Consider the following 47,177-nt stretch of genomic DNA (forward strand, 5'->3'; position numbering starts at 1 on the left):
CCGGCGGAGGCGGGCCGGATCTTCCAACTCTCGCGCGCCCTCTACGAGTCCAGGATGCGTGCGGTCATCTCGGACGTCGCCGATCTGATTGGCCGTCAACTTAACACCGCCAAGGCGAGGATCGCGCGCGGACGGGAGGCGACCGCCGGGATCGTCGCCCGGCAGCCGCGCGAACTCCAGCGCTTCGCCGCCGACGCGGCCCGGGAGTTCGGCGGGCGGTTCGCGGAGCTGGATTCGGCCGTCGACGACAAGTCCAAGGCCCTGGTGGACGACCTCGCCCAGCGCTACACCGCCGCGCGCAGCGCCGTCGACGACGAGATCAAGGCCCTCCAGGCCGAGGACAAGGGCTTGCTGGACGCCGCGATGGACGCCCTCGCCGAGACCGCCGCGACCGTCAAGCAGCTCGCCGACCTGCTCGCGGGCGTCGCCTCGCGAGCGGCCGGCGCGGTGCAGCGGATCATCGCGAAGCCGATCGAGTTCCTCGGCCACCTCGTCGACGCCGTCAAGTCCGGCGTCCTCGGCTTCGCCGCCCGGGCCGGCGAGCACCTGAAGCAGGGCCTGAAGGACTGGCTGCTGGGCCGGTTGGCGGCCGGTGGCATCGAACTCCCGGAGGCCCTGGACGCCAAGGGCATCCTCAAGCTCGTCCTGTCGGTCCTCGGCCTGACCTGGGCCAACATCCGGGCCCGCGTGGTGCGGCAGATCCCCGAACCGGCGATGCGGGCGCTGGAGGGCTCCTTCGAGATGGTCCGGGTCCTGATGGCGGAGGGCGTCGGCGGCCTCTGGCGCTGGATCCTCGGGAAGCTCGGCGACCTCAAGGACACGGTGATCGGCGCGATCAAGGACTTCGTCCTGGAGAAGATCGTCACCGCCGGCGTCACGTGGATCGTCTCCCTGCTCAACCCGGCCTCCGCCTTCGTCCGGGCGTGCAAGGCGATCTACGACGTCATCATGTTCTTCGTCCACCAGGCCGCCCGGCTCAAGGACTTCGTCGACACCGTCCTGGACTCGATCGAGGGCATCGCGGCGGGCGCCGGAGGCGGCATCCCCGCGAAGATCGAAGCGGCCCTGGCGAAGGCGCTGCCCCTGGTCCTGGACTTCCTCGCGAGCCTGCTGGGCCTCGGCGGCATCTCGGAGAAGATCCGGGGCATCCTGGAGAAGGTCCAGGCCCCGGTGACGAAGGCCGTCGACTGGGTGATCGGCAAGATCGTCGCGGCGGGGAAGAGCCTCCTGGGCAGGGCGAGGAGCAAGGCTCAGGGGGAGGACACCCCCGAGGGGAAGCAGCGTCGGCTGGATCGCGGGGTGGATGCGGCCGCGCGGCTGCTCGGACGGGTCTCCGGAAGTCCAGTAGGCATCAAGGCGATTCCGGTGCTGTTCGCCGGGATCAAGTCGAGATACGGGATGACCGAACTCGTTCCAGCGGTTCGGAACGGCGCGTGGTCGGTGCGCGGGGCGGTGAACCCGACCAAGTCGGTCGACACCTCGTCGGCCGCGCGGATGGCCCTCGACGTGAGTGACATCGAATTCGGCCAGAGCACGCCGACCGTGGCACAGGTGTGGATGTGCGGAGAGTTCGTCGGGACGTTCAGATCCGGTGGCGGCCTGCACGCCGAACAGCGCGCCATCGCGGCGATCCGTGCGAAGGGCTGGACGGGAATTCGCGAATGGCCCGTCGGCAGAGTGATCAGGATGGACATCAGCCGGTCCCCGTGCGGTCCTGGAGTGCCGGATCTCGCCGACAACCGGAATCACGACTGTGCACACGCCCTTCAGACGGCCGCCCGGGAGCAGAACGCCCGCCTGACGCTGCGGCTGGCGAGCCTCTACGAAGGGCGTGACCATCAGGCAGGGCAATCCGTGGCGAACATCCAGATGCTGCTCGAAGAAGGCCATCGGGTGGAGCCGTGGAACATCCTGGAAGAAATCAACAAGGGTAGGCACGGCAAGCTCACGATGGAATCCCTGACCCCCGAAGTCCGGGTCAGGTTGGCGCGGAAGGCCGAGATCGTCAACGAGGCGATCGATGCCGTCGGCGGAAGTGCGCGTGCTTGAAGACCGATCCATGTGCTGATTGCCCGATCGGGCACGGGGGGAGACCCGATAGGCCGTACCGGCGGTCATGACCTTGGTCGCCCCGGGATACCAGGCTGGGCGTGGCCGGTTGGGTCCGAAGGGGGCTGAGGGATGCCGTCGTATTTGTCGCCGGGCGTCTACGTCGAAGAGGTCGAGGCGGGTTCGCGTCCGATCGAGGGGGTCGGGACGGCGGTCGCGGCGTTCGTGGGCCTGGCGCCGTGCGGGCCGCCGAACACGCCCACGCTGGTGACCAACTGGAGCCAGTACACCCGGGAGTTCGGGGAGTTCGCCGACGGCTGCTACCTCGCGCACGCGGTCTACGCGTACTTCCTCAACGGCGGCGGCGTCTGCTACGTCGTCCGGGTCGGCGGCGGGAACGCGGCCGCGCCGCCGTCCCCGGGGCCGGCCAAGCGCCGGGGAGGCAAGGCCACGCTCGGCGGGTTCCAGGTCGCCGCGCTGCCGGGTGCGGGCGAGGGACTGTCGGTCGAGGTCGCGGACGCCGCCGGAGAGTCGCCGGGCGAGGACGCGTTCACGCTGCGGGTCAAGCGCGGCGAGCAGGTCGAGGAGAGCTTCGACGTGTCCGCGAAGCGGGGCCAGCGCACCTACGTGGTGGCGGTGGTCCGGGAGCGTTCGCGGCTGATCGCCGTGGAGGAGGCCGGCGCCCAGGCCGCGGCCCGTCCGGCGAACCAGGAAGTGGCCGTCCCGGCGCCCCCCGCGCAGCCGCAGCCCGTCGGGAGCGCCCCGACGCCCGCCGAGTACGTCGGCAGCGCCGACGACCGCACGGGCCTCGGCGGCCTGGAGGCGGTGGACGAGATCACGATGGTCGCCGTCCCCGACCTGATGAGCGCCTACGAGCAGGGCACGCTGGACGCCGACCAGGTCAAGGCGGTGCAGCACGCCCTGATCGCGCACTGCGAGCTGATGGGCAACCGCGTCGCGATCCTCGACCCCCTGCCAGACCTGACCCCGCAGCAGGTCAAGGAGTGGCGGACGGTCGGCGCCGGCTACGACTCCAAGCACGCTGCCCTGTACTACCCGTGGCTGAAGGTCGCGGACCCGTCCGACGGCCGGCTGCGGTTCGTGCCGCCGAGCGGCGCGATGGCGGGCGTGTGGGCGCGCAACGACGAGAGCCGGGGCGTGCACAAGGCACCCGCGAACGAGGTGGTGCGCGGCGCCGTCGACCTCGCCGTCAACCTGACCAAGGGCGAGCACGACCTGCTCAACCCGATCGGCGTCAACTGCATCCGGGCCTTCCCGGGCCGGGGCATCCGGGTCTGGGGTGCGCGCACCCTCTCCTCCGACCCGAGCTGGCGCTACCTGAACGTCCGCCGGCTCTTCAACTACCTGGAGGAGTCGATCCTGATCGGCACCCAGTGGGTGGTGTTCGAGCCGAACGACGACGCGCTGTGGGCGCGCATCCGGCGGACGATCTCCGCGTTCCTGGTGAACGAGTGGCGCAAGGGCGCGCTGTTCGGCCTCACGCCCGAGGAGGCGTTCTACGTGAAGTGCGACCGGGAGACCAACCCGGCCGAGGGCATCGACGCCGGGCAGGTGATCTGCGAGATCGGCGTCGCGCCGGTGAAGCCCGCCGAATTCGTGGTCTTCCGGCTCTCCCAGTTCTCCGGTGGGACGAGCCTCGTCAACGAGTGAGTACCCGTCGGCGGGTGAGTACTCGTCGACCAGTGAGCAGGGAAAGGCGGTTGGCGCGCGATGGCACTTCCCGACCAGGACAGTTCGGTCGGCCACTCCTTCGGCCTGGAGTTCGACGGTGTGGTGATCAAACAGATCAGCGAGGTGACGGGCCTGAAGATGGAACAGGACGTCATCGAGCTGAAGGCGAACACCGCGGACGGCAAGTACGTGGTCAAGAAGCTCCCCGGCCGCCCGAAGGCGGGCGAGGTCACGCTGACCCGTGGCCTGACCGGCGACAGCAGCTTCGAGAAGTGGATCAAGGACTCCCGCTTCGGCAAGATGGCGCAGGTCAGGAAGGGCGGCGCGATCATCGTCTTCGACTACGAGGGCAACGCGATCAAGCGCTACAACCTCGTCAACGCCTGGCCGAAGAGCCTGGAGATCGGCTCGCTCAAGGCCGGCGACACCAGCGTGCTCACGGAGAAGATCGTCATCACGTACGAATCCATGGACGTGGCTTGAGGCGGCCCTGATGCGACGACAGATGGCCGCCCCGCCCGGGGCGGAACGGGTGGCCGAGCCGGTCGCGTCCGCCGGCGGGCAGCGGGAGCCGATGCGGACCGAGTTCGCGTTCGAGCTGCCGCGCGGGTACCTGGACGACTCCGGACAGGTGCACCGCTCCGGCGTCATGCGGCTCGCGACGGCCCGGGACGAACTGGTGCCGCTGCGGGACGACCGGGTGCGGGAGAACCCCGCGTACCTCTCCGTGGTGCTCCTCGGGCGGGTGGTCACCCGGATCGGGGGCGTCACGGACGTGCACGCGGGCGTCATCGAGGACCTGTTCGCCTCCGACCTGGCGTTCCTCCAGGACTTCTACCGCCGGATCAACGCCGAGGGACACACCCGTGCGCAGGTCACCTGCCCGTCCTGCTCCTGCGACTTCGCGGTCGACCTCGCCGGCGGCCGCCTGGGGGAATCGTGACGTACGCGACCGAGCGGTTGTACGAGGAGGTCGCGTACGTCGCCTACCACTTCCACTGGCCGCTGGACTCGATCCTGGACCTGGAACACCCCGAACGGCTGCGCTTCGTCGCACAGATCGGCCGGCTCAACGCCCTGGCCGCGCAGGGACGGTGAGGCGGCGGTGTGGGGGTGGCTGAGGAGGGGGCGGTCCGTCGGCCCTGGGCCGGTATCGCAGTCGGTGCCGCAGTCGGCGGCGCAGGCGGCGGCACGGGGCCCGAGGGGCGGCTGGCGCGAGGTGCCGGTGCAGCGGCTCACCTTCGGCGCGCCGGAGCTCGTCACGGACCCGGCGGGCTTCCGGGACGGGCTGACGAGCCGGCAGGACCCTTCCTTCCTCGGGCCGCTCGGCCACCTCGTCCACCCGGCTGCGCCGGGCGGGACGGGGGACGGGCTGGTGCGGCCGGCGGGCGGTGCGGGCGGTGTGGCGCGGGAGGCGGGGGCGGAGGCGGCTGGGCCGGATCCGTCGTCGGTGTCGGCTGGGGTGGTCGTGGAGCCGTCGGTCGTGGAGCCGGTGGTTGCGGGGCCGTCGGGCCTGGAGTCGCCGCTCGTGGAGCCCGTGGTTGCGGGGCGGTCGGTCGTGCCGGCATCGGGCGTCGAGCCGTCGGGTGTGGAGCCGATGGTCGTGCCGTCGGCGCCGGGTGCGGCCATGACGGTGGTCGCGCGGTCGGTCGAGCAACTGCCGGTGCGGAAACTGGCGGCCGCCGCAGTGCCGGAGCGGCCCCTCGTCGGCGAATCGGCGCCTGAGACGGCAGCGACGGCAGCGACGGCAGCGACGGCAGAGATGGCCGCAACGGAGGCGTCGGCGGTTCCGGCGGTTCCGGTGCAGCGAGTCGAGGAACCGCAGCGGAGGGAGGGCGCACCGTCGACGATGCCGCCTCCCGCCGTGCAGCGGTCGGCGCAGGCGGGACAGCGGGCGGCGGATGCGGTACCCCCGCCGAGCCGCCGGTTGGGCCTCGGCGCACCGCTCGCGTCTCGTCCTGCCGTGCAGCGGGCGGCGGAGGCGGGCGGCTCCGGAACCCTTCCGCCGGTTCGGGCGATTCCGAGTGGCAATCCGGGCCTGCCGCACGTCTCACGGCGGTCGGGCGGGCTCGGTGCGCCGTTGCCGGGTCCGTCGCCGACCGTGCAGCGGGCGGCAGGAGAGGCGCAGCCGGTCGTGCCGCAACTGGAAGACGCCCCACCGCCGATGGTTGCGGCGGTCGGACCTCCCGGGACCACGGCGTCGGTACGGCCGGACGACGGGCCTGCGCCCGAGCCGGAGTCCCTGCCCGTGGCACCGTTGGTGGGCGAGGTGCCGGTCGTAGCGGCGAACCCGCCGGTGCAGCCGGAGCATTGGTCGGGCGACGTCGCCGTGCCGTCGGCGAGTGGAGCAACGCCGTCGGCGGCAGGGAGGCTTGGCGGTTCGGGGCTCCGGAAGGAGTCGGGTGCGCCGGTCCAGCGTTCGGTTGGACCGGAGGACGCGGGGTTCGTGGCGCCGCTGGTCGGTGGCTCAACGCCGGCGGTGGTTGGTGGAGTTGGTGGGCCGACGTCGGGTACGGCGGCCGGTCCGGAAGGTGCGGGGTCCGTCGCGCCGCTGGTCGGTGGCTCAACGCCGGCGGTGGTTGGTGGAGTTGGTGGGCCGACGTCGGGTACGCCGGTGCAGCGCTCGGCCGGGCCGGAGGGCGCGGGGCTCGTGGCGCCGACGGTCGGCGACGGGGTGCCGGCGAGTGGTGGGGGTGCGTCCGTGGCGCTCCCGAAGGCCGCCGATGTCGCCGCCGGCGGAGCGCACGGATCTCCGCAACTGCCCGTGAGGCCCGTGAGGTTGCAGCGGATGCAGCCCCCGGAGGGTGAGTCCGCCAGTGTCGCCGACCCGGCCGTGATCACCGCGAGCGCACCGAGCATCGGGCTCGTCGGTGAACGTGGGCTGCAGCTCCGTTCGGCTCCCGCGCCGCAGGCGGCTCCTCCCGGCGCTGTGACGGCCGAGCCGAGTGCCGTCCCGGTCGTCTGGGCACCGGCCGCCCGCGTCGAGCCGGCCGGCGCCGTTCGCCGAGCGGACCCGTCGACGCCCGTCCAGCGCCGTACCTCCCCACTGCTGCCGTTGCAGGGTCTCGGCGAGAACTACCAGGCCTCGCCGCCGGCCGTGCCGCCGCCACAGGTCAGGACTCCCGCCGACCCGGGAACGGTCGCCGTGGCCGCGGGCATCGCCCAGCGGATGCCCGACGGGTCCGTGGTCTTCGCGCCGCCGGCCTCCCAGCAGGCCGAGCCGCCGCCGCCCGAACCGCCGCCCCCGCCCGTCCAGCGCGCGGAAGCCCACACCACGGCCGCACCCACGGCCGCACCCACGGCCGCACCCACGGCCGCACCCACAGCTCCACCCGAAAGCACCGACGAGCTCGTCCGCCGCCTGATCGACCCCCTGGGCCGCCTGCTCCGGGCCGAGCTCCGGCAGGACCGCGAGCGCGCCGGCCTCCGCTTCGACACCCACCCCTACCACTGAGAGGAGCCCCGCGATGGCCGACGACGACCCGGCGGTGAGCGTGTGCTTCATCGTCGAGATCGACGACTTCAAGCTCGGGACGTTCAACTCCTGCGAGGGGCTGGGCTGCGAGGTGGTGATGGAGCAGCGCGAGGAGGGCGGCAACAACGGGTACGTGTGGCAACTCCCGTCCCGCATCAAGTACTCGACCATCAAGCTGACCCGTCCCGTCACCAAGGACACCGAGAAGGTGACCCGCTGGATCGCGGGCATGGTGTCCGGGGTGACGCGCAAGACCGGCCACATCAGTGCGATGACGGCGGACGGCCGGGTGGTCGCCCGGTGGAGCCTGCTGGACGTGGTGCCGGTGCGCTGGCAGGGGCCGTCGCTGAGCCCGGAGACGCCCAAGGTGGCGACCGAGACGCTGGAGATCGCGCACCACGGCTTCCTCGACCCGGACCGGGCCTGAGGCCACGTCCGACGGCCCGAACGTCCAACGGCCCGAACGTCCGACGGCCCGAGAGCCCGACGGCCCGAGAGCCCGACGGCCTGAAAGGAGAGCGGCATGCCGTCCTCACCCGTGGTCTTCTCCGCCGGCGCGACCGGCGGCGGTCCGGCCGGTGCCCGGCCGAAGCTGGAGCGGGCGTACCTGGAGCTGCGCCATCCGCCCGCCGACGGCGGCACGACGACGCCCGGACCCCGGATCGACAAGATCGACTTCCAGTTCAACCCCCGGGAGCTCGCTCTCGCCAAGTCCGCGAAGTGGGAGCGCAAGACGTCGAAGGGCGCCCGGAAGGCGGGGCCGGTCGAGTTCAAGGGGGCCGAGCCCAGCAAGCTGTCGCTGGAGATGTTCTTCGACACCACCGATCACCCCTCCGACCGGGTGGTCAAGGCGGTGGAGCAGCTGTTCGCGTGCTGCGTGCCGACGGCCCAGAGCCACGGCAAGCAGCAGGGCGTACCGCCGTGGGTGATCTTCCACTGGGGCGGGCTGACCGGCTTCCTCGCGTACGTGAGCCAGGTGCAGGCCAAGTACACACTGTTCACGGCCGGCGGTCTGCCGGTGCGCGCCGTGTGCCAGGTGACCCTGGAGGAGATCAGCGGCGAGCTCCCCGGCCAGAACCCGTCCTCGGGCGCACTCGCCGCCCGCCGTGTGCACCGCGTCGTGGCGGGGGACACCCTGGCCCTGCTGGCGTGGCGCGAGTACGGCGATCCGGCGGCCTGGCGGGCGATCGCCGAGGCGAACGGCATCGACGATCCGATGCGGCTGAACCCCGGCACCGAACTGCTGCTGCCCGGCGCGGAGGAGATCGCGCACGGGAACGGCCCGATGAACCGCGGGAGGCGCTGACCATGGCCGGTGAGGCCTTCGCGAACACGCTCGCCGTCGAGGTCGGCGGGCAGCCGCTCGCCGCTGCCGTCGCCGAGCTCCTCGTCTCCGCCCACGTGGACGGCAGCCGTCACCTGCCGGACCTCTTCGTGCTGCGCTTCCGCGACCCGCACCACCTGGTCCTGGCCAAGGCGGGCCTGACGATCGGCGTGCAGGTGAAGCTGTTCGCGCGGGTCGCCGACGACCCGCAGCGCGAGCTGCTGGTGTCCGGGGAGGTCACCGCGCTGGAGGTGGACGCGGACGCGACGGGCACGTTCACCGTCGTCCGCGGGCTGGACCACTCGCACCGGCTGCTGCGCGGGCGCCGGGTGGTCGGCTACCGGCAGATGACGGCCTCCGACGTCGCGACGGCCGTCGCGCGCCGGGCCGGGCTGCGACTCGGCACGGTCGACGCGACGACGACCGTCCACCCGCACCTGGCCCAGGCCGGGCTCACCGACTGGGAGTTCCTGGGCCGCCTGGCCGTCCGGTCGGGCCGGGAGGTGGCCGTGGTGGACGGCCGGTTCCACTTCCGCCGTCCGACCCCGGCCGCCGGTGCGCCGGGCACGTCGACGTCCGTCCGGGCCAGCCCGTTCGTCCTGGAACTGGGCCGCAACCTGCTGCGCTGCCACGCCGTCGTCACGTCCGCCGACCAGGTGCGGGAGGTGGAGGCGCGCGGCTGGGACGTGCAGGCCAAGCGCGCGGTGGTCGCGCACGCGCCGGCCGGCGCCAGTGACCTGCTCGCGCTCGGACTGACGCCGGCCCGGGTCGCCGAGCCCTTCGGGGACGCGGCGTTCCTGGCCGTCGACGTCCCGTTCGGGGCGCAGGCCGAGGCGGACCGGGCGGCGCGCTCGCTGGCCGCCGACCTGGCGGCGTCGTTCGCGGAGCTGTCGGCGGTGGCGATGGGCATCCCCCGGCTGCGGGCGGGCAGTGCGGTGACGCTGACGAACGTCGGGACGCCGTTCGAGGGCAAGTACACCGTCACCGCGGTCCGGCACGTGTTCGATCCGGGGGTCGGCTACCAGACGTGGATCACCGTGAGCGGCCGCACCGACCGCTCGCTCCTCGGCCTGACGGCGGGCGGGGGCCGGCCCCGGGACCGGGTGGCGGGGCTGGTCAACGCGACGGTGACGGACACCAGGGACCCGGAGCACCAGGGCCGGGTGCGGCTGGCGTTCCCGTGGCTCTCGGACGACTACGTCAGCGACTGGGCCCGGACGGCGCAGTCCGGCGGCAAGGGCGGGGGCGGGGTGTTCGGCCCGGAGGTGGGGGACGAGGTGCTGGTCGGCTTCGAGCAGGGCCTGGTGGACCGGCCGTACGTGATCGGCGGGCTGTACAACGGCGAGGACCGGCCGTCCCGGCACGACGTGGAGGCGGTGGACGGGACGAGCGGCGCCGTCAACCGTCGCTCGCTGGTGTCGCGCAGCGGCAACCGGCTGGAGCTCCTGGACGCCGCCGCCGGTCCGAAGGGCGTCCGGCTGTCCACCGGGGACGGCAAGGTGACGCTGCACCTGGACGGGAAGGCGACGTCCGTGGTCGTGCACAGCGACGGCACGGTGGAGATCGAGGCCAAGGAGAAGGTGACCGTCAAGGCCGCGCAGGGCGTCAGCGTCGACGCCGGGCAGGGGAAGCTCGAACTCGCCGGGGACTCCGTACGGGTGACGGCCCGCTCGGGGGTCCAACTGGACGGCGGCGCGGGCGCGGTGAAGCTGCAGACGCAGGGGCAGGTCGACGTCAGGGGCGCGACCGTCGGCGTGTCCGGGACGGCGAGCACCGAGATCAAGGGCGGCGCGACCTGCTCGATCAGTGCCGCCCTCATCAAGATCAACTGACCTCCGATGACCGACCTCCGATGAACGAGGACGAGCGAAGGAGCACCACCGATGCCACCTGCCGCCAGGGTCGGGGACCCGACCGGGCACCCCGGCGTGCTCGCCCCGCCCGGGATCCCCACCGTTCTCATCGGCGGGCAGCCCGCGGCCGTCGTCGGCACGCCGCACGTGTGCTCCTTCCCGCCGCCCGCCGTCCACCCGCCGAGCGCCGTCGCCCCGCCGTGCTGCCCGACCGTCCTGATCGGCGGCCTGCCCGCGGCCCGCGCGGGCGACCTCGCGGCCTGCGGCGCGCCGATCGTCGGTGGCTGCCCGACCGTGCTGATCGGCGGGTGAGGGTGATGGGACGTCGGTTCATCGGTGCGGGTTGGGCCTTCCCGGTCCGCACCGACCCGACCGGGTCGATCGCGCTGGTCGCCCAGGAGCGCGAGGTCGAGGAGAGCATCCGGCTGATCCTCTCCACCGCGCCGGGCGAGCGGCCGATGCGCCCGCTGTTCGGCTGCGCCATCCACGACCACGTCTTCGCGCCCGCCGACAGCGCCACCGCTGGTCTGATCGCCTACGAGGTGCGGCTGTCGCTGGAGCGGTGGGAGCCGCGGATCGACCTCGTGGACGTGGTCGTCGGCTTCGACGCGGTCGACTCCGGCACGCTCTGGATCGACGTCCGCTACGCGCTGCGCGGCACCAACGACCCGCGCAACCTCGTCTTCCCGTTCTACGTCATCCCCGCGCACGGCCCTGACGGCCCCGACGGCCCCGACGGCGCCGACGCTCCCGACCGCCCCGACCACCCGGGGAGCCCCTGATGCCCCTGCCGCAGCCCAACCTGGACGACCGCCGCTTCCAGGACCTCGTCGACGAGGCCAAGCGGCTCGTCCAGCAGCGCTGCCCGGAGTGGAGCGACCACAACGTCTCCGACCCGGGCGTGACGCTGATCGAGACCTTCGCCCACATGGTCGACCAGCTGATCTACCGGCTCAACCGGGTGCCCGACAAGAACCACCTGGCCTTCCTCGACCTGATCGGGGTCCGCCTGCTGCCGCCGGCCGCCGCCCGGACGGAGGTCACCTTCTGGCTCTCCGCGCCGCAGGAGCGGACCGTCCCGGTGCGGGCCGGAGCGGAGGTGGCCACCGTGCGGACCGCGACCGAGGAGGCCGTGGTCTTCTCCACCGTCCGCGAACTCGCCATCCTCCCCTGCGCGTTGACACACCTCGCGACCGCCTCCCAGGGCGCCCCGGTGGACCGCGACGCCGACCTCGCCGACGGCCGCGGCGTCGCGTGCTTCGCCGCCGTCCCGGTGCCCGGCGACGTCCTGCTCTTCGGCCTCTCGCAGGCCGTGCCGCACTGCCTCGTGGCGCTGCGCCTGGAGTTCCCGGTCAGCGGGCACGGCATCAACCCCGACCACCCGCCGCTCGCCTGGGAGGCCTGGACCGGCGACGGCTGGGCGGGCTGCGCCGTCCAGCGGGACACCACCGGCGGCTTCAACCGGCCCGGCGACGTCATCCTCCGGCTGCCGCCCGACCACGCCGCCTCGGTGGAGGCCCGTCACCGGGCCGGCTGGCTGCGCTGCCGGATCACCGCGCCGGTCCCCGGCCGCCCGTCCTACTCCGCGACGCCGGTGCTGATCTCCGCCGAGGCGTTCACGGTCGGCGGCACCACGACCGCCGTCCACGCGGAGCGCGTCGAGGGCGAGGCCCTCGGCCGCTCCGACGGGCTGCCGGGCCAGACCTTCACCCTCGCCCGCCCGCCCGTGGTCGCCGGCGGCGAGCCGGTCACCGTCGAGACCACCGGCACCGACGGGACGCAGGAGTGGCAGGAGGTGGAGGACTTCGCCCGCTCGGCCTCCGAGGACCGCCACTTCCGGCTCGACCGCAGCACCGGCGAGATCGCCTTCGGCCCGGCCGTGCGCGAACCCGACGGCACGCTCCGCCGGTACGGCGCGGTGCCGCCCGAGGGCACGGCGGTCCGGGTCCGCGCGTACGCCACCGGCGGCGGGCGCCGCGGCAACGTCGCCCGCGGCGCGCTGGCCGTGCTGCGCACCTCCGTCCCGTACGTGGCCCGGGTGGAGAACGCGCGGGCGGCGGAGGGCGGCGTCGACGGCGAGGACGTCGCGGGTGCCCGGCTGCGCGGCCCGATCGTGCTGCGCACGCGCCGCCGGGCCGTCACCGCCGAGGACTACGAGGAGCTGGCGCGCGAGGCCGCGCCCGCCGTCGGCCGGGTGCGCTGCGTCGCCACCGAGACCGGGCCGGACGCCGGCGGGGTGCGGGTGCTGCTCGTGCCGAACGCCGAGGACGACGGCGAGGGCCGTCTGGCCTTCGCCCAACTAGCCTGCTCGCAGGAGTTGTTGGAGCAGGTCACCGGCTACCTGGACGAACGCAGGCTGCTCGGCGCGAGGCTGCTGGTGGAGCCGCCGCACTACCAGGGCGTCACGGTCGTCGCCGCGCTGAGGGCCAGGCCGCGGAGCACGCCGGGCGCCGTGCAGCGGGCCGCGCTGGCCGCGCTCCACCGCCACCTCCACCCGCTCACCGGCGGGCCGGACGGCACCGGCTGGCCGTTCGGCCGCCCGCTGCACGCCGGCGAGGTCTTCGCCGTGCTGCAGCGGGTGCCAGGCGTCGAACTGGTCGAGAGCGTCCGGTTGTTCCCGGCCGACCCGGAACACGGCCACCGCGGCGAGGCCACCGACCGGATCCACCTCGCCCCGCACGCCCTGGTGTTCTCGTACGAGCACCAGGTCCGCGTCGCGGCGGAATGAGGACGGATGCCGACCCGGTCGCACGGACGCGGTCCCGTCCCGGACCTGCCCAGCCGCCACCCGCTCGGGGCGCAGCTTCCCGGCGTCTACGCCGACGACGGGGACGGCGCGGGGGAGAACCTGTTCCTCCAGCGCTTCACGGGCGCGCTGGACGAGGTCCTCGCGCCGGTGCTGTGCACGCTGGACAACCTGGCCGCGTACTTCGATCCCCGGCTCGCGCCGCCGGACTTCCTCGCCTACCTGGCGCAGTGGGTCGGCGCGCCGTCCGGGCCGGACCTCCCGCCGGAGCGGCGGCGCGCCGCCGTCGTCCACGCGGCGGCGCTGCACGCGGTGCGCGGGACGCGGGCGGGGCTGGCCGCACAGCTGCGGCTGGTGTTCGGGGTGGAGCCGGAGATCGACGAGAGCGGTGGGGCCCGGTGGTCGGCCCGGCCGGACGCGGCGCTGCCGGGGGAGGCCGCGCCCCGGCTGGTGGTGCGGCTGCGGGTGCCGGACCCGGCGGTCGTGGACCTGCGGGCGGTGCGGGAGCTGGTGGCCGCCAACCGGCCGGCGCACGTGCCGTTCACGGTCGAGGTGGTGGCGGCGCGGCCCGGGAGGGCCGGGGAGGAGGACGGGCACCATGACGACGTGTGAGCACTGCGGGCAGCCCTGCGCGCGGGGCGAGGACTTCTGCGGCGCGTGCGGGGCGTACCTGTCGTGGGAGGAGGAGCCACGGGAGACGGCCTCTGCGCCTGCTCCTTCGCCTCCCGTGTCCGGGCCTGCCCCTGCCGTCCCGCCCCGCCCGTCCGGGCCTCCGTCCGCACCGCCGGGGGGTCCGTCCGCACCGCCTGGGGTTCCGGCCGCTCGACCGGAACCCGCCGCCGGGGCCGAGGCGCCGGTACCGGCATCGGCACCGGCGAAACCTCGCCCGAAGCCCCGCCCGAAAGCCCACCCGAGACCCGAACCGAGACTCAACCCGAGACCCGAGCCGAAAGCCCGGCCGCACGCCGTTCAGCCGAAGGCCGTCCAGCCGGGCGAGGAGTCCGCGCCCCCGCCGCCGCGCCCGCCCCGGCCGGCGGACGACCGGGAGCCGATCGCCCCCGGCGACCTGATCTGCGGCCAGTGCGGCACCGGCAACGTGCCCACCCGGCGCTACTGCCGCCGCTGCGGCGACCCGCTCGAAGACGCGCGGGTCGCGCCGAAGCCGCCGTGGTGGCGGCGGCCGTTCGTCCGCCGGCCGAGGCCGGGCCCGGTCGCGGGGGACCGTCCGCGCGTGCGCCGGCTGCGCCGCCCGCGGTTCGTCGTGCCGCTGGTGCTGGTGGCGCTGCTCGCCGCCGGGGGCTACGCGTACCGGGGCGAGCTGGCCGCCGGCGTCGAGGTGGTCCGCGACCGGCTCGCCACGCCGCAGCAGGTCCACCCCACCGCGGTCCGGGCCTCCAGCGAGGACCCGGCCCACCCGGCGGCGCTCGCCGTCGACGGGACCACCGACCGCTACTGGGCGCCCGCCCGCCCCGGGGACGGCCGCGGCGAGTACCTGGAGATGGACTTCGCGTCGCCGTTCCGGCTGCTCGACCTCGTGGTCTACCCCGGCACCTCGACCACCGCCGAGCAGTTCCTCACCCAGGCCCGCCCGCGCGAACTCACCGTCACCCTGACCGGCCCGGACGGCAGGGCGACGACCCGGACGGTCCGCCCGGCCGACGCGCCGGGCGAGCAGCGCTTCCACCTCGCCGTCGGCGACGTGGTGCGGATCCGCCTGACGGTCGACGCCGCCTACGGCACGGGACCGGACCGCAGGGTGGCCGTCGCCGAGGTGGAGTTCTTCGAACGTCCGTGAGGATTACGGAAATTGACTGTGCATCAGATCACTTCTGCCGGGGCGGCCGGGAGCCCGAGCGAGAGCAGCATCCGTGCGTGCCCCTTCCGGCTGCGCTCGGCCGCCGCCGTCTCCCCGCTCCGCTCGTGGGCGACGATCAGCGTCTGCCAGGCGTCGTCCCGGAACGGGTCGATCTGCACGCTGCGCGCCGCCGCCCGGGCGCCCGCGACCGGCCGCCCGCGGGCGAGTTCGAGCTTGGCGAGGACCAGCGCGGCCTCGGCGGCGGCGTGCCGGTAGTGCTCCCTGCGCTCCACGACCCACTCCGCCGGACCATCCTCGGGCAGCAAGTCCCCGGCGTACGCGTCCAGCGCGGCACGGAGGGCCCGGGCCGCCGCCTCCGGCCGGGCGGCCGCCTCGGCGTCCCGGCCCTCCGCGAGCGAGGTCTCGAACCGCCGCAGGTCGTAGCTGCCCTCCGGGGGGATGCGCAGCAGGTAGGCCTCGCCGGAGCGGACCAGCAGCCGCGATCCGCCGCGGGTGACGCCGGGCTCCAGGAAGGTCCGCAGCGCGGAGACGGCGACGTGCAGGCAGCGCGCGGCGGTGGCGGGCGGGCGCTCGGGCCACAGTGCCTCGACCAGCAGCTCCCGGTGGACGGGCTGGCCGGCGTGGATCGCCAGCAGTCGCAGCAGCGCCCGGGCCCGGGGGCGGATCGCCGTCCAGGTCAAGTCCCTTTCCCCCAGTGTGAGTTCGAAACCGCCGAAGCAGCGCAGCGACAGCGTGGCCGATTCGGCGGCGGGCGCGGGCGCGGGTGCGGCTGTCGACGCGACGCCGCGGGACGGCGGGCGCTCCCGCCCGCCGCCGGTGGTCCCGGTCGGCCGGCGACGCAGCAGGTGGCCGCGGAGCAGCGGGCCCCAGTGGAAGGTGCCGTCGGCCGGGTCGCGCCTGAGCAGGCCGCGCTCGTCGGCCAGGACGCCCAGCAGCCAGGCGCTCTCCGTGCCGCCGACGAGCGCGTCGCAGCGCGCCGCGTCGAGCCGCGACAGCGGGCTGACCTGCTCCAGGAAGCGCACGAGCCGCTCCGGGAGCGGCCGGATCACCTCGCGCTCCAGGTAGGCGTGGGTGAGGGAGCCGACGACGGCCGCGACGGCCTCCGGCGGGTGCAGGAGCGCGGGGCCGGCCAGCCGCAGCGCGGCGGGCCAGCCCTGGGTGAGCCCGTCCACCTGCGCCGTCTGCCGGGCGGAGGGCCGGCCGCCGTGCGCGTCGTGCAGCAGCCGGCGGACCTCGTCGGAGCGCAGCCGCAGGTCGGCGGGGCCGAGGACGGTGCTCGTGGCGAGCTCCCAGCGGGTCAGGTTGAACTGGGGCAGCCGCTGGCCGGCCAGCAGGAGACGGAGGTTGGGCGGGGCGAGCAGCGCGATCTCCTCCAGCGCGGCCTCGGCCTCGGTCCCGTGGATCAGGTGCAGGTCGTCGACGGCGAGCAGCACCGGGCCCGGCCGCCGCTCCACGCGGCGCAGCACGCTCTCGACGGTGAGCGGTCCGGCGCCGCCGCCGAGCGCGTGGCGGACGGCGGAGAGCAGGGCCCCGGCCTCGCTCGTGCCGCGCCAGGGGCGCCAGCGCACGATCGTGCCCGCGAACCGTTCGAGGTGCTGCGCGAGCAGCGTCGTCTTTCCGTAGCCGGCGGGTGCGACCAGGAGCGTCAGGGCACCGGGCGAGGCGCGGGCCAGCCGGTCGAGGAGGTGGTCGCGGATCACCCAGGAGGTCCGTGCCGGATCACCTGGGGCGGAGTGGATGTGGTGGGCGCGATCGTGCATCGAGGGTCAGCTCCCCCCGCACTGGTAGAGCTCCATGATGATCACTCAGTGTGATCGTTGGTAGACTACTGGAACGGGGCCGCCCTGTCGCCGGATATGCCGGGCCGCGAATATGCCGATCGCGGGCCGGGGCCGGGGCCGGTGGCGGTGGCGGTGCGGCGCGCTACGGGTGCGCGCCGGCCGGGGGCTGGGCCGCCGGGCGGTCGACGACCAGTTCCATGTGCATGGAGTCGGTGGACTCCCCGCCCCAGGCCAGGCCGCCGTCGAAGCCGTGCCGCGCCAGCTGCACCAGGAACTCGGCGTCGAAGTGCTCCGAACCGGCCGTCCGCTCCCGGGGGTTGTAGAAACCGCGTTCGACCAGCTGCGCCATCGAGGGGGAGGCGACGGCGGCGGCCGTGGTCGGCCGGGTGCCCTTCTTGCCCGCCTTCTTCTGCCCGAACAGGTAGGCGGGAGTCGCGAGTTTGGCGCGCAGGGAGGTGAGCGTCGCGGCCTGCTCGCGGGCGCCGAGCAGCGGGGCGAGCGCGGTGCGGCGGTCCTCGGCCGCGTTGACGACGGCGGTCAGCCGGTCCGCGTAGCCGCCGGAGGCCGTCAGGTCGAGCTTCTGCTCCCACTGCGCGAGCCGGCGGCCGGCCGGGCTCGTCTCGGCCGGCTCGGCGGCGTGCCGGACCGCCCGCTGGTCGCGGACGGCGGCGGCCTTCACCGCGTCGAGGTTGGCGAGTTGGGTGGTGAGCCGCTGGCGGCTCGGCAGGTCGGCCGCGTCGAGACCGGCCGCGGCGGCGGCCCGGGCGATCCGTTGCTCCTCGGCGGTGATCGCCGCCGTCCAGGGTGCGATGAGGGCGGGCACCTGGGCGAGGAGGGCGGCGCGGTCGGCGTCGGTGGTGGCCTCGAAGTAGCGGGTGCGCAGGTCGAGGAAGGCGTCGCGGTTGTCGCCGAGGGAGGCCTGGAAGGCCGCCGAGGTCTGCGCGAGGCGCCCGGACTCGGCGCGCAGCCGGTCGAAGTGCGCCTGGGCGGCGGGGGAGGGCGCGACGTCGGGATCCCCGGCGGTCGCGTCGCCGGTCGCGCGGATCAACGCCCTGCGCTGCCCGTACTCGCCCAGGTCGGCGTGGCTCTCCGCGCCGGTGACGGACCGGACCAGCTCCGCGGTCTCGGCCTTGCCGATCTGCGGCATGTTCGTGGCGTCGTAGTCGATGGCGTACCCGAGGGTGTGCATGGACGCCGGGGTGAACTTGGTGTTCGCGTCGAAGGACTTGCGGAAGGCGAAGGCGGTGCTGGACGACGGCATCGGGCCCTCCAGCGCCGTCGCCACCCCCTCCAGCCGGGCCTTGGCGTCGCGGTGCAGCCAGGGCCGGCCGGGCACCGCGGACTGCTCGATCGCGGAGTAGTGGGCGACGAGCGCGGCCACCGTGCCGAACCAGCCGAGGCCGGCCCGCAGGAAGTGCCCCTTCTGCGTGTCGGTGGTGAGCGGGACCCCGCCGCCCCCGCTCAGGACGTGCGCGGGGAGCGCGTTGACGGCCGCGAGCGCCTCCGGATCGCTCACAGGAGCCGTGTCCGCGCCGTCGACGCGCTGGACGACGCCGTCGACGCGCTGGACGACGGCCGCGGGCGCGGATCGCACCGACCGGACGAGCGCGGTGGTGGCCGCGTTCCCCGCCGCCCGTTGCAGGGACAGCAGAGCGGCGGCGGGAGTGTGCGCCACCGGGCTCGTGCCGGGCGCCATCCCCGGGCCTGCCCCCGACGCTCCGCCCCGCCGTGCCCCCGCCCGTACGCTCACCCGTCCACGGTAAGCGCCGCCCCCACCCGGGACCGCTGCCCGAACGGGCAGACCTTCGTGCCTGGTCGGCGGCTTCCCCGGTCCGCGCCGGGATTTCTTGACGCGTTCCCTACGTCGAATTCGGCAAAGTGAAGGCAAATTCGACGTATGGTCGCGGCCAAGGAATGGGGAGGGCCGGCATGGAGACGACACTGGAACCGGACCGGCGGGCGCTGGACGTCCTGGACACCGCGCGACAGGTCAGCGGCGGGCGGCTGGGCACCGAACACCTGCTCGCCGCCGCGGCCGCCGCCGGCGGCGGCGGCGCCGCCCGCGCCCTCACCGCCGCCGGAGCGCCCGCGCCCGCCCTGCACGCCGCCCTGCGCGACCGCCGCGTGGAGTGGACGGCCGACGACGGCGGGCTCGCGGACGCCGAGCGCCGGATCTCCGCGGCCGCCGCCCACGCCCTCGGCACGGCGATGGACCACGCCCGCGACGAACACGCCCCGAGGTTCACCGCCGAACACGTCCTGCGCGCCGTCCTCGCGGACCCCGGCAACCGCGCCGCCGAACTGCTCGCCCGCTGCGGCGTCGCCCCCGCCACTGTCCTCGCGCACCTCGACGCCCCGGCGGCCCGCGGCGGCCTCCACCCCCTGCTGCGCCCCACCCGGGACGCCGTCCTCGCCCACCGCGCCGGTCGGCAGCCGCGCTGGAAACGGATGCTGACGCGCCCGGCCGCCGCCGGAGCCGCCCTCGCCGCCGTCCGGCGGGAGACCGACGCCCAGGCCGAACGCCTCGGCCGGCGCTCGCCCGGCACCGAACACGTCCTGCTCGCCGTCCTCGCCCTGCACGAGGTCGCCCGCCACCAGCGGCAGCCCCCGGGCGGCGACCCGGACAGCGGCCCGGAGGGCGGCCCCGCGGACGGCTCGGCGGACGGTGAGGACTCCGCACTCGCCGCCCGGCTCGGCCTCGACCACGCCCGCGCGCACGCCGCCCTCGCCGACGGCGGGCTGCCGCTGCCCGCCGACCCGCGCTCCGTCGAGGCCTACCTGGCCGGCGCCCGCGACACCGACGCCCTGCTCCGGACGCTGCTGCGCGAGGACACCCGGGCCCGCCGCCTCGCCGAGACCCTGGGGGCCGACCTCACGGGCCCCGAGGGCCTCCTGGAACAATGATCACGAACCACGGAAGGGGCCTGGACATGCAGGTGACCATCGGCGAAGAACTGATGCTGCTCTCGCTGGACGACGAGTCCGGCGTCGCGAAGGAGGCGGCGAGCGCGGGCTGGGCCGTCGCGGGCGGCATCCTCGCGGACCTCGTGCTGGCCGGGCGCGTCACCGTCGACGACGGCCGGCTCGCCGTCGCCGACCGCACCCCCACCGGCGACCCGCTCCTGGACGGCCGCCTCGACCGGCTCGCCGAGTGGGCCGAGCGCAAGGGCGCGGGTCGGGGGGCGGGGAAGGCGTCCGGCTGGCTCACCACGGACCGCCCCACCGCCGTCCGCGACGCCGTCCAGCGCCTGTGCGAGCGCGGCCTGATCACCGAGGAGCGCCACCGCGCCCTTGGCATCTTCCCGGTCCGCCGCTACCCCGAGGCCGACCCGACGGTCGAGCGCGCACTGCGCGAGCGCCTCGCCGCCGCCGTCCTGCGCGGCGAGGACCCGGACGCCCGCACCGCCACGCTGATCGCCCTGATCCACGCGACCCGCCTGCACCGCCTGGCCTTCCCCGACCTGCCCCGCAAGGAGGTCGAGCCGCGGTTCGCGGCCATCGCGGCCGGCGAGTGGGCGAGCGGACCGGTCGGCGAGGCGATCCGGAACATGCAGGCCGCGATCGCGGCGATCACCGTCGTCACCGCCGCCACGGCCGCGACGACGGCGGTCATCACGTGACGGCGCGCTGCCCCGGACCCGACGGGCCCGGGGCAGCGCCGGGGCGCGTCCTTCGGATCAGCGGGTGGTGTAGCCGCCGTTGGCGAAGAGGGTCTGGCCGGTGATCCACCAGCCGTCGGTGGCGAGGAACGTGACGATCGGGACGATGTCCTCGATCTTCGTCAGGTCGTTGCCCATCGCCTGCGACTTGTGGAACGCCACGCGCTCCGGGGTCTCCTGGCCGTAGAAGAACGGGGTGTCCATCGGGCCCGGGGCGACGTTGTTCACCGAGATCCCGCGCGCGGCGAACTCCTTGGCCGCGGCCCGCGTGTAGTGCTCGACCGGGGCCTTGGCGCCCGCGTAGGTGGAGTAGCCGTCCGTGAACGCTGCGAGCAGCGAGGTCAGGATCGTGACGACCTTGCCGCCGTCGTTCAGCTGCCTGCCCGCCTCGCGGATGAAGAAGTACGCGGCCTTGGCGTTCACGGCGTGCATCACGTCGTACTCGGCCTCGGTGGTCTCCACGATCGGCTTGCGCAGCACCATGCCGGCCGTGTTGACGGCGACGTCGACGCCGCCGAACGTCTCCTTCGCGACGGCGAAGACGCGCTCCACCTCGGCGGGCTTCGTCAGGTCGCCCTGCACGGCCACCGCCTCGCCGCCGGCGGCCTTGACCGCGGCGACCGTCGCCTCGGCGTCCGCCGCGGTCCCGTCCGAGTGGTAGTGCACGACGACCTTCGCGCCGTCGGCGCCCGCGGTGCGGCTGATCAGTCCGCCGAGGTTCTTCGCACCGGCGCCGACCAGGACGACCTTGCCGGCCAGGGAGTGGTTGCTGCTCATGATCTACGGCTCCTCGCCAGATGGGGGATGTGTTCGCCGCGCCACTGTCCGCCGCGAGGCCCCTCCGGGGCTTGAACGATCCGGCGCCCCCTGGAACGAACCGCTCACGATCTCGCGCGGCACCCGGATCCGCCGCCGCCCGCGGTCGTCATCCGTCCCCCGGACGGACCAGAATCGACGGTATGACCACCCACGCGACGTCCCTGTCCGCCATCAAGCCGCACCTGCTCCGGCTCTCCGGCAGTGGCCAGGACCTCGACGAGGCCGTGGTCGAGCGCGGCCTCGAACGGGCCGCCACCGGGGACTCCCCGATGGAGGACGGGCCCACCCGGCACGTCCTCGCCGTGCACGCGGGCACCTCGGCCGACCTCGCCTGGTCCGCCGACGGCCGGCCCCGGCGCGAGCGCTTCCACCGCGGCCAGGCGCTGATCAACCCGGCCGGCTGGGCCTCCCGCCCGCGCTGGGGGCAGGACGCCGAACTCATGATCGTCGCCCTCGAACCGGCCTGGCTGGAGAAGCTCGCCACCGAGAGCGACCTGCCGGGGCCGCTGGAACTCGCCCCGCGCTTCCACCTGACCGACCCGTTCCTCGCCATGCTCGTCGAGCGCCTGGTCGCCGAGTACGAGGGCCCCCGCCCCGCCGACCCGCTCTACGCGCAGTCCCTGCTCCAGGCCCTCGCCGCCCACCTCATCCGCACGGCCGCCACCCGCGGCCCCGGCCTGCCCGAACGGGACGGCGGCCTCACCCCGAAGCGGCTCGACCGGGTCGTCGACCACATGAACGGCTACCTCGACGGCCGGCTCTCCCTCACCGACCTCGCCGCCGTGGCCGGCGTCAGCCCGTCCCACTTCACCCGGGCGTTCCGCGCCTCCACCGGCCAGTCGCCGCACCAGTACCTCGTCCGCCTGCGCCTCGAACACGCCCGCCGGGCCCTGCTCACCACCGACACCCCCATCGCCGCGATCGCCCAGCTCTGCGGCTTCGCCGACCAGAGCCACCTCACCCGCACGATGCGCCTCCACACGGGCACCACCCCGTCGGCGCTGCGGGCGAGCCGGGACTAGGGCGGCTGAACTCGGCCTCCCCCCACCGCCGTTCGCCCGTGTCATAGTGGCTTCCGTACGCTCCCCGGCGCGCACAGGGTTCGATGAGCACCTCTCATGTGACGGAGGGTCAACAGTGTCGCAAGAAGCTCTGAGCTCGGGGTTGAGCCGGAGGCGTCTGCTCCGCCTGGGGGCAACGGCCGTGGCCGTGGCCGGAGTCGGCGGATCGGTGGTGCCGGTCGCGGTCGGTGCCGAGCGGCTGCCGAATCTCGCGGGCGTCGCCGACGGGAGCACGTTCATGGCGTGGAAGGGCGTCGACGGGGACCAGCGGATCTGGTGGAACCAGCTTGTGAACGGCACCGGTTGGACCGGGCCGCAGCCGGTCGACGGCGCCGCCACCAGCGCCGGGGTCGCCCTGGCCGGGCCGTGGGGCGGGCCGTTGTGCATGGCCTGGAAGGGTGTCCTCGGCGACGAGCGGATCTGGTGGAACTCGTTCGACGGGGGTGCCTGGTCCGCGCCCCAGCAGGTGCCGGGCGCCGCGAGCAGCGTCGGCCCGGCGCTGACCGACTACGCCGGGGTCTTCATGGCGTGGAAGGGCGTCACGGGGGACCAGCAGATCTGGTGGAACAGCTACTACGGCGGGTGGACGGCACCGCAGGCGGTCCCCGGGGCGTCCAGTGGCTTCGGGCCCGCTCTGGCGGTCGACCGCAGCGGTGGGCCGTACGGCGTGCCGTGCATGGCGTGGAAGGGTGTCGACGGCGACCAGCGCATCTGGTGGAACAGCTACCAGGGCGGTTCGACGGGCAGCAACTCCTGGACCGGGCCGCAGCCGGTCGACGGCGCCGCCACCAGCGCCGGGGTCGCCCTGGCCGGGCAGCCGGGCGGCGGACTGCTCATGGCGTGGAAGGGGGTGGACGGCGACCAGCGCATCTGGTGGAGCCGGCTCTACCCGTCCTCGACGGTGTGGACCCCGCCCCAGGCGGTGCCCGGGGCGCGCAGTGGCGTCGGGCCCGCCCTCGCCGTCTACGGCGGGTCCACCGTCATGACGTGGAAGGGGGCGGACGGCGACCAGCGCATCTGGTGGAACCGGTTCGACCCCGGCGGGAGCGTCTGGTCCGATCCCCAGCCGATCCTCGGGGCGAGCACGGGTTTCCGTCCGGCCCTCGCCACCGTCGGGGCCTGAGGCGGTCCGGTCCGCCTAGAGTGCCACGACCGCCAGGACGAGCGCGATCAGCACCATCGACAGCCCCAGCGCGATGAACCCGTACTCCAGCGGCCGCCGTTCGCGCCCCTCGACGAGCACCTGGCGCGGGTCGGCCGGGTCGTAGCGCAGCGGTACGTGGCCACCGTCCGGCAGGGGGTGACGCCGGGTGGACGGGACGGGGGAGAAGACCTCGACCACCCGGCCGTCCTCGGTCTCGAACTGCAGCAGCGGACGCGGCGGCGAGACCCGGTCGTCGGGCGTCGGCACGCGCTCGCGCACCAGCGCCCGCACCGGCACCCCGACCCGCCGCAGCCGCCGCACCTCCCGCAACCCGACCACCCCGGCCAGGTACGCGACCACGCCCCCCAGCCCGCCGAACACCACCACGGCGAACCCGGCCGTCCCACCCACCACGCCTCCCTGCCCGCGCCGCCGTCCCAGGACCTCCAGTATCACGGACGGGCAGTTCGTCAGCCGTCGGCCGAGCGGTGGTCACGTCCTGAAATGGACACGTGACCCGTCCCCCGGGACTACCCTGGCGTGGTGGAATCCGACCGCAGCAACGGCGAGTTCGACTGGCGTCCGCGTCCTGATCGGGTCCGGGCCGTCGCGGCGCGTCCGCGCTGGTTCGTCCGCCGGATGCGCGTGGCGGCGGGCCTCGGCGTGCTGGCCTTCCTGCTCGTGGCCGGCGGTGTCCTGGCCTTCTTCCAGGCCATCCACTTCCCGTGCCTGTGCGGCGAGGGCCAACCCGTCGACCGCACCGCGGAGATCACGGCACTCGTCAGCGCGCTGGCGGGACTGCTGTCGGCCATCGCCGCCGTGCTCACCGCGGTCGTGTCCCTGGTCGCACTGCGGCGGGACCGGACCGAACCGGCCCCGCCACCGACGACGCCCGACCCCACCGGTCCGGCAGGCGATCCGCCCGCCCCCGCAGGCCCCCCTGCGAGCACCCCGAACGAGTCCGGCACCCACCCGTGGGTCCCGCCCTCGTCGCCGCACTGACACCGGTTCGGGCCCCGGCGATCGTGTCGGTTCGAGCTCTCCGAGCTCGGGCGGCCCCATGTGCCCGCCCAGAAGCGGTCGCGCCCCTCCCGGGCCCCTACACTTCGCCGAGGGGGACCGCCGGGTCGGCGAGGCGGGCCGGGTCCACCACCCGCCGGGAGCGGACGAGTTCGCGGATCGGGTCGGTGACGTCCCAGACGTTGACGTTCATGCCGGCGAGGACCCGGCCGTCGGCGAGCCAGAAGGCGATGAACTCGCGGGTGGCCGGGTCGCCGCGGAAGAACACGCGGTCGTAGCCGCCCGGGTCGACGTAGCCGACGTACTCCATGCCGAGGTCGTACTGGTCGGTGAAGAAGTACGGGACGCGGTCGTACCCGGCGTCGTCCCCGCCGAGCATCGCGCGGGCGGCGGTCTGGGGCTGGTTGACGGCGTTGGCCCAGTGCTCGACGCGGATGTGGCGGGCGAACAGCGGATGGTAGGCGTTGGCGACGTCGCCGGCCGCGTAGACGTCGGGGGCGGAGGTGCGCAGGTGCTCGTCGGTCTTGATGCCGTTGTCGGTCTCCAGGCCGGCGGCCTCGGCGAGGGCCGTGGCGGGCGCGATGCCGATGCCCACGATGACGACGTCGGCCGGGACGGTGCCGCCGTCGCCGAGCCGGACGCCCGTCACCGTGCCGTCGGCGCCGGTGAGTTCCTCGACGCGGACCTCGAAGCGCAGGTCGACGCCGTGCGAGCGGTGCAGGTCGGCGAAGACCTGGGCGACCTCGCGGCCGAGCACGCGCAGCAGCGGGAGCTCGGCGGCCTCCAGCACGGTGACCTCGGCGCCCGCCTCCCGGGCCGCGGCGGCGGTCTCCAGGCCGATCCAGCCGGCGCCGATCACCACGACCCGGGCGCCCGGGCGCAGCGCCGCCCTGATCCGGTCGCTGTCCTCGACCCGGCGCAGGTAGAGCACACCGTCCTGGTCGGCGCCGGGCACCGGCAGGCGGCGCGGCACCGAGCCGGTGGTGAGCAGGAGTTTGGCGTATTCGATCCGCCCGTCGTCGGCGAGGGTGACGGTGTGCGCGGCGGGGTCGATCGCGGAGACGGCCGTGCCGAGGCGCAGCGTGATGTCGTTCTCGGCGTACCACTGCGGCGGGTGGACGTAGATCTTCTCGCGGGGCGTCTTGCCGAGCAGGTAGCCCTTGGACAGCGGCGGCCGCTCGTACGGGCGCTCGTGCTCCTCGCCGATCAGGACGATGCCGCCCCGGTGCCCGGCCTCGCGCAGCGCCTGCGCGGCCTTGGCCCCGCCGAGCGACGCGCCGACGATGACGATCGGCCGCTCACGTCCGCTGTCGTCCGCGGTTCCCATGCTGAACTCCTCGCTCTCCGGCCCGGATCGACGGCCAGCCTGCCGCCTCGCCGGTGGCCTGTCGAGACCGCGCCGGGCGCGCCGCCACCGGCTCCCCCGTTCGGGTGAAGTCAGGTGGGGGGCGTGGCCTACGGCTGTGTCGCGTCGCGGACCAGGGCGGTGTCGGTGAATTGCTCGAAGCGCACGATGCGGCCGCCGCGCACCACGAAGTGGTGGGCGACGCGCACCGCGAGGGGTTTGCCGGTGGTCTTGTGGACGGCCGTGTAGCGGGCCAGGACGACGACGTTCTCGCCGTCCACGACGTAGGTGTCGTCGTGGGCCGTCCAGTCGTGCCACTCGGCGGCGAGGCGTTCCATCACGTTGCCGGTGACGCCCTTGGGGGTGCGGTAGGTGCCGGCGAGGGGGAAGCCGGCCATCTCCGTCCACTCGATGTCGTCGGCGAGGGTGGCGCGCAGGGCGGCGAGGTCGCCGCGGGCGGAGGCGAGGTACTGGCGGCGGACGACGTCGGCGGGGGCGGCGGACTCGTTGAACGCGGCGGTCCCGCGCGGGATCTCGATCATCGTGGCTCAGCCCCAGGTCGTCTCGCCCATGGCGACCTTCGTGCCGAGGTCGACGGCGATCGCCAGGCCGAGGTCCGGGAAGCGCTTCTCCAGGGCCTGTCTGGCCGCGGCGGCGTCCGGGGAACGGCCGATCTCGGTCTCGAAGGCGCGCAGGTAGTCGCGGGTGTGGAAGACGGAGGTGAGGTTGGTGGGCGCGCCGGCGGTGCGGTGGCCGGCCGCGACGAACTGCGGTTCCAGCGCCTCGATGCCGTCCAACAGGTCGATCCAGGCGGCCCGTTGCTCGGGGGCGGGGGTGTCGGCGGTCCACACGTGCAGGCCCTCGAACAGCAGTACGCCGCCGAGGACGGCGTGGTGGTGGTGTTGCCACAGGTAGTGCCGGTCGGGCAGGTGGAAGTCGGCGCCGCGCAGTTCGAACCGGTGGCCCTCGAAGACGAGTTCGTCGCCGTGCAGGGGCTCGGGCCGCACGAGCCGGGTGGGCAGCTCGGGGCCGAGGTGCGTCCAGGCCCCGAGCTTGGCCTCGTAGGTGTCCTGGATGTGCTGGACGGTGGACGGGGTGGCGAGGAAGCGGGCCTCGGGGAAGGCGTCCTGGACCTCCTGCGCACCGAAGTAGAAGTCCGGGTCGCCGTGGCTGACGAACACCGTGGTGAGCCGCTTGCCGGTGGCCCGGATCCGTTCGGCGAGGCGACGGCCGTCGGAGCGGGTGAAGCCGGCGTCCACCAGCAGGGCGTCGTTCGGGCCGGTGACGAGGACGGAGGTCTTGTTGAGGGAGCTGTCCGGGCTGTCGATGACCTCGAAGTCGAGCGCGCTCATGCGCCCGCCTCCCTTCGGTCGGCAGGCGCTTCGCGCAACACGCACCTCTCGATGATTTGCTCGCTTCGCTCGCTCATGCATCTTCCTTCCGGGGACAGGCGTCGCGCCCAGGATCGGTGCTCGGCGGCCCGCCCGCATCCCGGGAAGGGCCGCCGCGGCCGGCGTCACTCCGCGGGTCCCAGCCGCAGCACCGCCACCGCGCCCGCGAGCGTGGCGACCGCCAGCGTGGACCACAGCACCCCGGGCCCGGCCGCCAGCAGGGCCGTCAGCACCGCGGGTGCCGCCGCCCTGCCCACGCCCATCGACAGCTCCCAGCGGGCCAGCGCCCGCCCGAGCAGGTGCGGCGGCGCCACGGCCGCCACCAGGGCCGTGCCGGAGCCGGTGTAGAGGATCTCGCCCAGCGTGAACAGCACCGCGACCATCGCGATGCCCGCCGCGCCCGGCGTGCCGCCCAGCGAACCGGCCGCCCAGAAGCCCAGGAACGACAGCGACAGCGCGAACCCGGCGGCCGCCATGACCACGCGCCGCGGCCGGTGCGCGAGGCGCAGCACCAGGGCCAGCTGGAGCGCGAGCACCAGCACCGTGTTGCCCACGAAGACGCCGGACGACCACGCGGGCGAGGCCTGGAGGTGCAGCACGAGCAGCGCGGGCAGGGCCACCTCCAGCACGTCGAAGCAGAAGGCGTACGGCACGTTGGCGAGGCTGAGCAGGGTGATCCGCCGCATCGGCGTGCGGGGGCCGGTCTGCGGAGCGCCGACGGGAGCGGAGGGAGCGGGCGGAGCCGTCACCCGCAGCGAGCGGACGAGGGCGGCGGCGCCGAGGCACGCCACGCCCGTCACGCCCGCGAGCAGCCGGATCGCGCCCTCGCCGCCGGTCACCGCGACGGTGGCCAGCAGCGCGCCCGCGCCCATCCCGGCGTTGCGCAGCGAGCGCCCGGCGGCCAGCGCCGCGTCCCGCAGCCGGCCCTCGGTCAGGGTGCTGACCACGGCGGCGTGGGTGGCCGGCCAGGACTGGCTGCCCACGCCGATCAGCACGGCCGCCGCCGTGAAGCCGGGCAGGCCGCCGGCCGCGAGCAGCGCGAGCGCGCCCAGCGACCGCACCGCGAGCGTCGCCGCGGCCGGCAGGGTGCGGGCGCCCCGGTCGATCCACCGGCCGGTCAGCGGCACCACCATGAGGCCCACGACCATGCCGAGGGTCATCGCGAGGCCGGCCCCGCCGGCGGTCAGGTGCAGCACCTCGATGCCGTAGAGCAACAGGAACGGGCGCAGCAGGCCGGTGCCCACCGCGTCCACGAGCAGGGCGGCGGCGTAGCGGGGCCCGCCGGCGGCGGTGAGCAGGGTGAGGAGGGCGGACGGGCCGCGGCGGCTCGTGCCGACCGGCGGCGCGGGCGGCTCACCGGCCCGGGCGGCGGCGTGGTCGTGGACGGACTTCTCCTGGATCAGGCTCATGGCCGACACCGTGCGCCCCGGCCGGCCGCCGGGGCACGTCGATTGACGGTTCGCGTCAATCGGCGGCGGGGTGCATCGGGCCTGGTGGGAGGATTCCTTCCGTGAGTTTGACCATCGACATCACCGGACTGCCCGACGAGCGCCTCGTCTTCACGCCGTCCCCGCTCGCCGAGCTGAACGCGATGCTGCACGTCCTCGCCGAGCCCGGGCACCACCCCGCGCTGCACGGCTGGGCCTCCTCCACGGCCGCGACGATCCCGCCCGAGCTGTCGGAGCGGCTGCTGGAGGCGGACTTCCTCTGGCGCTCCTCCCGCGCGGACTTCCTCGTGCCCGGCCTGCCCGGCGCCACCCTCGCGGAGGAGCTCGACGCCGTCGACCGGGTCGACGACGAGCTGTACGTCACCGCCGCGCTCATCACCACGTGCGGCTCCTCCAGGCTCACCCGGCGGATGGCCTCCCCGCTGAGCGATCCCGTCGCGAACGAGCGGGCCCGCGAGCTCGCCCTCGCCCGCGGCCCCCGTCAGGCCGCCTTCGCGGACCGGCTGCTGGCCGACCCGCCCGCCGTACGCGCCCTGGTGCGGCGGATGCTGGAGGACTGCGGGTCGGCGTTCTTCGCCGACGCCTGGCAGCGCGTCCTGCCCGACCTCGCCGCCGACGCCCGGCGCAAGGCCGACCTGGTGCGCCTGCGCGGCGCCGGCGAGGCGCTCGCGGCGGTCTCGCCGTCCGTCGCGCTGGAGCAGGGCGCGGACGGCCGGCGCCGGATCGTCGTCGACAAGCTCCAGGACAACGCCACCAGTGGGGTGGCGAGCGGGGGAGTGACGTTCATCCCGACCGCGTTCGGCCGTCCGCACCTGCTCGTCGTGCACGCCCCGGGCTGGCGGCCGGTCGTCCAGTACCCCGTGGCCGAGGCCGGGCTGCCGGAGCCGGTCTCGCTGGCGCTCGTCCAGCAGCGGCTGGAGGCGCTCGCCCACCCGATCCGGCTGCGCCTGGCCCGGACGATCGCCCGCGGCCCGCACACCACCGGCGAACTCGCGGCCGCCTGGCAGCTCTCGGCCCCCGAGGTCTCCCGCCACCTCGCCGTGCTGCGCAAGGCCGGACTGCTGGTCACCCGGCGGCGCGGGCGGTACATGCTGTACGAGCTCGACCTGGCCGGCAGCGCCCGGCTGGGCTCCGACCTGCTGGAGGCCGTCCTGCGGTGACCGGGGGAAGGGTGACCGGGGGGAACACGGTCGTGGCGGCCCGCGTTCGTCGGGCATGACCCGTGACACGTCCTCGACCACTCCCGAGATCCTCCGTTACACCGCCTTCGCGACCCGCCCCGAGGGCGGCAACCCGGCCGGCGTCGTCCCGGACGCCACCGGGCTGTCCGACGGGCGGATGCTCGCCATCGCCGCCGAGCTCGGCTACTCGGAGACCGCCTTCCTCACCCCCGGCACCGGCCGCGGCGCCTACGCCGTCCGGTACTTCAGCCCGCTCGCCGAGGTGCCGTTCTGCGGGCACGCGACCGTGGCCTCGGCCGTCGCCCTCGCCGCGCGCACCGGCCCAGGGCGGTTCGTCTTCAGCACCGCGGCCGGGGAGGTCCCGGTCGAGGTGGCGGCGGACGCGGACGGCGTGCTGCGCGCCACCCTCACCAGCGTCGAGCCGAAGGTCGAGGACGTGAGCGAGGGCGACGTCGCCGGGGCGCTCGCCCTCCTCGGCTGGGCCGCCGCCGATCTGGACCCGGACCTGCCGCCCCGCGTCGCCTACGCCGGCGCCCGTCACCTCGTGCTCGCCGCCGCCACCCGCGACCGCCTGGCCCGCCTCGCGTACGACTTCGACGGCCTCGCCGCCTACATGACGGCCCGGGGCCTGCTGACCCTCCAGCTGGTGTGGCGGGAGAGCACGCACGTCTTCCACGTCCGCGACCCGTTCCCCGTCGGCGGCGTGGTGGAGGACCCGGCCACCGGCACGGCCGCCGCCGCGTTCGGCGCCTACCTGCGCGAGCTGGGCGCCGTCGGCGCGTCGGCCGTCCTGACGCTCCACCAGGGCGAGGACCTCGGCCGCCCGGGTCTGCTGCACGTCGAGCTGCGCGAGGGCGACGCCCGCGTCCGCGTCTCGGGCGCCGCCGTCCCGATCCGGTAATCCCGGGTTTCCCGCCCGACCGGTCGGTCGGCACAATGCGCCCCGGTTTTTATCCAATGGCCCGAGGGGTGTCAATGGCGGCCGACCGGCAAATATTTTCCGGTGCACCCGGCGCATACCGGTCTGTCCGTTTTGCGAGGCGGCAAATAGTTTCCGGTTGACAGTCGTTCCGGGGTATTGAATTCTTTGGATCAATGCTTCCGTTCGCTGAGCGGCGTTGCCCTTTCCCCCAATGACCCCGATGGTCCCGAATGACGTCGTCATTCCGGGTGGCTTCGCCTTGCATTTTTGTACCGCAATCCGACAAGGAAACCGGCGTGCACACTTACCTGAACCTCAAGAAGTCCGCGCGGATCAGCCACGACTTCTGGGAGGTCACCTCCGAGGCCGGGATGTTCGACATCGTGGTGTCCGGCCTCGGTGACGGGCGGCACCGGGCGCTGGCCGACGGCCACGAGTTCGTGAACATGTCCTCCTACTCCTACCTCGGCCTCGACACCCACCCCCGGATCGTGCGGGCCGCCGCCGACGCGGTGCTCGCCGAGGGCGCGCTCAACAGCTCGACCTCCCGCATGCGCATCCGCTTCGGTTCGCTGCGCGACGCCGAGACCGCGCTGTCCGAGCTGTTCGACGTCGAGGCCGTCACCGTCGCCTCGTGCGCCGCCGCGGCCTGGGCGAGCCTGCCGCTGCTCGCCTCCGGGCTGCTCACCGACGACGTGCCGCCGCTGATGGTCTTCGACAAGAACGCGCACTTCTGCCTCAACGCGCTCAAGCCCGCCGTCGCCGACGAGGCCGAGATCGTCACCATCGCGCACAACGACATGGCGGCCCTGGAAGACCTCTGCCGCAAGCACCCGCAGGTCGCCTTCGTCGCCGACGGCGTCTACAGCACCGGCGGCGCCGCCCCGATCGCCGAACTGCTGCGCCTCCAGGAGAAGTACGGGCTGTTCCTGTTCTTCGACGAGGCGCACGGCGTCTCCACCGTCGGCGAGCGCGGGCGCGGCGCCGTCCTGGAGGAGATGGCCGCGCGCGGCGGCATGAACGACCGCACGCTGATCATCACTTCGCTCAACAAGGGCTTCGGCGCGTCCGGCGGGGCGATCTTCCTCGGCCGTAACGGCGATCGGAAGCGCCGCGACACCGCGCTGCGCAACGGCGGCCCGCTGATGTGGTCACAGCGCATCAACACCGCCGGCCTGGGCGCCGTCATGGCCTCCGTCGAACTGCACCGCTCCCCGGAGCTGAAGGAGCTCCAGCTGCGGCTGCAGGACAACATCTCCCTCTTCGACTCGCTCGTGGACACCTCGTTCAGCGGCGACGGCCTGCCGATCCGCTTCGTGGACATCGGCTCCGAGGAGGCCACCATCCGCCTCGCCGGGGAGCTCCTGAAGCGCGGCTACTACACCTCGCCGATCTTCTTCCCGGTCATCGGCCGCGGCAAGGCCGGCCTGCGCCTGATGCTGCGCGCCAACATGGCCGAGGCGGAGATCCGGGACTTCTGCACCGCCCTCAACGACGGCCTGCGTGCCGAGGGCCTGGCCGCCAAGGCCGCAGGCGCCCAGGAGCAGCGCCGATGACCGTCCTGCAGTCCCACGTCGACACCTCCTCCGAGGCGTTCCGCCGCAACTCGGCGGCGTTCGACGAGAAGCGGCAGGTCATCGCGCGGGCCAGGGCCACCGCCGTGGCCGGCGGCGACGAGCGCTCGCGGCGGCGCCACACCGAGCGCGGCAAGATGACCGCCCGTCAGCGCGTGCACCGGCTCCTGGACCCGGGCACGCCGTTCATGGAGCTGGGCCAGCTGGCCGGGCACGAGGTCTACGACGAGCACGTGCCCTCGGCCGCCCTGGTCACCGGCATCGGCGTGGTGAGCGGCCGGCCGGCCGTGATCTTCGCCAACGACGCGACCGTCAAGGGCGGCAGCTACTTCCCGCTGACCGTCGAGAAGCAGCTGCGCGCCCAGAACGTGGCCCGCGAGAACGGCCTGCCCTGCATCTACCTGGTCGACTCCGGAGGCGTCTACCTCCCGCTGCAGGAGCACCTGTTCCCGGGCGAGCACCACCTGGGCCGGATGTTCCGCAACATCGCCGAGCTGTCCGCCCTCGGCCTGCCGCAGATCGCCGCGGTCATGGGCAGCTGCACCGCCGGCGGCGCGTACATCCCGTCGATGTGCGACGAGACGGTGATCGTGCGCGGCACCGGCACGGTGTTCCTCGGCGGCCCGCAGCTCGTGCGCGCCGCCACCGGCGAGATGGTGGACGCCGAGACCCTCGGCGGCGCCGACCTGCACACCCGGGTCAGCGGCGTGGCCGACCACCTGGCCGAGGACGACGAGCACGCGCTCGCGATCGTCCGGGAGATCATGGCCCGCGACAGCCGCCCGGCACTCGCCCCGCCGCCGCGGACCCCGCGCCCGCCGCTGTACGACCCGGCGGAACTGCCCGGCATCGTCAGCGCGACCCTGCGCGAGCACATCCCGGCCAGGGACGTCCTCGCCCGCCTGCTGGACGGCAGCGAGCTCGTCGAGTACCGCGCCCGCTACGGCCCGACGATCGTCTGCGGCACCGGCCACATCGGCGGCTACCCGGTGGGCGTCCTGATCAACGACGGCGTCCTCTTCCCGGAGAGCGCCCAGAAGGCCGCCAACTTCATCGAGCTGTGCACCCAGCGGGACATCCCGCTGCTGTTCCTGCACAACATCAACGGCTTCATGGTCGGTGCCGAGTACGAGGCCGACGGCATCGCCAAGCACGGTGCCAAGCTCGTCAACGCCGTCTCCACCGCCAAGGTGCCCAAGTTCAGCCTGGTCGTCGGCGGCAGCTACGGCGCCGGCAACCTCGCCATGTGCGGGCGCTCGATGGGCCCGCGGCTGATGGCGATGTGGCCGAGCGCCAAGTCCACGGTGGTCGGCGCCGAGCAGACCGCGACGGTGATGGCGCTCCTGCGCAGCGACCAGCTGGCGAAGGAGGGCAAGGTCCTCTCCCCCGAGGAGGAGGAGTCGATCAAGCGCCCCATCATCGAGACCTACGAGCGGCAGTCCCACCCGCTCTACTACGCCGCCCGGATGTGGGTGGACGCCGTGGTGGACCCGACCGAGACCCGCGAATGGCTGGCGCTGTGCCTGGCCATGTCCGTCGACGCTCCCAAGCAGGAGACGCGCTTCGGCGTGTTCCGGATGTGATGACGAAATGATCAAACGAGTCCTGATCGCCAACCGCGGCGAGATCGCCCGGCGGATCGCCCGCACCTGCCGCCGCCTCGGCGTCGAGTACGTCGCCGTGCACTCCGACGCGGACCACCGCTCCGCCCACCTCGAAGGCGCCGTCGAACGCGTCCGGATCGGGCCGGCCGCGGCCGCCGAGAGCTACCTCGACGTCACCGCGCTCGTGGACGCGGCCTTACGCACCGGCTGCGACGCCGTCCACCCCGGCTACGGCTTCCTCTCCGAGCACCCCGGCTTCGCCGCGGCCGTCGCCGCCGCCGGGCTGGTCTGGGTCGGACCCGACGCCGAGATGATCACGGCCATGGGCGACAAGTCGACCGCCCGCGCCCTGATGGCCGCCGCCGGCGTGCCCGTCCTGCCCGGCTCCGAGACCGCCACCGAATCGGCGGAGGCGATCCTCGCCGACGCCGAGCGGATCGGCTACCCCGTGATGCTCAAGCCCGTGGCGGGCGGCGGCGGCAAGGGCATGCGCGTCGTGCGCGCCGCCGCCGAACTGCCCGACGCCGTCGCCGAGGCCGTCCGGCTCGGCCGCGGCAGCTTCGGCGACGGCCGGCTGCTCGTCGAGCGCTACGTCGAGCGGCCCCGCCACCTGGAGGTCCAGGTCTTCGGCGACCGCCACGGCAACGTCGTCCACCTCTTCGAGCGCGAGTGCTCGCTGCAGCGCCGCCACCAGAAGGTCGTCGAGGAGGCCCCGGCCGCCAACCTGCCCGACGCCGTCCGCGCCGAGCTCCTGGAAGCGGCCGTCCGCGGCGCCCGTTCGCTCGGCTACGTCAACGCCGGCACCTTCGAGTTCATCGTCGACCCGGCCGACCGCTGCTACTTCCTGGAGGTCAACACCCGCCTCCAGGTGGAGCACCCGGTCACCGAGGAGATCACCGGCGTCGACCTGGTCGAGTGGCAGCTGCGCGTCGCCGACGGGCAGCCGCTCCCGCTCGCCCAGGACGAGATCACCGCCACCGGCCACGCCGTCGAGGTCCGCGTCTACGCCGAGGACCCGGCCGAGGGCTTCCGCCCCGCGCCCGGCCGCGCCGCCGCGGTGCGCTGGCCGGCCGGCGTCCGGGTCGAGGCCGCCTTCGACGACACCACGACCGGCCACGGCACCGGCGCGGCCGGATTCGACGCGGGATTCGACGCCGGACTCGACGCCTTCGAGCCGGAGTTCGGCGGATCCGCCTTCACCGGCGGCGCCGAGGTGCCCGCCTTCTACGACCCCATGGTCGCCAAGCTGATCGCCCACGCGCCCGACCGCCCGGCCGCGCTGCGCCGCCTGGCCGACGCCGTCCGCGGGACCGCCCTGCTCGGCCTGACCACCAACCTGGGCTTCCTCGCGGAGCTCCTGCGGGCGCCCGCCGTCGTCGCCGGCCGGATGGACACCCACCTGGTGGACGCCCTGGTCGCCACCCCGGCGGAGGGCAGCACCACCCCGGCCGAGCGCGCCGAGGCCGCCGCCGCGTGCGCGGCCGCGATGCAGCTCCCGCCGCTCGACGGCGCCCCCGCCTCCCCCTGGCAGGGCACCGTCGGCCCGTCCGACCGCCGCCGGCTCGACCCGGTCGCGCCGTTCGGGCGGGTCGAACTGCGCCACGGCAGACGAACCCTGGGCGTCGGCCTCACCGCCCGCCGCGGCGCGAGCGCCGAGGTGCAGGTCGAGGGCCGGCCGTTCACCGTCGCCGCCACCGCCGTGCCCGGCAGCCCGGGCCTGTTCCGCGGGACCGTCGACGGCCTCGCCTGGACGGGCCTGCGCACCGCAGCCGGCTGGGAGCTCGGCATCGACGGGCACCGGGTGGCCCTGGCCGACCGGAGCGTCGCCGGCGCGGGCGCCGCGGCCGCCGACAACGCCGTCAAGACGCCGATGCCGGGCACCGTGGTCGGCCTCCTCTGCGAGGTCGGCGACCGGGTCGAGGAGGGGGCCGCCCTCGTCGTCGTCGAGGCGATGAAGATGGAGAACCGCATCCTCGCGCCCTTCACCGGCGTCGTCACCGCGATCACGTGCGCCGTGCGCGACCTGGTCGCCACCGAGCAGGTCCTGGTCGAACTCGCGCCCGCCGACGACGACGCCTGACCCACGCACCACCCACCCCTGGAGCAAGGAGCCCTCGCATGTCCGCAGGAACCGACCCCGCCACGCTGTTGCTGGTCGGCGGGGTACGGGCGGTGTCGCTCGGCCTCGACATGGCGGAACTCGCCCTCGACCAAGCCCACGAGCGGGGGCTGCGCACCCACCTCACCAACCAGGAGGCGGTGCTCGCCGCCACGGAGGCGGTGACCGGCCGGGCCGGCGCCGTCTCGGCGGTGGACTTCACCGTCCCCGGCGAGACGGCCGCCTGGGCGCGCCGCCAGGTCGCGGACGGCACCCGGTTCGACGCCGTCCTCGCCCTCCAGGAGATGGCCCAGGTCGCCGCCGCCGACACCGCCGAGGCCCTCGCGCTGCCGGGCAACCCGCCGGAGGCCGTCCGCCGCGTGCGCACCAAGGACGCCTGCCGGGAGGCGCTCGCCGCGGCCGGCTTCCGCCAGCCCGCCGTCCGCCTCTGCGCCGGCACCGACGAGGCCGCGGCCTTCCTCGCCGCGTCCACCGGGCCCTGGATCGTCAAGCCCCGGGACGCGATGGGCAGCACGGGCGTGAGCCGGATCACCGGCCCGGACGGGCTGGCGGACGCCGTCGCCCTGCTGCCCGGCACCGGCCCGTTCCTGGTCGAGGAGTTCGTCGACGGCGCCGAGTACAGCGTCGAGGGGCTCTTCCTCGACGGCGCGCCGGTCGTCCTCGCCGTCACCGAGAAGGAGAAGGTCGAGCCGCCGTTCTTCGTCGAGGTCGGCCACATCCTCCCGGCCGAACTCCCGGACGCGCGGCGGACGGAGATCGAGCGGACGGTCGCGGCGGCGCTCGACGTCCTCGGCCTGCGCCGCGGCGCCTTCCACGTCGAGCTCTGGCTCGGCCCCGACGGCATCGTGCTCGGCGAGGTCCACAACCGCTACGGCGGCGACTGGATCCACCGCATGCTCGGCCACGTGATCCCCGGGTTCCAGGTCTACGGCCTCATCTACGACGACCTGCTCGGCCTCCCGCGCGAAGCGGCCGACCTGACGCCGGTCCGGGCCGCCGCCGCCCGCTACCTCACCCCGCCGCCGGGGAAGGTCGTCGCCGTCGACGGCTGGGAGGAGGCCGCGGCCCACCCCGACGTGCTCCGCGCCGAACTCGCCGTCGCGCCCGGCGGCACCGTCCGCCCGCTGCGCACCTCCGGGGACCGGGCCGGCGTCATCGTCGTCGGCGCCGACACCCCCGCCCAGGCCCGCAAGCTCGCCCGCGAACTCGCCGACTCGGTCCGCTTCACCGTGGAGTCCGAGTGACGACGACTGCCACCGCCCCGCCGGCGGCGAGTCTGCTGCGCCGGCTCACTGCGTCGTTGCTGCCAGGCTCCCGGCAGGGCCGGATCATGGCCGCCGGCACCACCGTGGACGCCGTGGCCAACGGCCTCTACCTGGCCACCGCCACGCTGTACTTCGTCCACTACCTGAACATCAGCGCCGTCGCCGTCGGCACCGCGATCGCCTCCGCCAACGTCGTGGGCCTGATCAGCCCGCTGGTCTTCGGGCCGGTCGCCGACCGGTTCGGCGCCCGCCCGGTCTACGTCGCGCTCACGCTCGCGCGCGGCGCCGGGTTCATCGGGTACGCCCTGGTCGGCAGCTACGCCGGGTACCTCGTCGTCACGTGCTTCACCATCGCGGCGGCGCGGGCCTGTTCACCGTTGCTGCAGGTGATCGTCGGCGAGTTCGAGGGGGCCGCCGAGCGCACGAAGACCATGGCCTCGCTGCGGGCCATCACCAACATCGGCCTCACCGTGGGCTTCCTGCTGGCCGCGCTGGTGCAGGCCGCCCACTCCCGGGCCGCGTTCGTCGCCCTGTTCCTGTTCAACGCGGCGGCCTTCGCGGCGGTGGCCCTCGCCGTGGTGCGGGCCGGCCGGGTCGCGGGCGGTGCCGAAGCGCCGGCGCCCGCCGCCGGGGCCGCACCGGCCGAGGCCGCCGCGACGGGCGGATCGCCCTACCGGGACCGGCGGTTCCTGCTGGTCACCGCCGCCAACGCGATCCTGATGCTGCACGACTGCGTGCTGTTCATCCTGCTCCCGCTCTGGGTGGTGGAGCGGGCCGGGCTGCCGGCCAGCGCCAGCTCCGGCCTGCTGGCGATCAACACCGTCCTCACCGTGGTGCTCCAACTCTCCGTGGGCCGCCTCGCGCAGGGGCTCGCCAGGGCGCTGAAGATGCTCCGCGTCGCGTGCCTGTTCCTGGTGCTGGCCTGCGCGTTCTTCGCCTTCGCCGACGGACGGGGCGAGTACCTGGCGCTGGGGGCCGCGGTGGTCGCCGTCGCGATGCTGACCGTCGGGGAGAACCTCCACGCCGTCTCGCGCTGGGAGATCTCCTACGAACTCGCGCCGCCGGCGGGCCGGTCCAGCTACCTGTCGCTGTTCAGCACCGGCATGAGCGCGCAGCTGATCATCGGTCCGTTCCTGGCAACCGGCCTGCTGCTGCCGGCCGGCGCGGCGGGCTGGGTGCTGCTCGCCGCGCTGTTCGCCGGGGCCACCGCCGTCACCGTCCTCGCCTCGCGCGGCGCCGTCGCGGCCGAGCGGGCCACCTCCACGGCCGAACCGGAGGCTCTGACCAGCTGATGTCACTCTGTGTTGCTTGAGTAGGTATATAGTTGCTTGATTGAATACACGCCAGGAGTTAGGCTCCCCTGAACGTGCCGAGGACACCCCTCCGGCACGGAACCATGGGGGTGGGGACTCTTGTCGGCGGAGAGACTCACGGTGCCGTGCGAGGCACTGGACATTCCCGCGCCCCTCGACCACGACGAGTCGGCCGTCGCCGAACTCCCGGGGCTCGCCAGCCTGTTACGCGACTGGCGGGCCCGGGCCGGGCAGCGGCTCGGCCTCGGCAAGCCGCTGCCGCAGATGACCGTCGCCACCACGCTCGGCATGAGCGAGCGCTGGTACCGCGACCTGGAGCGCGGTGGCAGCGCCCGCTTCGACCCCAGGCTGCTGGGCAGGCTCGCCGACGTCCTGCTGCTCGACGCCGACGAGCGGGCCTCGCTGTACCTGTACGCGATGGGCGGCACCCCGGCCGTCGGACCGCACGCGCCCGGTGACCTGAGCAACCTCCAGGAACTGGTCGACCGTCAGATGCCGGAGCCCGCCTACCTCGCAGACCACGCCTGGAACGTCGTCGGCCACAACCGGGCCGCCGCCGAGTGGTTCCCGTGGGTCGCCCGCCCCGGCGCCAACTTCGTCCGCTGGCTGCTGACCGACCCCGAGGCCCGCGCGCAGATGGCCGACTGGACCTGGCAGGCCCGGATGACCCTCGCCATGATCCGCTTCGCCATGGCCGGCTACCCCGGCGACGAACAGCTCGTCGCGCTGCTCACCGAGGTCCTGCGCGACCCGGTCTGCCGCCGGCTGTGGGCCGGCCGGGCCTGCGTGGTCGCCAACCGCGACGGCGACCGGTTCAGCCTGCACCTGCCGCACGTCCGCCCCGAGCCCGTCGAGGTCGTCGCCCAGGTGCTCAGCCCCGGCGGCCGGCCGGACCTGCGCTTCGTCGTGCTGGCCCGGCCCTGACCTGACCCCGTCTCACTCGTAGCGCAGGCCGCTCGGCCGCATCAGGCGCAGGAGTTGCGGCAGTCCGAGGGCGGTCGTGAGGAGGACGGCACCGGCGGCGATCGCGGCCGTCCACAGCATCGCGCCCCAGTCGACGGCGAAGTCGAGCCCGGCCGTGTACTGCAGCACCGCGCCCATCCCCAGGCCGCCCGCCGTCGCCAGCAGCACGCCGAGCGCCATCGGGACGAGCGTCTGCCAGAGCACCGAGAGGCCGAGGACCCTGCGCCGGGTGCCGACGGCGTTCAGCACGCCGAGGACGCGGCGCTGCTCGCGGAAGCGCTCCAGCTGGCCGACCAGCAGGCCGAGCGCGACGAGCAGGACGGTGACCGCGGAGCCCGCGGTGAGCAGGCGCTTGACGGCGAGGTAGGTCGGGTCGAGCGTGCGGTCGAGCGGGAACTCGGTGCGCGCCTGCGGGTCGATCGCCATGACGTTGCTGGTCAACTGCTCCTTGGCGTCCGGCAGTCCGGGCTCCATCGACACCAGGACGGTCGCCGGCTGGCCGCGCAGCGCGGCGGCGGGCACGGAGCCGGGGGTGAGCAGGAGCATGCCGCTGCCCATCCGCCCGTCGGGGTCGCCGCCCACGATGCCCGGGACGGGCGTGGCGGCGGGCAGCTGCCAGGCCGCCGGTTCGCCCTGGCCGCGGAAGAAGGCGGCGTGGACGGTCGTTCCGGGCTCCGCCCCGCTGGTGGGCCTCGACTCCGGTCCCTTGAGGACGAACGCGTCGCCGTCCTTGCAGTCGGGCAGTGTCACGAAGCCGCGCAGCACGGCGCAGCCGGCGATCCGCACCGAGGGCATCTCCCACGGCTTCCCGGTGGGGCTCTCCAGGGAGAACTCGGTGTAGGCGGCGGTCGCGGCGACCCCGGTCGTGCCGGCCAGTCGCTGGGCGAGTCCGTCGGCCCGGGGCGCGCCGCCGGGGAAGGTGACCGACTGCTGGTACGGGCCGGTCTCGGGGCGGTGGCGGGGCAGTCGCTCGTAGCCCGCGCTGACGCCGAGGAAGAGCGTCTGCAGGGCGATCGCGCCGGCGATGGCCACGACGACGCCGCTGACGGCGGCCGACGCGGGCCCGGAGCCCAGCTGGAGGCGGCGGACCGCCAGCTGCCAGGACAGCCCGCCGCCGCCCGCGCGCCGGGTGACGGCCTCGACCAGCCAGGGCAGCAGCGCGCAGACGCCGATCAGCATCAGCAGCAGGCCGAATGCGACCAGCAGCGAACCGCGGGTGTCCTGCACGGAGTTGAGGAAGGCGGTGCGCGGCAGTCCGCTCGGGTTGTCCTGCGAGGGCAGCACGAGCGCGAAGACCGTCACGGCCAGTCCGGCCGGCGGCAGCAACAGCCGCCAGCCGATCCGGCGCCGGCCCGGGCCGCTGCGGCGGACCACGCCGAGCGGGTCGACGGCGACCCGGCGCAGAGCGGCCAGGGTGACGCCGACGGCCAGCAGCGGCACGACGACCGCGATCACGGCGGCGATCGCCGGGTGCGGTGCGACGTCCTGCGGGTAGAAGCTGAGGTCCGCGAGCCTGATCCGCCCGATCGGCTGCCGGGCGGCCGCGAACAGGACCGCGCCGGCGACCAGTCCGAGCACGGCGCCCACCAGCGACTCCCCGGCGGCGATCCGGGCCGTCGTCCGGCGGTCCGCGCCGCCCAGCCGCAGGGCGGCGAGCCTGCGGTCGCGCCGCTCGCCGCCGAAGCGCGCGGCGGCGGCGAGGAAGACGCCGACCGGCGCGAGCATCACCATGAGGCCGACGGCGTTGAGCAGGACCAGCTTGGGGTCCATCGGCTTGGGCGGCGAGAAGTGCCCGTACGCGTCGATCCGGACGGCCCCGGTGTCCACCGTCAGGCCGTCGCCGCCGAGCACGTAGTCGGCCTGGGCCGGTCCGAGCAGCCCGGCGGGGCCGATGGTGCCGACGACGGGGTAGGGGAGGCGGTCGCGCAGGAGCTGGTTGGCCGGGTCCCGGAGGAGGTCGGCGAGGGCGGGGGAGACCACCATCCGGCCGGGCCCGGGGTAGGCGCCCACGCCCGGCGGGAGCGGCGGGTTGGCGCCCTCGGGCTGGACGACGCGGCCGCGGACGGGGGTGCCGCGGAAGGTCGTGTCGGCGGTGGCGATCAGGACGGTCCGGTCGCCGGGGGAGGGGATGACCTCGTCCTGGAAGGTGTCGTTCTGGGTGTACAGGCGGTCGTTGCGGTGCTGGACGATGCCGGGGAAGGACGCGGTGAACAGCAGCAGCGCCACCCCGAGGCCGACGCCGCACGCGGTGAGCAGCAGCCGGCCCCAGCCGTCCCGGCCGCCGCTCAGCGCCAGGCGCACGCCGAGGCCGAGGTGGTCGAGGAAGGGGGAGCGGACCGTCCCGTCCGTCCGGGTGCTCATATCGCCGCCGCCAGGTCGCGGGTGCGGCCGTCGCGGACGACGACCTCGCGGTCGGCGTAGGCGGCGACCCGGACCTCGTGGGTGACGAGGACGACGGCCGCGCCGGACTCGCGGGCGGCGCGGGTCAGGAGCTTCATGACCCGCTCGCCGTTGAGGGAGTCGAGCGCGCCGGTCGGCTCGTCGGCGAAGACGGCCCTGGGCTCGGTGATCAGCGCCCGGGCGGCGCCCACGCGCTGGCCCTGGCCGCCGGAGACCTCGCCGGGGCGCTTGGCGGCGACGTCCGCCACCTCCAGGCGCTCCAGCCACTCGGCGGCGCGCGCCTCGGCGGCCCGGCGGCGGATCCCGTTGAGGCGCAGCGGCAGGGCGACGTTCTCCAGGCAGGACAGCTCGGGGACGAGCTGGCCGAACTGGAAGAGGAACCCGAATTCGGTGCGCCGCAGGGCGGAGAGCTCGGCGTCCGAGCAGGCGGTGAGGTCACGCCCGCGGTAGGTGATCGTGCCGCTGTCGGGGCGGGCGATCCCGGCGAGGCAGTGCAGCAGCGTGGACTTGCCGGAGCCGGACGGGCCCATCACGGCGACGAGTTCGCCGGCCGCGACGGTGAGCGAGGCGCCCTCCAGGGCGGGGGTGGGCCCGTAGGACTTGTGCAGGTCCTCGGCGGAGAGCAGGGGTTCGGGGGCGGTCAACGCTGGGACTCCGTGATTCGGGCGGCGAGTTCGTCGAGGCGCGCGGCGGTGAGTTCGAGCCAGCGCAGGTCGGCCTCCAGGTGGAACAGCGCGTGGTCGCAGACCAGTTCGTCGGCGAGGTCGCCGTCGAGCTTGCGGCGGGTCAGCTCGCGCATCGCCTTGAGGTGTTCGGCGCGCTGGAGGTCGAGGACGTCGGCGGCCGGGCGGCCGGTCAGCAGGGCGAGCACGACCTTCTGGTAGAGCGTGCTCTGCAGGTACGGCTGCGGGCTCTCCGGGTGGCCGAGCCAGTCGGCGAGGTCGGTGACGCCGGCCTCGGTGATCGCGTACTTCTTGCGGTCGGGACCGCCGCCCGCCTCGACGCCCTCCACGACGACGAGCCCGTTCTTCAGGAGCCGGGACAGCGTCGAGTACACCTGCCCGTAGTGCAGGGAGCGGTCGCGCCCGAAGTGTTCGTCGTAGAGCCGTTTGATGTCGTATCCGTGGCGGGGCCGGCCTTCCAGCAGGCCGAGGAGCATCTGACCTAGTGACATGCCGGGAACTATACACACCATGTATACAGGGGTGTGAATAGTGGCCGGGTGGGGTGGGGGTGCCGGGCGGCGCTAGGATGCGCGCGACATCGTCCGGACCTTCGGGTCCATTCCACGGGGGAATTGATGACTGATCAGACGAGTGGCCGGTGGCTGGAGCTCGGCACGCCGGGCGGTATCGAGGCGTACGTCCACGGCCCGGTGGGCGAGGTGCGCGGCGCGGTGGTGGTCTGCCCGGAGCTGTACGGGGTGAACGCCTACGTCCGCGGGATCTGCGCGGAGCTCGCCGGGCTCGGGTACGTGGCGCTGGCCCCCGACTTCTACTGGCGCAGTCGGCGGCGCACCGAGCTCGGCTACAGCGCGGAGGAGCGTGAGGAGGGCCTGACGCTGATGCGCGCCCTGGACCGCGACGAGCTCGTCGCCGACGCCGCCGAGGCGCTGGACTCGGCCGTCGCCTGGGCCGACGACCACGGCGTGGCCTTCGTGGGCACGAGCATGGGCGGCCACATCGCGGTGCGCGCGGCCACCGAGCTGCGCTTCGACCTGGCCGCCGTGTTCTACCCGGGCTGGCTGCTCAACTCCGGCTTCCCGCTGGTCGGCCCGGTCCCGCCGCTGGAGACGGCCGGGCGCATCGCCGCCAACGGCGTGTACCTGCTGGGCTTCTGCGGCGAGCTGGACCACATCCTCCCGCCCGAGGAGTGGCAGGAGGCCGAGCGGAAGCTCACCGAGGCCGAGGTCGGCCACGAGCTGGTCACCTACCCGGGCGCCCGCCACGGCTTCGCCGCCGACCGCCCGGCGGACCACGACGCCGCCGCCACCGCCGACGCCTGGCGCCGCGTCCACGCGGCCCTGGCCGAGCGGCTGTAGCACCCGGCCCGGATTCGGGGCGTACGACCACTGTGGTCCGTCGGTGCCGGGTCGTACACTCCCGGGATGGACCGCAGGACACCGCCCGTACTCCCCGAGCTGCCGCTCCAGGAGCTGGAGTGCTTCTCCGTGCTGGTCCACCAGCTGCACTTCGGCCGCACGGCCGGGCTGCTCGGGGTGTCGCAAGGCCGGGTCTCGCAGCTGATCAAGCGGCTGGAGGGCCGGGTCGGGGCGCCGGTGTTCGAGCGGACCAGCCGCCGGGTGGAACTGACGGAGCTGGGGCGGGAGCTGGCCGAGCAGGTGGTGCCGGCCTTCGAGCGGCTGCGGGAGGGCTTCGACGCCGCCCGGGCGCGGGCGGCGTCGGCGGACCGGCCGATGCGGGTCGGCTTCCAGTGCGTGGTGTACGAGCCGGTGGCGCGGGCCGTCGCGGGCCTGCCGGGGGGCTCGGTCCAGCTCGTCGAACTGCCCTGGGGGGATCCGTTCTCCCGGCTGGCGCAGGGCGACGTCGACCTCGCCATCGTGCTCGCGCCGTGCCGGGAGCCGGGGCTGCGCGTGCTCATGGAGTTCTCGCGGCAGCCGGTCCGCATCGCCCTGTCCGCCGCCCACCGGCTGGCCCGGGCGGCCGGGGTCTCCGCCGGGGACCTGGCCGGGCTCGGGCTCATCGAACCGCGCGGCCCCGCGCCGGACTACTGGCGCCTGGCGAACGCGCCCCGGCGGCTGCCCGACGGGCGGGACCTGGCGTACCCGGCGGGCGCCGCCACGCTCCAGGAGGGGTTGTCGACGGTGGCCAGCACCGCGCAGGGCCTGCTGCTCTGCGAGGCGAGCGTGCGGTACGTCCAGCGCCCGGACATCCGCTACCTCCCGGTGCCCGACCTGGAGCCGTCGACCCTGCTCGTCGTCCGGCGGGAGCGGGCGGTGCACGGGCTGACGGAACGCTTCCTCGGGCTCCTCGCGGAATCCGTCGGCTGACCCGTCGCGCCGTTGGGCCTTCCAGCGCCTTCCTATGCCTCCAGGCTCCTCGCGGCGTCGCGGATGACGTCGAGGACGAAGGCCGGGTGCGAGAGCATCGGCACGTGGCTGCTGTCGACGGCGTAGGTCTTCGCGCCCATGCGCTCGGCGGCGGCCCGCTCCAGGTCGGGGTGCACGGTGCGGTCGTCGTTCGCGACGATGTACCAGCTCGGCTTCGTGCGCCAGGCGGTGCCGGGGACCTGCTGGGTGAACAGGTCGGCGACCGGTACGGCGCCCGTCGCGAGGACGAGCTTCTGCTCGGTCTCCGGCAGATCGCCGCAGAAGTCGCCGAGGCCCGACTCCTGGAGCCAGATGCGGCCGTCGGCGACCTCGATGTTCTTGAAGACGGGCGTGCCGGGGAACTTCTCCTGCTGGCCCTGCGAGGTCTCGTCCTCGTCGGGGGCGAGCGCCGCGATGTACACCAGGGCGCCCACCCGGTCGTGGACGCCGGCCTTGGTGATCAGGGTCCCGCCGTAGGAGTGGCCGACCAGCACGACCGGTCCCGGCACGCGGTTGATCGCGCGGGTGACGCACGCGACGTCGCCTTCGAGCGAGTCGAGGCCGTGCTGCGAGCTGAGGACCTCGTGGCCCTCGGCCTGGAGCGCGGGGATGAGCCTGCCGAAGCACGACCCGTCGGCCCAGAGCCCGTGGGCGAAGACGATGCTGGCCTTGCCGGTCATGTGATGTCCTCCTGCGTAGGTGGCGGGCCGCGACGGCGCCCCACGCCGAGTATCCGATCGATCACTCATCGTGGCAATCCGCTCTCCCTCCGGCCCTCCCGTCCGCTAGCGCCGCGGCCGGGAGACGACGGCGACGAGCAGCCCGGAGGCCGTCGCCAGCGCCGCCGCGAGGAGCACCGCGCGGTTCCCGGCGTGGTCGATGACGAGGCCGCCCGCCAGGGAGCCGACCGCGATGCTCGCGTTGAACACGCCCGCCCACAGCGCCCCCGAGGCCTCGATCCGGGCCGGGTCGGCGGTGCGGACCCAGGTCTGCGTGGAGACCGACACCCCGCCGTACGACGCGCCCCAGAGGACGAGCGCGAGCACCACCGTCACGACGCTGCCGGTGAGGACGGGCAGCAGGCCGGTCGCCAGCGTGACCCCCGCGAGGGCGGCGGTCACGGCCGCCCTGGGGCTGCGGCCGGCGAGCGGGCCGAGCGTGAAGTTCCCGGCCACGCCCGCGAGCCCGTACACCAGGAGGCAGGCCGCGATGACGCCGGTGCCCAGGCCCCCGTCGGCTTCGAGCACCGGGCGGACGTACGTGTAGCCGGCGAAGTGGCCGAGGACGACGAGCGTCGTGACGGCCAGCCCGGTCGCGACGCCCCGGTGTCGCAGCACGCCCGCGATCCCGTCGAGCCGGCCGCGCTCGTGCACGGGCAGGGCGGGCAGCGTGCGCGCGAGGACGGCGGCGCAGACCACGCCGAGGAGCGCGAGCGCCCAGAAGGCGGCGCGCCAGTCGAGCAGCGCGGCGAGGTAGGTGCCCAGCGGGACGCCGAGGACGGAGGCGATCGAGACGCCGGAGAAGACCATGGTGGAGGCGAGGGCGATCCGCGGCCCGTCGACGAGGCGAGGGGCCAGCCCGGGTACGAGTCCCCACACGATGCCCATCGCCAGGCCGAGCAGGATCCGGCCGGCGACCAGGACGGTGAAGTCGGGGGCGATCGCGGTCACCGCGTTGGCGACGGCGAGCAGCAACATGTGGCCGACGAGCACGCTCCTGCGGTCGCGCAGCCCGATGAGGGCCGGGACGAAGGGGGAGACGCCCGCGCCGATGAGCCCGGTGATCGTCAGGGAGAGGCCGGTGACACCGTCGGTGACGGAGAGGCTGTCCGACATCGGCGTCAGCAGCCCGACCGGCATCATCTCGGCGGACACCACGGTGAACGTGCTCAGGGCGACGGCGACGACGGGGGACCAACGGGTCGCGGTGGAAGGCGAGTTGGCTGGAGCGAGGACTTCCGCGTTCTTCATGGCCCAAGCTCATCAGCCGGCCCGGGGGCGAGCAAGATCGATCAGCTCATGCATCGATTAGCACGGCTCATGAATCACGCCCGGCCGCGGGGGGGCCCCGGGGGGGGGGGGAGGGGGGGCCCCCGGGGCGGAACACCCCCCGGGGGGGCGGGGGCCCCCCCCCCCCCCCGAAAAACGACAACCCCCGGACCGGC

At 74.5% G+C, this 47,177-nt stretch carries 42 protein-coding genes (1 of these 42 cut by a window edge); 29 read left to right on the forward strand and 13 right to left on the reverse strand.

Translation table 11 applies throughout. From position 1 onward, the window contains the following. The 14 genes from ACFXDE_RS18080 to ACFXDE_RS18145 form a co-directional block, all read left to right on the forward strand. Positions 1-2,049: the 3' portion of a hypothetical protein gene (locus ACFXDE_RS18080; protein ID WP_380495340.1), read on the forward strand. Its footprint begins 1,281 nt before the window's first position; only the last 2,049 of its 3,330 coding nucleotides appear in the window; its start codon lies off the left edge, out of view; it ends in the stop codon at positions 2,047-2,049. Positions 2,050-2,181: 132 nt separating this feature from the next. Continuing rightward, on the forward strand, positions 2,182-3,720 hold the full coding sequence (locus ACFXDE_RS18085) for a phage tail sheath family protein (RefSeq protein ID WP_380495342.1): 1,539 nt from the start codon (positions 2,182-2,184) through the stop codon (positions 3,718-3,720). Between the two features lie 60 nt (positions 3,721-3,780). Then, positions 3,781-4,224 carry a phage tail protein gene (locus ACFXDE_RS18090; protein ID WP_380442630.1) on the forward strand — a complete coding sequence of 148 codons (444 nt, stop codon included), beginning with the start codon at positions 3,781-3,783 and terminating at the stop codon, positions 4,222-4,224. A gap of 10 nt (positions 4,225-4,234) precedes the next feature. Further along, positions 4,235-4,684 carry a hypothetical protein gene (locus ACFXDE_RS18095; RefSeq protein WP_380495344.1) on the forward strand — a complete coding sequence of 150 codons (450 nt, stop codon included), beginning with the start codon at positions 4,235-4,237 and terminating at the stop codon, positions 4,682-4,684. Next, entirely contained in the window at positions 4,681-4,839 is a 159-nt protein-coding gene (locus tag ACFXDE_RS18100; protein ID WP_380442626.1) for a DUF6760 family protein, read from the forward strand. The genes ACFXDE_RS18095 and ACFXDE_RS18100 overlap by 4 nt, the downstream gene beginning before the upstream one ends. Positions 4,840-6,529: 1,690 nt before the next feature. Then, a complete protein-coding gene (locus tag ACFXDE_RS18105) occupies positions 6,530-7,195 on the forward strand; it encodes a hypothetical protein (protein ID WP_380495347.1) in 666 nt (221 codons plus the stop codon). A 13-nt stretch (positions 7,196-7,208) separates the two neighbouring features. Continuing rightward, on the forward strand, positions 7,209-7,643 hold the full coding sequence (locus ACFXDE_RS18110; protein ID WP_380495350.1) for a phage tail protein: 435 nt from the start codon (positions 7,209-7,211) through the stop codon (positions 7,641-7,643). A 96-nt stretch (positions 7,644-7,739) separates the two neighbouring features. Further along, the gene (locus ACFXDE_RS18115; protein ID WP_380495352.1) at positions 7,740-8,522 is read left to right on the forward strand and encodes a LysM peptidoglycan-binding domain-containing protein; all 783 of its coding nucleotides are present in this window, start codon (positions 7,740-7,742) and stop codon (positions 8,520-8,522) included. A 2-nt stretch (positions 8,523-8,524) separates the two neighbouring features. Then, positions 8,525-10,372: a VgrG-related protein gene (locus tag ACFXDE_RS18120; protein ID WP_380495354.1), complete on the forward strand. Its 1,848-nt coding sequence runs from the start codon at positions 8,525-8,527 to the stop codon at positions 10,370-10,372. A 51-nt stretch (positions 10,373-10,423) separates the two neighbouring features. Beyond that, complete coding sequence (locus ACFXDE_RS18125) at positions 10,424-10,705, forward strand: PAAR domain-containing protein (RefSeq protein ID WP_380442607.1); 282 nt, start codon at positions 10,424-10,426, stop codon at positions 10,703-10,705. A 5-nt stretch (positions 10,706-10,710) separates the two neighbouring features. After that, positions 10,711-11,175 (forward strand): GPW/gp25 family protein, encoded by a 465-nt coding sequence (locus ACFXDE_RS18130; RefSeq protein WP_380495357.1) that lies wholly within the window; start codon positions 10,711-10,713, stop codon positions 11,173-11,175. After that, positions 11,175-13,121, forward strand: coding sequence for a putative baseplate assembly protein (locus ACFXDE_RS18135; RefSeq protein ID WP_380495359.1), 1,947 nt, complete (start codon positions 11,175-11,177; stop codon positions 13,119-13,121). The genes ACFXDE_RS18130 and ACFXDE_RS18135 overlap by 1 nt, the downstream gene beginning before the upstream one ends. Before the next feature lie 6 nt (positions 13,122-13,127). Further along, complete coding sequence (locus tag ACFXDE_RS18140) at positions 13,128-13,751, forward strand: phage tail protein (protein ID WP_380495361.1); 624 nt, start codon at positions 13,128-13,130, stop codon at positions 13,749-13,751. 619 nt (positions 13,752-14,370) lie between these two features. Next, complete coding sequence (locus ACFXDE_RS18145) at positions 14,371-14,934, forward strand: discoidin domain-containing protein (RefSeq protein WP_380495363.1); 564 nt, start codon at positions 14,371-14,373, stop codon at positions 14,932-14,934. A gap of 23 nt (positions 14,935-14,957) precedes the next feature. On the opposite strand, the gene ACFXDE_RS18150 is transcribed toward ACFXDE_RS18145, so the two are convergent. Together ACFXDE_RS18150 and ACFXDE_RS18155 are read right to left on the reverse strand one after the other, a co-directional pair. After that, positions 14,958-16,715, reverse strand: a complete 1,758-nt coding sequence (locus tag ACFXDE_RS18150) for a BTAD domain-containing putative transcriptional regulator (RefSeq protein WP_380495365.1) — start codon at positions 16,713-16,715, stop codon at positions 14,958-14,960. 163 nt (positions 16,716-16,878) lie between these two features. Then, positions 16,879-18,432, reverse strand: coding sequence for a hypothetical protein (locus ACFXDE_RS18155; RefSeq protein ID WP_380495367.1), 1,554 nt, complete (start codon positions 18,430-18,432; stop codon positions 16,879-16,881). A gap of 233 nt (positions 18,433-18,665) precedes the next feature. On the opposite strand from ACFXDE_RS18155, the gene ACFXDE_RS18160 reads away from it, so the two are divergent. Both ACFXDE_RS18160 and ACFXDE_RS18165 read left to right on the forward strand, forming a co-directional pair. Further along, complete coding sequence (locus ACFXDE_RS18160; RefSeq protein WP_380495370.1) at positions 18,666-19,640, forward strand: Clp protease N-terminal domain-containing protein; 975 nt, start codon at positions 18,666-18,668, stop codon at positions 19,638-19,640. 26 nt (positions 19,641-19,666) lie between these two features. Beyond that, entirely contained in the window at positions 19,667-20,356 is a 690-nt protein-coding gene (locus ACFXDE_RS18165) for a GPP34 family phosphoprotein (protein ID WP_380495372.1), read from the forward strand. Positions 20,357-20,413: 57 nt separating this feature from the next. On the opposite strand, the gene ACFXDE_RS18170 is transcribed toward ACFXDE_RS18165, so the two are convergent. Beyond that, entirely contained in the window at positions 20,414-21,172 is a 759-nt protein-coding gene (locus ACFXDE_RS18170; RefSeq protein ID WP_380448089.1) for an SDR family oxidoreductase, read from the reverse strand. A gap of 182 nt (positions 21,173-21,354) precedes the next feature. Here ACFXDE_RS18170 and ACFXDE_RS18175 point away from each other — a divergent pair, with 182 nt between their 5' ends. Both ACFXDE_RS18175 and ACFXDE_RS18180 read left to right on the forward strand, forming a co-directional pair. Then, on the forward strand, positions 21,355-22,236 hold the full coding sequence (locus ACFXDE_RS18175; protein WP_380495374.1) for a helix-turn-helix domain-containing protein: 882 nt from the start codon (positions 21,355-21,357) through the stop codon (positions 22,234-22,236). Positions 22,237-22,417: 181 nt separating this feature from the next. Then, positions 22,418-23,398: a hypothetical protein gene (locus ACFXDE_RS18180; protein WP_380495376.1), complete on the forward strand. Its 981-nt coding sequence runs from the start codon at positions 22,418-22,420 to the stop codon at positions 23,396-23,398. A gap of 15 nt (positions 23,399-23,413) precedes the next feature. On the opposite strand, the gene ACFXDE_RS18185 is transcribed toward ACFXDE_RS18180, so the two are convergent. After that, on the reverse strand, positions 23,414-23,830 hold the full coding sequence (locus tag ACFXDE_RS18185; protein WP_380495378.1) for a DUF3592 domain-containing protein: 417 nt from the start codon (positions 23,828-23,830) through the stop codon (positions 23,414-23,416). Positions 23,831-23,962: 132 nt separating this feature from the next. Here ACFXDE_RS18185 and ACFXDE_RS18190 point away from each other — a divergent pair, with 132 nt between their 5' ends. Further along, a complete protein-coding gene (locus ACFXDE_RS18190; RefSeq protein WP_380495380.1) occupies positions 23,963-24,421 on the forward strand; it encodes a hypothetical protein in 459 nt (152 codons plus the stop codon). Between the two features lie 97 nt (positions 24,422-24,518). Here ACFXDE_RS18190 and ACFXDE_RS18195 read toward each other — a convergent pair whose 3' ends face one another. From ACFXDE_RS18195 to ACFXDE_RS18210, 4 genes are all read right to left on the reverse strand, one after another. After that, positions 24,519-25,766, reverse strand: a complete 1,248-nt coding sequence (locus ACFXDE_RS18195) for an NAD(P)/FAD-dependent oxidoreductase (protein WP_380495382.1) — start codon at positions 25,764-25,766, stop codon at positions 24,519-24,521. A gap of 128 nt (positions 25,767-25,894) precedes the next feature. Next, positions 25,895-26,326 (reverse strand): nuclear transport factor 2 family protein, encoded by a 432-nt coding sequence (locus tag ACFXDE_RS18200; RefSeq protein ID WP_380495384.1) that lies wholly within the window; start codon positions 26,324-26,326, stop codon positions 25,895-25,897. 6 nt (positions 26,327-26,332) lie between these two features. Next, on the reverse strand, positions 26,333-27,136 hold the full coding sequence (locus tag ACFXDE_RS18205) for an MBL fold metallo-hydrolase (RefSeq protein WP_380495386.1): 804 nt from the start codon (positions 27,134-27,136) through the stop codon (positions 26,333-26,335). A gap of 164 nt (positions 27,137-27,300) precedes the next feature. Continuing rightward, complete coding sequence (locus tag ACFXDE_RS18210) at positions 27,301-28,584, reverse strand: MFS transporter (protein ID WP_380495388.1); 1,284 nt, start codon at positions 28,582-28,584, stop codon at positions 27,301-27,303. 101 nt (positions 28,585-28,685) lie between these two features. Here ACFXDE_RS18210 and ACFXDE_RS18215 point away from each other — a divergent pair, with 101 nt between their 5' ends. The 8 genes from ACFXDE_RS18215 (at position 28,686) to ACFXDE_RS18250 (ending at position 39,525) form a co-directional block, all read left to right on the forward strand. Next, on the forward strand, positions 28,686-29,783 hold the full coding sequence (locus ACFXDE_RS18215; protein WP_380439251.1) for a DUF5937 family protein: 1,098 nt from the start codon (positions 28,686-28,688) through the stop codon (positions 29,781-29,783). A 55-nt stretch (positions 29,784-29,838) separates the two neighbouring features. Continuing rightward, the gene (locus ACFXDE_RS18220; protein WP_380495392.1) at positions 29,839-30,705 is read left to right on the forward strand and encodes a PhzF family phenazine biosynthesis protein; all 867 of its coding nucleotides are present in this window, start codon (positions 29,839-29,841) and stop codon (positions 30,703-30,705) included. A 317-nt stretch (positions 30,706-31,022) separates the two neighbouring features. Beyond that, complete coding sequence (locus ACFXDE_RS18225) at positions 31,023-32,282, forward strand: aminotransferase class I/II-fold pyridoxal phosphate-dependent enzyme (protein ID WP_380495394.1); 1,260 nt, start codon at positions 31,023-31,025, stop codon at positions 32,280-32,282. After that, positions 32,279-33,883, forward strand: coding sequence for a carboxyl transferase domain-containing protein (locus ACFXDE_RS18230; RefSeq protein ID WP_380495396.1), 1,605 nt, complete (start codon positions 32,279-32,281; stop codon positions 33,881-33,883). The genes ACFXDE_RS18225 and ACFXDE_RS18230 overlap by 4 nt, the downstream gene beginning before the upstream one ends. 7 nt (positions 33,884-33,890) lie before the next feature. Continuing rightward, complete coding sequence (locus tag ACFXDE_RS18235; protein ID WP_380495398.1) at positions 33,891-35,984, forward strand: biotin carboxylase N-terminal domain-containing protein; 2,094 nt, start codon at positions 33,891-33,893, stop codon at positions 35,982-35,984. Between the two features lie 38 nt (positions 35,985-36,022). Further along, a complete protein-coding gene (locus tag ACFXDE_RS18240) occupies positions 36,023-37,267 on the forward strand; it encodes an ATP-grasp domain-containing protein (protein ID WP_380495400.1) in 1,245 nt (414 codons plus the stop codon). After that, a complete protein-coding gene (locus ACFXDE_RS18245) occupies positions 37,264-38,580 on the forward strand; it encodes an MFS transporter (protein ID WP_380495402.1) in 1,317 nt (438 codons plus the stop codon). The genes ACFXDE_RS18240 and ACFXDE_RS18245 overlap by 4 nt, the downstream gene beginning before the upstream one ends. Before the next feature lie 120 nt (positions 38,581-38,700). Next, positions 38,701-39,525 (forward strand): helix-turn-helix transcriptional regulator, encoded by an 825-nt coding sequence (locus ACFXDE_RS18250; protein ID WP_380495404.1) that lies wholly within the window; start codon positions 38,701-38,703, stop codon positions 39,523-39,525. Between the two features lie 12 nt (positions 39,526-39,537). On the opposite strand, the gene ACFXDE_RS18255 is transcribed toward ACFXDE_RS18250, so the two are convergent. The 3 genes from ACFXDE_RS18255 to ACFXDE_RS18265 are packed head-to-tail and all read right to left on the reverse strand — an operon-like array spanning position 39,538 to position 43,138. Then, on the reverse strand, positions 39,538-41,925 hold the full coding sequence (locus ACFXDE_RS18255) for an FtsX-like permease family protein (protein ID WP_380495406.1): 2,388 nt from the start codon (positions 41,923-41,925) through the stop codon (positions 39,538-39,540). Further along, complete coding sequence (locus ACFXDE_RS18260) at positions 41,922-42,608, reverse strand: ABC transporter ATP-binding protein (protein WP_380495408.1); 687 nt, start codon at positions 42,606-42,608, stop codon at positions 41,922-41,924. The genes ACFXDE_RS18255 and ACFXDE_RS18260 overlap by 4 nt, the downstream gene beginning before the upstream one ends. Further along, positions 42,605-43,138 carry a PadR family transcriptional regulator gene (locus tag ACFXDE_RS18265; RefSeq protein ID WP_380495410.1) on the reverse strand — a complete coding sequence of 178 codons (534 nt, stop codon included), beginning with the start codon at positions 43,136-43,138 and terminating at the stop codon, positions 42,605-42,607. The genes ACFXDE_RS18260 and ACFXDE_RS18265 overlap by 4 nt, the downstream gene beginning before the upstream one ends. A gap of 126 nt (positions 43,139-43,264) precedes the next feature. Here ACFXDE_RS18265 and ACFXDE_RS18270 point away from each other — a divergent pair, with 126 nt between their 5' ends. Both ACFXDE_RS18270 and ACFXDE_RS18275 read left to right on the forward strand, forming a co-directional pair. Next, on the forward strand, positions 43,265-44,005 hold the full coding sequence (locus tag ACFXDE_RS18270; protein WP_380495413.1) for a dienelactone hydrolase family protein: 741 nt from the start codon (positions 43,265-43,267) through the stop codon (positions 44,003-44,005). 66 nt (positions 44,006-44,071) lie between these two features. Continuing rightward, a complete protein-coding gene (locus tag ACFXDE_RS18275) occupies positions 44,072-44,974 on the forward strand; it encodes a LysR family transcriptional regulator (protein WP_380495415.1) in 903 nt (300 codons plus the stop codon). Positions 44,975-45,006: 32 nt separating this feature from the next. Here ACFXDE_RS18275 and ACFXDE_RS18280 read toward each other — a convergent pair whose 3' ends face one another. Both ACFXDE_RS18280 and ACFXDE_RS18285 read right to left on the reverse strand, forming a co-directional pair. After that, positions 45,007-45,693, reverse strand: a complete 687-nt coding sequence (locus ACFXDE_RS18280) for an alpha/beta fold hydrolase (RefSeq protein ID WP_380439229.1) — start codon at positions 45,691-45,693, stop codon at positions 45,007-45,009. Between the two features lie 105 nt (positions 45,694-45,798). Further along, positions 45,799-46,983, reverse strand: coding sequence for an MFS transporter (locus ACFXDE_RS18285; RefSeq protein WP_380495417.1), 1,185 nt, complete (start codon positions 46,981-46,983; stop codon positions 45,799-45,801). Positions 46,984-47,177: the final 194 nt, after the last annotated feature.

Source organism: Kitasatospora sp. NPDC059408 (assembly GCF_042751525.1).
GTDB lineage: Bacteria > Actinomycetota > Actinomycetes > Streptomycetales > Streptomycetaceae > Kitasatospora.

Bases quoted from the DNA above. Each gene is read 5' to 3' on its own strand.
- ACFXDE_RS18220 (WP_380495392.1), top strand. From the start codon at position 29,839: ATGACCCGTGACACGTCCTCGACCACTCCCGAGATCCTCCGTTACACC.
- ACFXDE_RS18155 (WP_380495367.1), bottom strand. From the start codon at position 18,432: ATGGCGCCCGGCACGAGCCCGGTGGCGCACACTCCCGCCGCCGCTCTG.
- ACFXDE_RS18235 (WP_380495398.1), top strand. From the start codon at position 33,891: ATGATCAAACGAGTCCTGATCGCCAACCGCGGCGAGATCGCCCGGCGG.
- ACFXDE_RS18105 (WP_380495347.1), top strand. From the start codon at position 6,530: ATGCAGCCCCCGGAGGGTGAGTCCGCCAGTGTCGCCGACCCGGCCGTG.
- ACFXDE_RS18085 (WP_380495342.1), top strand. From the start codon at position 2,182: ATGCCGTCGTATTTGTCGCCGGGCGTCTACGTCGAAGAGGTCGAGGCG.
- ACFXDE_RS18280 (WP_380439229.1), bottom strand. From the start codon at position 45,693: ATGACCGGCAAGGCCAGCATCGTCTTCGCCCACGGGCTCTGGGCCGAC.
- ACFXDE_RS18195 (WP_380495382.1), bottom strand. From the start codon at position 25,766: ATGGGAACCGCGGACGACAGCGGACGTGAGCGGCCGATCGTCATCGTC.
- ACFXDE_RS18150 (WP_380495365.1), bottom strand. From the start codon at position 16,715: ATGCACGATCGCGCCCACCACATCCACTCCGCCCCAGGTGATCCGGCA.
- ACFXDE_RS18210 (WP_380495388.1), bottom strand. From the start codon at position 28,584: ATGAGCCTGATCCAGGAGAAGTCCGTCCACGACCACGCCGCCGCCCGG.
- ACFXDE_RS18175 (WP_380495374.1), top strand. From the start codon at position 21,355: ATGACCACCCACGCGACGTCCCTGTCCGCCATCAAGCCGCACCTGCTC.
- ACFXDE_RS18160 (WP_380495370.1), top strand. From the start codon at position 18,666: ATGGAGACGACACTGGAACCGGACCGGCGGGCGCTGGACGTCCTGGAC.
- ACFXDE_RS18230 (WP_380495396.1), top strand. From the start codon at position 32,279: ATGACCGTCCTGCAGTCCCACGTCGACACCTCCTCCGAGGCGTTCCGC.
- ACFXDE_RS18125 (WP_380442607.1), top strand. From the start codon at position 10,424: ATGCCACCTGCCGCCAGGGTCGGGGACCCGACCGGGCACCCCGGCGTG.
- ACFXDE_RS18200 (WP_380495384.1), bottom strand. From the start codon at position 26,326: ATGATCGAGATCCCGCGCGGGACCGCCGCGTTCAACGAGTCCGCCGCC.
- ACFXDE_RS18090 (WP_380442630.1), top strand. From the start codon at position 3,781: ATGGCACTTCCCGACCAGGACAGTTCGGTCGGCCACTCCTTCGGCCTG.
- ACFXDE_RS18170 (WP_380448089.1), bottom strand. From the start codon at position 21,172: ATGAGCAGCAACCACTCCCTGGCCGGCAAGGTCGTCCTGGTCGGCGCC.
- ACFXDE_RS18110 (WP_380495350.1), top strand. From the start codon at position 7,209: ATGGCCGACGACGACCCGGCGGTGAGCGTGTGCTTCATCGTCGAGATC.
- ACFXDE_RS18130 (WP_380495357.1), top strand. From the start codon at position 10,711: ATGGGACGTCGGTTCATCGGTGCGGGTTGGGCCTTCCCGGTCCGCACC.
- ACFXDE_RS18240 (WP_380495400.1), top strand. From the start codon at position 36,023: ATGTCCGCAGGAACCGACCCCGCCACGCTGTTGCTGGTCGGCGGGGTA.
- ACFXDE_RS18115 (WP_380495352.1), top strand. From the start codon at position 7,740: ATGCCGTCCTCACCCGTGGTCTTCTCCGCCGGCGCGACCGGCGGCGGT.
- ACFXDE_RS18275 (WP_380495415.1), top strand. From the start codon at position 44,072: ATGGACCGCAGGACACCGCCCGTACTCCCCGAGCTGCCGCTCCAGGAG.
- ACFXDE_RS18205 (WP_380495386.1), bottom strand. From the start codon at position 27,136: ATGAGCGCGCTCGACTTCGAGGTCATCGACAGCCCGGACAGCTCCCTC.
- ACFXDE_RS18255 (WP_380495406.1), bottom strand. From the start codon at position 41,925: ATGAGCACCCGGACGGACGGGACGGTCCGCTCCCCCTTCCTCGACCAC.
- ACFXDE_RS18270 (WP_380495413.1), top strand. From the start codon at position 43,265: ATGACTGATCAGACGAGTGGCCGGTGGCTGGAGCTCGGCACGCCGGGC.
- ACFXDE_RS18165 (WP_380495372.1), top strand. From the start codon at position 19,667: ATGCAGGTGACCATCGGCGAAGAACTGATGCTGCTCTCGCTGGACGAC.
- ACFXDE_RS18285 (WP_380495417.1), bottom strand. From the start codon at position 46,983: ATGAAGAACGCGGAAGTCCTCGCTCCAGCCAACTCGCCTTCCACCGCG.
- ACFXDE_RS18265 (WP_380495410.1), bottom strand. From the start codon at position 43,138: ATGTCACTAGGTCAGATGCTCCTCGGCCTGCTGGAAGGCCGGCCCCGC.
- ACFXDE_RS18140 (WP_380495361.1), top strand. From the start codon at position 13,128: ATGCCGACCCGGTCGCACGGACGCGGTCCCGTCCCGGACCTGCCCAGC.
- ACFXDE_RS18120 (WP_380495354.1), top strand. From the start codon at position 8,525: ATGGCCGGTGAGGCCTTCGCGAACACGCTCGCCGTCGAGGTCGGCGGG.
- ACFXDE_RS18095 (WP_380495344.1), top strand. From the start codon at position 4,235: ATGCGACGACAGATGGCCGCCCCGCCCGGGGCGGAACGGGTGGCCGAG.
- ACFXDE_RS18135 (WP_380495359.1), top strand. From the start codon at position 11,175: ATGCCCCTGCCGCAGCCCAACCTGGACGACCGCCGCTTCCAGGACCTC.